The sequence below is a fragment of the Streptomyces iranensis genome, assembly GCF_017874715.1.
Classification (GTDB): Bacteria; Actinomycetota; Actinomycetes; order Streptomycetales; family Streptomycetaceae; genus Streptomyces; species Streptomyces iranensis.
This window is the reverse complement of sequence record NZ_JAGGLR010000013.1, coordinates 1-57,671: the sequence shown is the minus strand read 5'-3', so window position 1 is coordinate 57,671 and position 57,671 is coordinate 1. Positions and strand designations below refer to the sequence as shown.

Here is a 57,671-nt window from a genome sequence, read left to right as displayed (position 1 = left end):
CGGTTCGGGCGAGCGGACCTGGAGGAAGTGCACCCGCTGTCCGTCGATCTCGGTGGTGAACTGCGGAAACGCGTTCAGCCGCGCCTCTCGCGCCCGCCAGTCGAACCCGGTGGCCCAGTACCCGGCCAGCTCGCGGACATGGTCGGGCGAGGCACCGTCGGACCAGCCGGCGCCCGGGAGCCGCTCCGGCCAGCGAGTGCGTTCCAGGCGTCGGCGCAGATCGTCGAGGTCGGCTTCGGGGACGGCGATACGGAAGGGACGGATCTCCATGGGCCGCACGGTAGGCGCGGTCGCGGACGGGGAGTGTCCGCGACGCCTCCGCCACCCCGGACAGCGGTCATCGACGTGCGCCACCGGCGGTGCGGATGTCAGATGGGCCTAGGTGGTGTCCGACTGATCTTGTCGCCTGCGGCGGGCTGCTCCCCTCCCCGCCCCTTCCCGGAACCAGGGGCTTCGCCCCTGGACCCCCGGGGTCTGGGGCGGAGCCCCAGTTTCGGGAAGGGGCGGGGAGGGGATCGATCCGCCGGACGCCCCGTAAGGCCGATCTTGGACCGGATCGTCGGGAGGCGCCATGCGTCGCGGAGCCCCGTATTCCCTGCGTGCCCGTCCTTCCCTGCGCGCCGTCGTCCTGATCGTGACGGCCGCGGCCACCGCGACAGCCTGCGGCGGCGGGGACAGCGGCGACGACGCCGGTGTCGTCCGCTCCTCCTGGGGGGATCCCCCCAATCCGCTGGAGCCCGCCAACACCAATGACGTCCAGGGCGGCAAGGTCCTCGACATGATCTTCCGGGGGCTCAAGCGCTACGACCCGAGGACCGGCGAGGCCAAGAACGCGCTCGCGGAGCGGATCGAGAGTTCCGACCAGCGCAACTACACCATCACCCTCAAGAAGGGCCGGCGGTTCGCCAACGGTGAGAAGGTCACCGCCGCGTCCTTCGTGAACGCCTGGAACTACGGCGCCCGGATCGACCACAAGCAGCGCAACGCCTACTTCTTCGAGTACATCGAGGGCTATGACAAGGTCCACCCCGCCTCCGGCGGCGCCCCCACCGCCAAGGCCCTCTCCGGGCTGCGGGTCAGGAACGACCGGACCTTCACCGTCCGGCTCACCCAGAAGTTCTCCACCTGGCCCAAGACCCTCGGCTACAACGCCTATGTGCCGCTGCCCCGGGCGTTCTTCGAGGACCACGCCGCCTGGCTGAGGAAGCCCATCGGCAACGGCCCGTACCAGGTGCGGTCGTACGCCAAGGGCTCGGTGATGAAGCTGCGCGCCTGGGACGGCTACCCCGGCCCGGACAAGGCCCGTAACAAGGGCGTCGACCTCCGCGTCTACACCGATAGCAACACCGCCTACACCGATCTCCAGGCGGGCAATCTCGATCTGGTCGACGATGTCCCGGCGCAGCAGCTGAAGTTCGTACGCTCCGATCTCGGCAACCGCTACATCAACCAGCCCGCCGGGATCATCCAGACCCTCACCTTCCCGATGTACGACCGCACCTGGAGCGGCCCGGCGAAGGCCAAGGTCCGCCGGGGCATCTCGATGGCGATCAACCGGGCGCAGATCACCGAGCGGATCTTCCAGGGCACCCGCACCCCCGCGACCGACTGGACCTCGCCGGTCCTGCGCAGCCAGGGCGGCTATCAGCCGGGGCTGTGCGGGGACTCCTGCCGCTACGACCCGGTCCGGGCACGCAAGCTGATCAAGGCGGGTGGCGGGCTGCCCGGCGGCCGGATGACGATCACGTACAACGCCGACACCGGCTCCCACAAGGACTGGGTGGACGCGGTCTGCAACAGCGTCAACACCGTGCTGCGGAACGACCGGGCCTGTGTCGGCAAACCGGTCGGCACCTTCGCCGACTACCGCAACAAGATGGCGGGGAAGAAGATGACCGGGCCGTTCCGGGCCGGCTGGCAGATGGACTATCCGCTGATCCAGAACTTCCTCCAGCCGCTGTACTACACCGGCGCCTCCTCCAACGACGGCCACTTCAGCGACACCGGCTTCGACCGGCTGGTGAACCAGGCCAACGCCACCTCCGCCGACGGCCGCGCCATCGCCGGTTTCCGGGACGCGGAGAAGATCCTCGCCGAGCAGATGCCCGCGATCCCGCTCTGGTACCAGAACGGCAGCGCGGGCTATTCGCAGCGGCTCAGCGAGGTGGCGCTCAATCAGTTCAGCGTGCCGGTCTACTCACAGATCAGGGTCGGCTGAGCCATGGGCCGCTATACGCTGCGGCGGCTGCTGCAGATGATCCCGGTCTTCATCGGCTCCACCTTCCTGATCTTCTTCATGGTGTACGCGCTCGGCGACCCGGTGGCCGCGCTCTTCGGCGACAAGGCCCCCGACCCCGCCACCGCCGCCCGGATCCGTGAAGACCTCTATCTGGATGAGCCGCTGTGGCGGCAGTACGCGCACTACATGGGGCAGATCTTCAGCGGCCACTTCGGTACGGCCTTCAACGGGCAGCCGGTGACCGAGCTGATGGCGAGCGCGTTCCCGGTCACCCTCCGGCTCACCCTCGTCGCGGTCGCCTTCGAGATGGCGCTGGGGATCACCCTGGGCGTCCTCAGCGGGCTGCGCCGGGGCCGGGGTCTTGACACCTCGGTGCTGCTGCTCACCCTGGTCGTGGTCTCCGTCCCGACCTTCGTCAGCGGCACGGTGCTGCAGTATCTGTTCGGCGTGACGTGGGGCTGGGCCAGGCCGTCGGTTTCGCCGGAGGCGCCGCTGAACGAACTGCTGCTGCCCGGGGTGGTGCTGGGGCTGGTCTCGCTCGCGTACACCACCCGCCTCACCCGTACCTCCATCGTGGAGAACGCCCGCGCCGACTACGTCCGTACCGCCGTCGCCAAGGGGCTGCCGCGCCACCGGATCGTCACCCGCCATCTGCTGCGCAACTCGCTGATCCCGGTGGTGACCTTCATCGGCACGGACATCGGCGCGCTCATGGGCGGGGCCATCGTCACCGAGCGGATCTTCAACATCCACGGCGTGGGCTACCAGCTCTACCAGGGCATCCTGCGCCAGAACTCGCCGACCGTCGTCGGCTTCGTGACCATCCTGGTGATCGTCTTCCTGCTCGCCAATCTGCTCGTCGACCTCCTCTACGCCGTGCTCGACCCGAGGATCCGGTATGCCTGAGCCCTTTGACACGCGCTACGACACGACCGAGGCGATCGCACCGCCCGGGAGCGGCGGCGGCCGTCCGGTGGACCCCACCGCCTCCGGCCCCCGGACGCCGAAGGGCGGGCCACCTCCGAAGGGCGGACCACGGCGCGGCCCCTGGCGGCGCCTTCCGCTCCCCTGGCGCGGGGAGCCCGGCCGCCGCTCCGGCGGACCGGCCGCGCCCACCGGACGGGGGCTGTGGACCGACGCCTGGCACGATCTGCGCCGCAATCCGATCTTCGTCGCCTCCGCGCTGATCATCCTCTTCCTCGTCGTGATCGCGATCTGGCCGCAGCTGATCGCGAGCGGAAATCCGTACCACGGCGACCTGGCCAGGGCGCAGGACGGCCCGGCCCCCGGCCACCCCTTCGGCTACGACCTCCAGGGCCGCGATGTCTACACCCGCACGGTCTACGGCGCCCGCGCCTCCATCACCGTCGGCATCTGCGCCACCCTCGGCGCGGCGCTGCTGGGCAGCGTGCTGGGCGGACTCGCCGGGTACTTCGGCGGCTGGTGGGACGCGCTGCTCTCGCGGATCGCCGATGTCTTCTTCGGCATCCCGATCCTGCTGGGCGGGCTGGTCTTCCTGTCGGTGGTCACCAGCGGCTCGGTCTGGCCGGTGGTGGGCTTCATCGTGCTGCTGGGCTGGCCACAGATCTCCCGGATCGCGCGCGGCTCGGTGGTGACCGTCAAGGAGCACGACTACGTGCAGGCGGCGCGGGTGCTCGGCGCGGGCAGCGGCCGGACGCTGCTGCGCCATATCGCGCCCAACGCCGTGGCGCCCGTGATCGTCGTCGCGACCATCGCACTGGGCACCTACATCTCACTGGAGGCCACGCTGTCGTTCCTCGGCGTGGGGCTCAAACCGCCCACCGTCTCCTGGGGGATCGACATCTCCTCGGCCGCAACCCAGATCCGCAACGCCCCGCACATGCTGCTGTGGCCGGCCGGGGCGCTGTCCATCACGGTGCTCGCGTTCATCATGCTCGGCGACGCGGTGCGCGACGCCCTAGACCCCAAGCTGCGCTAGCCATGGCGGCCCGCCTGCTGGACGTACGCGACCTGCGCGTGGAATTCCGCACCCGGGACGGGATCGCCGAGGCCGTCGGCGGTGTCTCGTACGCCGTCGAGGCCGGTCAGACGCTGGCCGTGCTGGGCGAGTCGGGCTCCGGCAAGTCGGTGACCGCCCAGGCGATCATGGGCATCCTCGACTCCCCGCCCGGCCGGATCACCGGCGGCCAGGTGCTGTTCCAGGGGCGGGACCTGCTGACGATGGGCGCGGAGGAACGCCGCCGGATCCGGGGCGCCGCGCTGGCGATGATCTTCCAGGACGCGCTCTCCGCCCTCAACCCGGTGATTCCCGTGGGCGCCCAGCTCGCCGAGATGTACGAGGTGCACCGCGGGATGTCCCGCAAGGACGCCCGGGGGCGGGCGGTCGAGCTGATGGACCGGGTCCGCATTCCGGCGGCGGGACAGCGGGCCGGGGACTATCCGCATCAGTTCTCCGGCGGTATGCGCCAGCGCATCATGATCGCCATGGCGATGGCGCTGGAGCCGGACCTGATCATCGCCGACGAGCCGACCACCGCTCTGGACGTCACCGTCCAGGCCCAGGTCATGGAGCTGCTCGCGGAGTTGCGCCGCGAGTACGCGATGGGGCTCGTCCTCATCACCCATGACCTGGGCGTGGTCGCGGACGTGGCCGACACCATCGCCGTGATGTACGCGGGCCGGATCGTGGAGACCGCGCCGGTGCGCGACCTCTACCGCCGCCCAGCCCACCCGTACACCCGCGGACTGCTGGACTCCGTACCGCGCGTGGACCACGGGGGCGGGCAAGCCCGCCGGGGTCACGGGGAGCATGGGCGTCACGGGAGCCACGGAGGTCACCGCGGCGGGAAGCTCTACGCGATCAAGGGAGCGCCGCCCAGCCCACTCGCCCTGCCCCCCGGCTGCCCCTTCCACCCCCGCTGCCCGCGCGCCCAGGAGGTCTGCCGCGTCGAACGGCCGCCGCTGTACGAGGTGTCGGCGGCGGGCGAGGGCCCGGCGTCCGGCACGGCCCCGGCGTCCGGCACGGCCCCGGCGGCGGGCGGGCGGACCAGCGCCTGCCACTTCTGGAAGGACGAACTCGATGCCCTCGACGCCGTCAATGCCTGAGACCGGGACCGCCGAGCCGGTCCTCGAGGTCCGCGATCTCGCCAAGCACTATCCGCTGACGCGGGGGGTGCTGGTAAAGCGGCGGATCGGCGCCGTCCGGGCGGTCGACACGGTCTCCTTCGCCCTGCGGCGCGGGGAGACCCTCGGCATCGTCGGCGAGTCCGGCTGCGGCAAGTCCACCGTCGCCAAGCTGCTGGTCAGCCTGGAACGACCGACCGCCGGGACGATCCACTACCGGGGCGAGGACATCGCCGGGCTCTCGGGCCGCGCCCTGCGCGCCGTCCGCCGCAACATCCAGATGGTCTTCCAGGACCCGTACACCTCGCTCAACCCCCGGATGACGGTGGGCGACATCATCGGGGAGCCCTTCGAGATCCACCCCGAGGTGGCGCCCAAGGGCGACCGGCGGCGGACGGTCCAGGATCTCCTGGACGTGGTGGGGTTGAACCCCGAGCACATCAACCGCTACCCCCACCAGTTCTCCGGCGGCCAGCGCCAGCGCATCGGCATCGCCCGGGGACTGGCGCTACGACCGGAGATCATCGTCGCGGACGAACCGGTCTCGGCGCTGGACGTCTCGGTCCAGGCGCAGGTGGTCAACCTGATGGAGGGCCTGCAGGACGAGTTCAACCTGTCCTACATCTTCATCGCCCACGACCTGTCGGTGGTCCGCCACATCTCCGACCGGGTCGCCGTGATGTACCTGGGCCGCTTCGCCGAAACGGGCACCGGCCGAGAGATCTACGACCACCCCACCCACCCCTACACCCAGGCCCTGCTGTCGGCCGTCCCGGTCCCCGACCCCGGCGCCCGAACCCGCCGAGAACGCATCCTGCTCACCGGCGACGTCCCCTCCCCGGCCAACCCGCCCTCCGGCTGCCGCTTCCGCACCCGCTGCTGGAAGGCCCAGGAACGCTGCGCGGCGGAGGTGCCGGTGCTGGCGGTGCCGCCGGGCTTGGCGGGGGCGGCCGCGCACGCCTCGGCGTGCCACTTCGCGGAGGAGCGCGCGGAGGTCAGCGCATGACGTTCAGGGCAAAATGTCGAATATGCTCCCACCGGAGCCGTTCCCCAGCAGCGTGCCCGGCCCCTGGGGCACCACCTTGTGCACCGGATGGACACGCAGTTGCACTTGCGGCGCGAACACCTGCATGGCGGTGGCAAGCCGGATGTGGTCCACCTTCCAGAAGACGATGACCCGGTTGTTCCTGACGACCTGGTACTCAATATGCGGCGCGGCACTCGCGGCGGTCTGCGGGCTGATCGTCGAGTCCGGGCCGGGAACGTCCGGCACGCCCTGCCGCAGCTTCAGACCTATCCGCCGTATCGGCCTCTCCATGGTCTTCTTCGTGGCCCATACGACGACGGCTTCGATGTCCCGCCACGGCACGACGGCGGTGAACCGGCGGTAGCGCGTCACGGGGCCGCCCAGGGTGACGCCCGACTCATCGGCCCGGAACGCCACCAGCCGCTTCCAGCCGAGGCCCGAGAAGAGCTGAAGGGGCGTGCGGGTGTAGTACGCCTGATAGACCGGTGAGTGAGGGGCAGTCATGCCACGACCCTACGAGACGCGGCGCGGCGCCGTCTCGCGCCTTCGGCGCATTTGAGCATGGGTCAGGGGGTGGGGGGCGAGGCGCCGCCGCCGGGCGCCGGGCTCTGGGGGTGGGAGTTGGTGGCGGCGCCGGCGCTCGGAGGCCGAGGCCGTTGCCGGGCCGCCGGACCGGTTCCGGATTGCCGGGGGTGGGGTACCCCCCTTGGAAAACGTTTGACAAATTAGTTGCGTCAGATCAAGCGATCCTGAACGACGGCGAGGGCCGCCCGGCCGTGGTGGTCATGGTCCGGGCGGCCCTCGTCGTTCGACCGCGGCTCGCGCGGGAGCGTCAGGCGTGGACCACGTCCTTTTCCTCCGCGAAGTGGCACGCCGACTCATGCGCCGCGGGCGAGTCCGTGCCGGCGAAACGCTCGGGGATGGCGAGGAGGGGGATCTCCTTGGCGCACTTGTCCTGGGCCTTCCAGCAGCGGGTGCGGAAGCGGCAGCCGGAGGGCGGGTTGGCCGGGGAGGGGACGTCGCCGGTGAGGATGATGCGCTCGCGGCCCTCGCGCGACTCCGGGTCCGGGACCGGGACGGCCGACAGCAGCGCCTGGGTGTAGGGGTGCGTCGGGTGGTCGTAGATCTCGGTGTCGGAGCCGATCTCGGCCATCTTGCCCAGGTACATCACGCCGACCCGGTCGGAGATATGCCGGACGATGGACAGGTCGTGGGCGATGAAGATGTAGGACAGGTTGAACTCGTCCTGCAGTCCCTCCATCAGGTTGATGACCTGTGCCTGGACGGACACGTCGAGCGCGGAGACCGGCTCGTCGCAGATGATGATCTCGGGGTTGAGGGCGAGGCCGCGCGCGATGCCGATGCGCTGGCGCTGGCCGCCGGAGAACTGGTGGGGGTAGCGGTTGATGTACTCCGGGTTCAACCCCACCACGTCCAGGAGATCCTGGACCTTGCGGCGGCGGTCGCCCTTCGGGGCCACCTCGGGGTGGATCTCGAAGGGCTCCCCGATGATGTCGCCCACCGTCATCCGGGGGTTGAGCGAGGTGTACGGGTCCTGGAACACCATCTGGATGTTGCGGCGGACGGCCCGCAGCGCGCGGCCCGACAGCCGGGTGATGTCCTGGCCCTTGTAGAAGACCTCGCCCGCGGTGGCGGTCTCCAGGGTCATCAGCAGCTTGGCGACGGTGGACTTGCCGCAGCCGGACTCGCCGACGATGCCGAGGGTCTCGCCCTGGTAGAGGTCGAAGGAGATGCCGTCGACCGCCTTGACCGCGCCGATCTGCCGCTTGATGAGGATGCCCTGGGTCAGCGGGAAGTGCTTGACCAGATTGCGCACCTGGAGGATCGGCTCACCGCGGTCGACCTTGGCCTCGATCGCGGCGACCGCGGCGTCCTCGGTGGCCGCCTCGACCGTCTCCACCTCCGTGACGTTGGGGGTGGCGTCCGCGGCCGGTTCCATGGCCTTCTCGTTCTTCTCGGCGTCAGCCATGGAGGGTCTCCTTCCAGAAGTGGCAGGCGCTGCCGCGGCCCGGCAGCTCCGTGCCGTCCTGCTCGGTGACCGGCACCAGGGCGGGGACGTCCGTACGGCAGATGTCCTCCGCCTTGGGGCAGCGCGGGTTGAAGGCACAGCCCGTGGGGATCTTGAGCAGATTGGGCGGCAGCCCCTTGATCGCGTAGAGCTCCTGCCCCTTGCGGTCCAGGCGCGGGATGGAGTCCAGCAGGCCCCGGGTGTACGGATGGGCCGGGCGCTTGTAGAGCTCGTGCACGGGGGCGGTCTCGACGATCCGGCCCGCGTACATCACGGCGATCTTGTCGGCGACGTCCGCCACCACGCCCAGGTCATGGGTGATCAGGATCAGACCCATGTGGTACTCGCGCTGGAGCTCCGCGAGCAGCTCCATGACCTGGGCCTGGACCGTCACGTCGAGCGCCGTGGTCGGCTCGTCGGCGATGATCAGGTCCGGCTCCAGCGCCATCGCCATGGCGATCATGATGCGCTGGCGCATACCGCCGGAGAACTGGTGCGGATAGTCGCTCACCCGCTCCTTGGCCGCCGGAATACGGACCCGGTCCATCAGCTCGATGGCCTTGGTCTTGGCCTCCTTGCGCGAGAGCCCCTCGTGCACCCGGAACATCTCGCCGAGCTGGTAGCCGACGGAGAGCACCGGGTTCAGGGAGGACAGCGCGTCCTGAAAGATCATCGCGATCTTGTTGCCGCGGATCTTCCGGCGCTCCTCGGCGGACATCTTCAGCATGTCCTGGCCACGGAAGAAGATCTCGCCCTGCGGGATCCTGCCGGGCGGCATGTCGAGGATGCCCATGATCGCCTGGGCGGTCACGGACTTTCCGGAGCCGGACTCACCGAGCACGGCGAGCGTCTCGCCCGCGTCCACGCTGTAGTTGACTCCGTTGACGGCCTTGGCGATGCCGTCGCGGGTGTGGAACTCGACGTGCAGATCGCGCACGTCGAGCAGCTTGCTGCCGTGGTCCTCGCCCGAGCGCGGGACGGGGACGTCCGCAGGCATGTCGGTGATGGTCACGTACGCCTCCCTCAGCGCAGCTTCGGGTCGAGGGCTTCGCGCACGGCGTCGCCCATCATGATGAACGCCAGCACGGTGATGCTCAGGGCGCCGGCCGGGAAGAGCAGTACGTGCGGGAAGTTGCGGATGAACTGGGTGCCGTCCGAGATGTCGCCGCCCCAGGAGATGGAGCCGTCACCGAGTCCGAGACCCAGATAGGACAGCGTCGACTCGGCGACGATGTACGTGCCGAGCGAGATGGTCGCGACGACGATCACCGGTGCGATCGCGTTCGGCAGGATATGCCGGAACAGGATCCGCCTGGTGCCGGCGCCCAGGGCCTTGGCCGCCACGACGTAGTCGGCGTGTTTGGTCGTGATGACCGCGCCGCGCATGACACGGGCGATCTGCGTCCAGCCCAGGAAGGCCAGCGCACCCATGACCACCCAGACGGTGCGATCGGTGAACGCGTTGAGCACGACCATCGAGCCGAGCAGGAACGGGATGCCGAAGAACACGTCGGTCAGACGCGAGATGAGGCTGTCCCAGAACCCGCCGAAGTAGCCTGCGAGCATGCCCATCAGACCGCCGAAGAGGGTGACGAGGACCGTCACGCCGAGGCCGACGATGATCGAGTTGCGGGCGCCGTAGAGCACCCGCGCGTACAGGCTGCGGCCCGTGCCGTCATAGCCGAACCAGTCCTCCTGGAAGACATGGCCGAGGTTCGGCTTGCCCAGGAAGTGGTTGGCCTGGTCGCCGGTGTCCGGGTTGGCGCCGGTGAACAGACCGGGGAACGCGGCGACGAGCAGGATCACCAGGATCAGCAGCCCCGAGACCACGAACAGCGGATTGCGGCGCAGGCCCCGCCAGGCGTCGGCGCCGAGGCTGCGCGGCTTCTCGGGCGCCGGACCGGCGTCCGAGGTGACGGGCGTGCCCGCGACGATCGCGGCGGCTTCCTCGCTCGCGGACGGGGTCTTGGTGAGGTCAGGCATAACGAATCCTCGGGTCCAGGACCGCGTAAAGCAGGTCGACGAGCAGGCTGGCGAGGAGATAGACGAGCACCAGAACGGTGACGATGCCGACGATGACCGCACCCTCGCGGCGGGCGAGCGCCTCGAAGAGCAGGTTGCCGACGCCGGTCACATTGAAGATGCCCTCCGTCACGACGGCGCCGGCCATGAGACTGCCGATGTCGGTGCCGAGGTAGGTGACCACGGGGATCAGCGAGTTGCGCAGCAGGTGCACCGTGATGATCCGCCTGCGCGGCAGCCCCTTGGCGGTGGCGGTGCGGATGTAGTCGGCGGACCGGTTTTCCGCGATCGAGGTGCGGGTCAGCCGGGCCACGTACGCGAGGCCGACCATGCCGAGCACCAGTGCCGGGACCATCAACTGACCCAAGTTGGTGGAGTCCTGGACGGTCGGTGTGATCCAACCGAGGTTGTTTCCGAAGTACAGCTGGCACGCCAGACCGATGACGAAGATCGGGACGGAGATAACCACCAGGGTGAACAGTGTGACAGCGGTGTCGATGACCTTGCCGCGCCGGATGCCTGCGACGACGCCCAGGACGATGCCGACGACGAGCTCGAAGGTCCAGGCCATGGCGGCGAGCCGCATCGACACCGGGAACGCCCGCGAGATCTCGTCGAGGACCGGTCGGTTACCGGCGATGGTCCTGCCGAAATCCCCCTGGAACAGACCCCGCATGTAGTGCAGGTACTGCTCCCACAGCGGAAGGTCCAGTCCTCTGTCGTGCCGGATCTGCGCGACCTGCGCGGGGTCCGGCGGCTTGTCTCCCCACAGCGCCCGTACGGGATCGCCGGGGAGCACGTTGACCATAAGGAAGATCAACAGGGTCGTCCCGATGAACACCGGGATCATCTGGAGCAGTCGCCTCGCGACGTAGCGCCCCATAGGTGCCTCCGTCCATTCCGGAGCCGCCCGCAGCGGCGCCCGGCATCGCCGGACGCCGCTGCGGGACGCGTTGCTCCGTAGCGACTTACTTCTTGAAGACCTCGACGTTCCAGAGGACCGGGTCGCCGGCCTGGTCGAACTCGATCTTCTTCACGTTGTTCGAGTAGGCCGAGTTGACCTTGTTGTAGAACGTGGGGATGCCGGGCATCGTGTTCCGCAGTTCCTTCTCGGCGGCCTGGTACAGCTTCGCCGACTCGTCAACGGTCTTGGCCTTGTCGGCCTTCTTCACCAGCCCGTCGAACTTCGGGTCGGAGAAGTCGCCCTTGTTGCCGTCGACGCCGGTGCCGAACAGGTCGGCGAGGAAGTTGCCGTTGAACGGGTAGTCGAGCACCCAGCCGGAGCGGTAGATCGACTTGACCTTCTTCTGGTCACGGATCTCGGTGTCGGCCTGGAAGTCGGTGACCGGGTCGCCCACGCACTTCACACCGGTGGTCTTGGTGATGCTGTTGCAGACCGCGGTGACCCAGCCCTTGTGCGGCTGGTCGGCGTTGTACTGGATCGAGATCTTGTTGCCCGGGACGCCGCCGCCCGCCTTGATGAACTGCTTCGCCTTGGCCGGGTTGAACTTGCAGTACTCACCGCACGCGTCGGGCTGGTAGCCCTTCACGCCCTTGGCGACCCAGCCGGTGGCCGGCTCACGGTTGCCGAAGAAGGTGGTCTTGGCGATGGTGTCGCGGTCGATCGCCATCGACAGGCCCTGGACGACCTTGCGGTCGACGTCCTTCCACTGCTTCGTGTAGTAGGCGGGGTTGATCGTGTTGATCGCGGAGAACTCGGTGTTGATGGCGCGCTTGCCGAAGTCCTGCTTGTAGTTGGCGAGCTCACTGTCCGGCACCAGCGGCATGGTGTCGACGTTGTCCGAGCGCAGGTCGTTGTACGCGGCCTGCGGCGACGTGTACGCCTTGAAGTTGATGCCGCCGTTCTTCGGCTTGCTCTGGCCCTTGTAGCCGTCCCAGGCGCTGACCTGGATCGACTTCTTGTGGTCCCAGCTCTTGAACTTGTACGGCCCGTTGCCGACCGGGTTCTCGCCGAACTTCTTCGGGTCCTTCAGCGCACCCGAGGGCAGCGGGTAGAAGGAGGAGTAGGCGAGCTTGTACGCGAAGTACGGGATCGGGTTCGCCAGCTTGATGGTGAAGGTGTTGTCGTCGACGACCTTCAGGCCGGACATGGCCTTGGCCTTGCCCTTGCCCTTCGCCGGGTGGACCTGGTCGTAACCCTCGATATCGCGGTACCAGGCGCTGTTCTGCTGGCCGTTGGCCGGGTTCGCGTCCCAGTTCCACGTGTCGACGTAGGTCTTGGCGGTGACCTTCTCGCCGTTGTGGAACGTCCACCCCGGCTTCAACTTGACGGTCCACACGCTGTTGTCGTCGTTCGGCGTGACCGACTCGGCGTTCTCGTACGTGATGTTGCCGGACTTGTCGTAGCCGACGAGACCCGTGAAGAGGGAGTCGATGACGACGCTGCCGTACGCCTCCATGGTGTTGGCCGGCATCAGCGAGTTCTGCGGCTCACCGTTGGCGTAGCTGACGATCCCCTTGGGATCGATCTTCCTGTTGGCATTGTCGCTGCCGTTGTCGCCGCCACCACCGCACGCGGTGGCGGCGAGAGAGACGACGCCGGCTATGGCAACCCACTTGGCGCTCTTGGCACCACGCATGGGGCTCCTCCTCATGAGTCCACTTGTTCACTGCGAGGGGGCACGCGCATCGTCCACCGTCACCCCGACGGAGAAAGCTGCGGTGCCCCAGTGTGCTCGTGAGTCGGCGCCCCCCAAAGCGCGTGACCCGTTGACCCGAGCTCAATGGACCCCATGATTGAGCACGTCCGGCCCTTAAACCACACCTTATGGGTCTCGCTTTGGTCACAGGATCTACGCGCGGAGCTTCGAAATCCGGACAAAACTACCCCAGACAGACACACGCGAAACGGACTGTTAACACATCATGCGGAGCTCGGACGCCGATATCCGGACACGCGAATCCGGATAAGCGCTTGACTGACACCCTCCTGCCATGGCAGCGACCCGCACTCCGCAAGGAGGCGATACAAGAACCTTTTCAAGGTTCCTTCCTTGCTCACCGACAAACACGCTTGACGCGAAGACCGTTTGATCCCTGGTGCCGAGAGCGCAAGCGGTCCGCCACCCCTACCGATGGGGTGACGGACCGTGCGGCCCGGGTGGGCGCGTCAGCGCTTGGCGCGGGCGGCGGAGCGGGCGCGCTCCTTCTGGTCCAGTACCACCTTGCGGATCCGCACCGTCTCCGGCGTCACCTCGACGCACTCGTCGTCGCGGCAGAACTCCAGGCACTGCTCGAGCGAGAGCAGCCGCGGCGGGACCAGGGACTCGGTCACATCCGCGGTGGAGGACCGCATGTTGGTGAGCTTCTTCTCCTTGGTGATGTTGACGTCCATGTCGTCGGAGCGGGAGTTCTCGCCGACGATCATGCCCTCGTACACCTCGGTCCCCGGCGAGGTGAACAGCACCCCGCGCTCCTGGAGGTTGGTCATCGCGAAGGCGGTCACCGCGCCCGAGCGGTCGGCCACCAGCGAGCCGTTGTTACGGGTCTTCAGCTCGCCGAACCACGGCTCGTGGCCCTCGTGGATGGAGTGGGCGATACCGGTGCCGCGGGTCGAGGTCAGGAACTCGGTGCGGAACCCGATCAGACCGCGGGAGGGAACGATGAACTCCATGCGGACCCAGCCGGAGCCGTGATTGGACATGTTGTCCATCCGGCCCTTGCGGGTGCCCATGAGCTGGGTGACCGCGCCCATGTGCTCCTCGGGCACATCGATGGTGATGCGCTCGATCGGCTCGTGGACCTTGCCGTCGACCTCCCGGGTGACCACCTGCGGCTTGCCGACGGTGAGCTCGAAGCCCTCCCGGCGCATGGTCTCCACCAGGATGGCCAGCGCCAGCTCGCCGCGGCCCTGCACCTCCCAGGCGTCCGGGCGCTCGGTGGGCAGCACGCGCAGCGAGACGTTACCGATCAGCTCGCGCTCCAGGCGGTCCTTGACCAGCCGCGCGGTGACCTTGCGGTCCTTCACGGCCGACTTGTCGGCGCCCTTGCCGCCGGGGCCGCGGCCGACCAGCGGGGAGGTGTTGGTGCCGATGGTCATCGAGATCGCGGGCTCGTCGACGGTGATCAGCGGCAGCGCGATCGGGTTCTCCGGGTCGGCCAGGGTCTCGCCGATCATGATGTCCGGGATGCCCGCGACCGCGCAGATGTCCCCGGGGCCGGCCACCTCGGCGGGCTTGCGGGTGAGCGCCTCGGTCATCATCAGCTCGGTGATCCGGACGTTGGAGATGGTGCCGTCGCGCTTGATCCACGCGACCGTCTGCCCCTTCTTCAGCTCGCCCTGCTCGACCCGGAGCAGCGCGATACGGCCGAGGAAGTTGTCCGCGTCCAGGTTGGTGACATGGGCCTGCAGCGGCGCGGCCGCGTCGTACTCCGGCGCCGGGACGGTCTCCAGCAGGGCGGAGAAGAACGGCTGGAGGCTGTCGCTGTCGGCCGGGACGGTGCCGTCCTCCGGCTTGGTCAGCGAGGCCACACCGTCACGGGCACAGGCGTAGACGATCGGGAACTCGATCTGCTCCTCGGTCGCGTCCAGGTCCAGGAAGAGGTCGTACGCCTCGTTGACGACCTCGTCGATCCGGGAGTCCGGGCGGTCCGTCTTGTTGATGCAGAGGATCACCGGCAGCTTGGATTGGAGCGCCTTGCGCAGTACGAAGCGGGTCTGCGGCAGTGGCCCCTCGGAGGCGTCCACCAGCAGGACCACCGCGTCGACCATGGACAGACCGCGCTCGACCTCACCGCCGAAGTCGGCGTGGCCGGGGGTGTCGATGATGTTGATGGTGACGGGGTCGCCGCCGTCCGCCGGGTGGTACTTCACGGCGGTGTTCTTCGCGAGAATGGTGATGCCCTTCTCGCGCTCCAGGTCGTTGGAGTCCATGACCCGGTCGTCCACCTGCTGGTGGGCGGCGAACGCGCCCGCCTGCTTGAGCATGGCGTCGACGAGGGTCGTCTTGCCATGGTCGACGTGGGCGACGATGGCGACGTTACGAATGTCGTGGCGCGTGGGCATGAAAGCGCGCTTCTCCCGGTTGTTGGGTGGCGGCGCGCTCCTTGGGCGGCGCGCCTTCCGCCGGGCTGATCACGCCTCGGCCTCACCCCCATGGTACGGGGACGGCGCGGGGACGGATGCCGCAGCCCATCCTGCGGCCCATCTCGCGGCCCGATCTCGCGGCCCGTCCCCGCGCCGGTCGCCTCGTCCGGCGGCTCCTCCGGCGGCCGATGCGGCTGTGGGGTGTCCGGCGGAGCACGCGGCGGAGCCGCATCTCAGCGGCCCGCCGCAGGCGTCTCCTAGCGGCGGAAGCCGATGTCCTGGTAACGGGGGGTGGCGAAGCCGAAGGCGCCCGCGTTGACCAGGCCCTTGCGCATCGCGATCAGCTGGGGGCGCTGATAGAGCGGAATCGATCCGGCCGCCGCCCAGATCCGGGCGTCCGCCCGGCTGACCAGGGAGCGCGAGGCGCCGCCGTCCAGCTCGGAGAGCGCCTGGTCGAAGAGCTGGTCGATCTGGTCGGTCCCCACCCGGGTGTAGTTCTGCTCGACGACCAGGGAGCCGTCGGCGGCGGGCTGCGGCTTGGCGTAGATGGGGCGGGCGTCGGTGGCCGGGTAGGCGGAGGCGGGCCAGGAGTAGAGGGCCAGGTCGTAATCGCCGGTGGCGATGTGGTCCCGGAAGTAGCTCTCGCCGGAGACCTTGGTGATCTCGGTCCGGACGCCGATCTTCTCCAGCATTCGCGCGATGCGCTCGCCGACCGTGCCCAGCCGGGCTCCGGTCTGGTCGTCGGGGAGGACGAAGCGCAGCACCAGCGGCCGCCCCTTCTTCCGTACGACGGCCGTCTCCCGGAGCCGTCCGGACCGCCCGGCGTCACCGGCCGCGGGCGGGGCGCCGGAGGCGCTCTCGGAGGCGGTGGAGGGCGCGGTGCCGGAGTCCGTGGCGCTCTCGGTGGCGGCGGTGGCGGCGGTGGCGGCGGTCGGGGCGCTGTGCCGGCTGCCCCGGTCGTCCGTCTTGCCGTCCACCGCCTTCTGCCGGCCGGTGCCGTCCGCCCGCCAGCCCGCGTCGGCGAGCAGCGACTGCGCGGCGTTGGTGTCCGGGTCGCCGAGGGCGCCGCTGTGGTCCTTGTAGCCCGGCTGGCCCGCCATCAGCAGATGGTTGCCGAGCGGCTCGGACGGCAGCCCCATCGGTTTGAGCACCAGCTTCGCCAGGGCCTTCCGGTCGATCGCGCGGGCCACCGCGCGGCGCACCCGCTCATCGGCGAGCGGGCCCTTGGTGCCGTTGAGGGCGAGCTGGGTGTAGGCCGGGTCCAGGGCCTTGCGCAGGGTGAACCTGCTCAGCGCCCGGGTCCGCGACCGGTTCTTGTCGGTGTCGCCGGTGGCCGCTCCCTGGGCTCCCGCCTCTTCCCGCGCCGCCCCGCTGCGCGTCGCCTCCCCGCTGCGCGTCGCCTCCCCGGTGCGCGTCGCCTCGGCCGCCTTCCGGCCGCCGGTGGACGGCTCCGGCGCACCCGCCTTGCCCGGGGCCGAGGGGCCCCGCTTGGCGCCCGCGGCCTGCTTGCCCGGGGCGGTGGCCTGGATGCGCCGGGCGGTGGTCCGGTCCACCTCGGCCAGGTCCAGCCGCCCGGCGATCAGCGCCTCGGCCCGCTTCTCGGCCGGGACCGCCTGGAAGACGACCCGGCTCAGCCGCGCCCGGTCGCCCCACCAGCGCGGGTTGCGGACGAGGGTGACCTCGGAGTCCGTGACCTGGTGGACCGTGAAGGGCCCGGCGCCGACCGCGAGCCCCTTGTTCGCGGCCGCGGTGAAGACCGCCGGGTTGCCCATCACGCTCTTCGGGTACAGCGGGGTGAACAGCGAGCGCCAGTCGGTGTACGGCTTGGCGAAGGTGACCTTGACCTCGTGCTCCTTGTCGCCCGGTTCGACCTTGGCGATCCGGTCGTATCCGGCGTTGCGCGCCGTCCCGTACTTCTCGTCGGTGCCGCGCAGCGCCTTCCACTGGGCCTGGAAGTCCTCCGCGCCGATCGGGCGCCCGTCGCTCCACACCGCCTTGGGGTTGACCTTGAAGACCACGACCTGCTTGGGGTCGGTCGAGGTGACGTCGGCGGAGGTCAGATAGTCGCCGTTGCGCTGGGGCCGGCCGCGCGCGTCGAGGGTGTAGAGGGAGGGCAGCACGGCGCCCGCGATCCGCTGGGTGCCCGTGTCCGCGGTCTTCTGAAATGCGTTGAGCGTGGTGGGCGTCGCGTCCAGGGCCCAGCGCAGGGTGCCGGTGCCGGCGGTCCCGGAGCGGGGCGCGGAGGCGATGTCCCAGGCGGCGCGCGGCGGCGGGCCGTCGTCCTGCGAACTGCAGCCGGTCAGTACGGGCAGCGGCAGCATCACTCCCGCGGCGAGCAGCATGGCGCGGCGGCTCCTGGTGATGGGCATGGCTCGTACCTCCGCAGGGTGACGGATATATGCGCATTTGGCATAGTGTGACGCTGATCGCATATACTCCTCACTCAAAGCGACGGTTCATGGGACAGCACGCCGAGAGGGCCATGGAGACGGCCATGAGGGGAAAGGATCACCCGCCCGGGTCAATGTGGCGGGCGCGCACTCCGGCGCGCGGCGGCGGAATCCCGCCGGTGACCGCGCCAATCCCGACAGATCCCTTCACAACCAGGACCGTGGCGCGTAACACTCGCTGTCGCATGAGCGTCGCCAACCGCAACCGCGGAAGTGAGGGCAAGTCATGTCCTTGAACGACGACTTGACGGCCGTCCAGCGCTGTCTCGATGACCTGGTCCGTTCCGTCTCCCGGCTGGAGCAGCGGGTGGGCGCCGGCGGACTGGAGATACGCCGGGTCCGCACCGACGCGGACCACCTGCGCGAGAGCCTCGCCCTGCTGCGCGAGACGGCTCCCGTGGAGCGATCACGCCCCGAAATGGTTCCGGTTCCCGACGCCCCGTACGACAGTGCGCTGTGGTCGGACGTCGACGACGAGGGCCTCGGCGCGCGAGATCGCCACGCGCCCTAGGGACGGGCCGGAGCGCCTCCCGTCACGGGGCGCATCCCCACCGTCCCCCCATACCACTCCACCGCGGAGTTCCCCTTGGCCACAGGCACCGACCCGCAAGCCACCACGCCCGCACCCGCAGACTCCGGAACGGCCCCGCACGGCGTGCACAGCGCCTCGCGCGCCGCCATCCCCGGCCGCCATCTGCGCAGCGACCGCTGGTGGCTCTCCCCCGCCATCACCGCCGCCGGACTGTTCGCGTTCATCGTCTACTCGACCTGGCGGGCCTTCGCGGGGGACGACTACTACGCCGAGCCGTACGTCTCCCCCTTCTACTCGCCCTGCGTCGCCCAGAACTGCGTGCCCATGAAGGGCGGCGCCAACTGGGAGATCTTCGGCGCGTGGTGGGGTCTGTCCCCGGCGCTGCTGATCCTGATCTTCCCGCTGGGGTTCCGGCTCACCTGCTACTACTACCGCAAGGCGTATTACCGGGGCTTCTGGGCCTCACCGCCCGCCTGCGCGGTCGCCGAACCGCGCGCCAAGTACACCGGCGAGACCCGCTTCCCGCTGATCCTGCAGAACATCCACCGCTACTTCTTCTACTTCGCGGTGATCGTCGCGGGGATCCTCACCTATGACACCGTGCTCGCCTTCCGGGACGAGCACGGCCGCTGGGGCCATATGGGCCTGGGCACCCTGGTGCTGCTCGCCAACATCGCGCTGATCTGGGCGTACACCCTCTCCTGCCACTCCTGCCGCCATATCGTCGGCGGCCGGCTGAAGCACTTCTCCCGGCATCCGGTGCGCTATCGGCTCTGGGGCTGGGTGAGCGGGCTCAACGCACGCCATATGCAGCTGGCCTGGGCCTCTCTCATCAGCGTCGCCGTCGCGGACTTCTACGTCTATCTGGTGGCGAGCGGCGCCTTCGACGATCCCCGCTTTTTCTAGGAGAGGTGCTCATCCGATGACGCAAGTCGAGCGGCAAGCGTGGGACGTGGTCGTGATCGGCGCGGGCGGCGCCGGGCTGCGTGCCGCGATCGAGGCCCGCGAGCAGGGCATGCGCTGCGCCGTCATCTGCAAGTCGCTGTTCGGCAAGGCCCATACGGTGATGGCCGAGGGCGGCATCGCCGCCAGCATGGGCAACGTCAACGAGCGTGACAACTGGCAGGTGCACTTCCGCGACACCATGCGCGGGGGCAAGTTCCTCAACCACTGGCGGATGGCCGAGCTGCACGCCCAGGAGGCCCCGGACCGGGTCTGGGAGCTGGAGACCTGGGGCGCGCTCTTCGACCGCACCCCGGAGGGCAAGATCTCCCAGCGGAACTTCGGCGGCCATGAGTATCCCCGCCTCGCCCATGTCGGGGACCGCACCGGCCTGGAGCTGATCCGCACCCTCCAGCAGAAGATCGTCTCCCTCCAGCAGGAGGACAAGGCCGCCACCGGCGACTACGAGTCCCGGCTGAAGATCTTCCAGGAGTGCACGGTCACCCGGATCGTCAAGGACGGCGACCGGGTCGCCGGGGTCTTCGGCTACGAGCGCGAATCGGGCCGTTTCTTCACCCTGGAGGCCCCGGCCGTGGTGCTGGCCACCGGCGGTATCGGCAAGTCCTTCAAGGTGACCTCCAACTCCTGGGAGTACACCGGCGACGGCCATTCACTGGCGCTGCTCGCGGGCGCCCCGCTGATCAACATGGAGTTCGTGCAGTTCCACCCGACCGGTATGGTCTGGCCGCCCTCGGTGAAGGGGATCCTGGTCACCGAGTCGGTGCGCGGCGACGGCGGGGTGCTGCGCAACAGCGAGGGCAAGCGGTTCATGTTCGACTACATCCCGGACGTCTTCAAGGAGAAGTACGCCGAGTCCGAGGCCGAGGGCGACCGCTGGTACGAGGACCCGGACCACAACCGCCGCCCGCCCGAGCTGCTCCCCCGCGACGAGGTGGCCCGCGCCATCAACGCCGAGGTGAAGGCGGGCCGGGGCTCCCCGCACGGCGGGGTCTTCCTCGACGTCTCCACCCGGATGCCCCCCGAGGTAATCAAGCGGCGGCTGCCCTCCATGCACCACCAGTTCAAGGAGCTCGCGGACGTCGACATCACCGCCGAGCCCATGGAGGTGGGCCCCACCTGTCACTATGTGATGGGCGGGGTGGACGTCGACCCGGACACCGCGGCCGCCACCGGCGTCCCCGGTCTTTTCGCCGCGGGCGAGGTCGCGGGCGGGATGCACGGCTCCAACCGGCTCGGCGGCAACTCCCTCTCCGACCTGCTGGTCTTCGGGCGCCGCGCCGGGCTCCACGCGGCCCGCTACGCCCAGGAGTCCGCGGCCTCCGGCACCCGCCCGGTGCCGGACGAGGCACAGCTGGACCTGGCGGCGGCCGAGGCGCTGCGCCCGTTCAGCGCCGAGGCCGGTGAGCCGGAGGAGACCGCGGGCCCGGCCGGGCCACCGGAGAACCCGTACACCCTCCACCAGGAGCTCCAGCAGTCGATGAACGACCTGGTGGGGATCATCCGCAAGGCCGGGGAGATGGAGGAGGCGCTGCACCGGCTGGCCAGTCTGCGGGTCCGGGCGCGCCGCGCCGGGGTCGAGGGCCACCGGCAGTTCAACCCCGGCTGGCACCTGGCGATCGATCTGCGCAACATGCTGCTGGTCAGCGAGTGCGTGGCGCGCGCCGCGCTGGAGCGGACCGAGAGCCGCGGCGGGCACACCCGCGACGACTGCCCGGAGATGGACCGCGAATGGCGGCGGCTCAATCTGGTCTGCCGGCTCTCCGACCCCTCGGGCGGTCTGGCGGCCCCCGACACCGGGAACGGCCAGATCCGGCTCGAGCGGCGTGAGACGCCGCCCATCCGGCCCGACCTGCTGAACCTGTTCGAGAAGGACGAGCTGGTGAAGTACCTGACGGACGAGGAGCTGACCCAGTGAGTGCGTACGAGGCCCACTTCCGGGTGTGGCGGGGCGACCAGGACGGCGGCGGTCTGAAGGACTTCCACGTCGAGGTCAACGACGGCGAGGTCGTGCTGGACATCGTCCACCGGCTGCAGGCCACCCAGGCCCCCGACCTGGCCGTCCGCTGGAACTGCAAGGCGGGCAAATGCGGTTCGTGCAGTGCCGAGGTCAACGGCCGGCCACGGCTGCTGTGCATGACCCGGATGTCGGTGTTCGAACGGAGCGAGACGATCACCATCACCCCGCTGCGGGCCTTCCCGGTGGTGCGGGACCTGGTGACGGATGTGTCGTTCAACTACACCAAGGCCCGTGAGGTGCCGTCCTTCGTGCCCCCGGAGGGGCTGGGTCCGGGCGAGTACCGGATGTGGCAGGAGGACGTGGGCCGCTCGCAGGAGTTCCGCAAGTGCATCGAGTGCTTCCTGTGCCAGGACACCTGCCATGTGGTGCGGGACTTCGAGGAGAACAAGGAGTCGTTCGCCGGGCCGCGGTTCCTGATGCGGGTCGCGGAGCTGGACATGCATCCGCTGGACGCGGCGGCCGAGACCGGTCTTGACCGCAAGAGCACCGCCCAGGAGGAGCACGGCCTGGGCTACTGCAACATCACCAAGTGCTGTACGGAGGTCTGCCCCGAGCAGATCAAGATCACGGACAACGCGCTGATCCCGCTCAAGGAGCGGGCGGCGGACCGTAAGTACGATCCGCTGGTCTGGCTCGGCAACAAGATCCGGCGCCGGGGGCAGTGACGCCTGCGGCGGGCTGATCCCCTCCCCGCCCCTTCCCACAACTGGGGCTTCGCCCCAGACCCCCGGCGGTCCGGGGCGAAGCCCCGCCACGCGGCGGAGCCGCATATAGATGCCGCGGGAAGGGGCGAAGCCCCGGTCCGGGATCTGGGGCGAAGCCCCGGTCCGGGATCTGGGGTCTGGGGCGAAGCCCCGGTCTGGGGTCTGGGGCGAAGCCCCGGTTTCGGGGCCTGGGGCGTAGCCCCGGTCTGGGGTCTGGGGCGAAGCCCCGGTCTGGGGTCTGGGGCGAAGCCCCGGTCTGGGGTCTGGGGCGAAGCCCCGGCGGTCTGAGGTCTGGGGCGAAGCCCCGGTCCGGGGTCTGGGGCGAAGCCCCGGCGGTCTGAGGTCTGGGGCGAAGCCCCGGTCCGGGGTCTGGGGCGAAGCCCCGGTCTGGGGTCTGGGGCGAAGCCCCGGTCCGGGGTCTGGGGCGAAGCCCCGGTCTGGGGTCTGGGGCGAAGCCCCGGGGTCTGGGGTCTGGGGCGAAGCCCCGGCGGTCTGAGGTCTGGGGCGAAGCCCCGGTCCGGGGTCTGGGGCGAAGCCCCGGTCCGGGGTCTGGGGCGAAGCCCCGGTCCGGGGTCTGGGGCGAAGCCCCGGGGTCTGGGGTCTGGGGCGAAGCCCCGGTGTCGGGGTCTGGGGCATAGCCCCGGCCTGGGGTCTGGGGCGAAGCCCCGGTGTCGGGGTCTGGGGCATAGCCCCGGCCTGGGGTCTGGGGCGAAGCCCCAGTTTCGGGAAGGGGCGGGTAGGGGAAAGACCCGCCAGGGACGGTGCTCGCCCTCCGCTTGGTGTCGCGGGCCCGCTGCCGTAACAGGCCGTGGCCGTAACAGGCCGTGGCCGTAACGGGCCGTGGCCCGTCACCACAGGCTGAGCAGGGCCTCCACCGAGTCCGGACCCGAGGGCTGGCCGTCCGGAAGAGCCAGCTCGAACCAGACGGTCTTGCCGAGCGGGGTCCTGCGGCTGCCCCAGCCCGCGCTGAGCAGCCCGACCAGCTGGAGCCCGCGCCCGCCCTCGTCGGTGTCCCGGGCGCGCCGCCGCCGGGGCTGGACCAGACCGCCGTCCCAGACCTCGCAGACCAGCGTGCGGTCCAGCAGCAGCCGCAGCCGGATCTCGCCCTCGCCGTACCGCAGGGCATTGGTCACCAGCTCGCTGACCAGCAGCTCGGTGGTGTCCACCAGATCGTCCAGCCCCCAGGACTCCAGCTGCTCCCGGGCGAGTTCGCGGGCCCGGCCCACGGACTGCGGGGCGCTGGGAAGGTGCCAGTCGCCGACCGACTCGGCCGACAGCCCCTGCACCCGGGCCATCAGCAGGGCGATGTCGTCCTCGCCGTGGTGGGTGTCGAGGGTGCTCAGGACGTGGTCGCAGACGTCCTCGAGGGAACCGGCCGCGGCGTTCCCGCCGTCGGCGCCGTCCGGGGCGTTGAGGGCCGCACGCAGGGCCTGGAGCCCCTCGTCGAGGGTGTGGTCGCGGGACTCGACCAGACCGTCGGTGTAGAGGGCCAGCAGCGCGCCGTCGGGGAGCTCGACCTCGATCTCCTCGAACGGCTCGCCGCCCACGCCGAGCGGCAGTCCGGGCGGGACCTCCATCAGCAGGGCGTCCTCGCCCGGCTCCAGGAGGACAGGGGGCGGATGCCCGGCGTTGGCGAACGTGCAGCGCCGGGTGACCGGGTCGTAGACGGCGTAGACGCAGGTGGCGAGGTAGACCTCGGTCAGATCCGAGGAGTCGTCGGCGGCCTTGCCGTCGCGCACGAGGGCGCGCGAGCCGGGCCGCGCGCCGGCGTGCGAGCCGCCGGGTGTGCCGAGGCCGCGGGCGATCTCGTCGAGCGCGGAGAGCACCTCGGCGGGCTCCAGGTCGAGCAGGGCGAGGGTGCGTACGGCGGTGCGCAGCTCGCCCATGGCCACGGCGGCGCGCAGCCCCCGCCCCATGACGTCGCCGACCACCAGCGCGGTGCGGTGTCCTGGCAGCTCGATCACGTCGAACCAGTCGCCGCCCACCTCGGTCGCCGCGTTCCCCGGCAGATAGCGGCAGGCGATATCGAGCCCGGCGGCCTCCGGGTCGCCGGGCGGGAGGAGACTGCGCTGGAGTATCAACGCGCGCTCATGTTCTCTGCGGTACAGCCGGGCGTTGTCGATGCTCACGGCGGCGCGGGCGGCCAGCTCGACGGCGAGCGCGCGGTCCCGTTCGCCGAACGGCTCGCTGCCCTTGGTGCGGGAGAACTGGGCCAGGCCGACGACGGTGTCCCGCGCGACCATCGGCACCACGAGGGTGGACTGGAGCATGGCCCCGAGCTCCAGGGCCTCGCTGCCGTCCCGCCCGGGGACGACGCGGACCTGGGCGGTGCGCAGGGCGTGGGCGCACAGCGAGTTGAAGGGGTAGCGGTGCACCTCGCCGACCTGGATGGGCTTGGGGTCCTCCACGGTGTTGACGCGGCAGATGTCGCCGAAGGCGACCGGGCCGTCGGAGACCGCGCTGGCGAAGGCGACGCGGCGCAACTCGGCGCTGCCGTCGGCGAGCCCCGGGGGGGTCTCGTCGCCGGAGAGCAGCCCCTGGTAGAGGTCGACCGAGGCCAGGTCGCAGAACTGCGGTACGGCCACGTCCAGCAGCTCGCGGGCGGTGGTCTCCAGGTCGAGCGAGGTGCCTATTCGGGCCCCGGCCTCGTTCAGCAGCGCCAGATTGCGCCGTACGCCCGCGGCCTCCTGTTCGGCGCGGCGGCGGCCGGTGACATCCGTGGCGAGCCCGGCGACGCCGATGGGGCGGCCGGAGCCGCTGTGCAGCCGGTAGAGCGAGACCGACCAGCGGCGGCGGTCGGGGCTGCCGGGCGCCTGGCCCACGATGGGCATGTCGGTCAGCGACTGCCCGGAGTCCAGGACCTGGCGCAGGGCTGCGGCCAGCCGGTCGGCCTCGCCGCGCGGGAGCAGATCGTGCGGGGTCGTGCCGCGGTACTCCTCGGTGGGGCGACCGAAAACCTTGGCAAAGCGCTCATTGACGCGGAGGATCCGCAGATCGGTCCCGAAGAGGAAGAAACCGAGCGGAGATTGACCGAAAACGGCCTGTGAAGAAGCAAGATCGGTTTCCAGCCCGCGCAACGCGCTGACGTCCACCGCGATACAGAGCGCGGCCCGCTTCCCGTGCTCGTCCTGAGCGGGCATCACATAGACCTCGGCGATGCCATGTCCGCTCGGCGTCCGGGGGTTACGGTAGGGGACCAGCCCGGTCCACTCCCGGCCGTCGAGGATGTCGGCCACCGCGCGCTGGCCCGTCTCCTGGTACTCCGGCGGTACGAACGCCTCCACCGGATCCTTGCCGATGGCCTGGCTCGCCGTCAGCCCCAGCAATTCCGCGGCCCGTTCGCTCCACTGCGCGATCCGGCCGTCGGGCCCGAGCGCGAAGGAGGCGACCCGGATGTAGTCATAGATCGAGCCGGGAGGACTGCTCTGCCACACCGCCGACATCGAGGACATGGACGACATGTCCGAGATCGAGGACCCCTGTGACGTCGGCGACACCTGCGAACCCACCGTCTCCTCGGGCATATCAGCCCCCGCTGGCTTCTCGCTCATGCGCCCGTCCCCTCCGGCTCAGGTGCTCCGACCGGCTTCAGATAGCCGAGTATCCAGCACTTCGGCCATCCCGAGTACGGTCTTCACGATCACAGCACTATCTCAGCCCGCCATCAGTGTCCGTCCCGGCTTTTGGTGAAGCGCTCATGATCAGCGCTCCCCCTCACTCCTAACCGGACGGAGGCGGCTCGAACCCCATGGATTTTCCCGAGCGGGAGGTTCTCAAGAGGTGCGTGGCGGGATCCCCTCGGTGACCTCGGCCGACCCGGCGCCGGACGCCCCGGCATCGGCCCCGGCGGCGCCGGTGTCGTCCGCCCCGGCTTCAGCCGCGCGCAGTCGGCGGACCGCCTCCGCCACCGCGGGGCGGTCCTCGTCCAGCCAGTCGACCTCGTCCACCCGGTCCGGGGGGAGCCAGCGCAGCTCGTCGTGGTCCTGGAGCGGGCGCGGCTCACCGGAGCGCAGGGCCGCGGTCCATACCCGCAGCACATAGCCGGGCTTGAGGGGCCACTCCCCCGGCAGCGGTTCGAGCGGTTCGACCTCGACCCCGAGCTCCTCGCGCAGTTCGCGGACGAGCGCCGCCTGTGGTGTCTCCCCGGGCTCGGTCTTGCCGCCGGGCAGCTCCCAGCGGCCCGCGAGCTCGGGCGGTGCGCTGCGCCGCGCGGCCAGCAGCCGCCCCCGGTCGAACACCGCTCCGCCCACCACGACACGCACGCTCATGATCGGCACCCTAGCCTGCGCGGACCCACACCAGAGCCCCGGGGCGGGAGCGCCCCGGGGCTCGGGAAGAGGTACGCATTCCTGCGGATTGGAGGGTACGTATTCCTGCGGGCTGAAACCGGGCTCCGGCCAACCGGGCTCGAGCCGACCGGACTCAAGCTGACCGGACTCGGGCCAACCGGACTCGGGCTAACCGGACTGACGGGACGCGGCGGTCCGCTCGACCACGTACAGCTGCTCCTGGCCCTCGCCCTCCAGCCGGTCGGCCACCTCCTGGGCCTCCGTCCTGGTGGCGTAGCGCCCGACGCGGTAGCGGTTGCCGTTGCTGTCCTGGCGGATCACGAGCCAGGGCAGCACAGCGTTCCCGTCACTCATCTCCCCGCCCCCTCCGCTGTGGCGCGCCCGGACGCACGACCCCGCGACACCGTTAAGGAAATCCCGATCCGCATATGCCCGAGCCTACGCCCTACCTTCACGCAGCGGATACGTGTTCTTACAAGGAGGCACTCATCCGGCCATGTCTCAGACGCCGACTTCGGCCTTCACCCGGTCGCCGTCGCCGCCTTCGCCCGCCTCGTCGGCCGGGGCGGCGCCCATCTCGCGCTCGGCCTCCAGCAGCGTCGGATTGCGCCATGCGCTGCGTACGCCCCAGAAGTAGAAGGCCAGCCCGATCAGCGCGACGATCACGATGTCCCAGCCGCCCGGCAGATAGCCGCGGCCGCCGAACTCCGTGCCGCCGGCCCATGACACCGCCGCCATGACGAGCAGATACGTGACCATCCAGGCGCCGGCGGCCAGATGCGGCCGCAGCTCCGCCCACGGCTTGCGCAGCTCGTACCAGGCCCAGATCGGCAGCCCGATCGCCATGATGAAGATGACCTTGCCGGTGAGCGGCCAGCGGGCCCAGTACAGCACCAGCGAGCCGAAGACCATCGCGATCGGCGCGATCACCGGCATCGCGCGCAGCCGCACCGGGCGCGGCAGTTCCGGGGAGAGGCGGCGCAGCGACATCACGGCCACCGGACCGGTGATGTACGAGATCACGGTGGCGACGGAGACGATCTCGGCGAGCGAGCCCCAGCCGCGGAAGACCGCGAGGAAGATGAAGGCGATCCCCAGGTTGAGCAGCAGCGCCGGGCGCGGAATGCCGGTCTTGGGGTCGACCTTGCCGAAGATCCCCGGCAGATGGCCGTTTTCCTGGACGCCCTGGATCATGCGCGAGGTGGTGGCCGCGTAGATCATGCCGGTGCCGGACGGGGAGATGAAGGCGTCCGCGTACAGCAGCATCGCCAGCCAGTTCAGGCCCCAGGCCAGGGAGAGATCGGCGAGCGGGGAGTTGAAGGAGAGCCCGGACCAGCCGCCGTGCCGCAGATCCGCGGCGGGGACGGCCATCAGGAAGGCGATCTGCAGCGCGACGTAGATCACCAGCGCGATGAGGATCGAGCTGATGACGGCCTTGGGCAGCGACTTCCCCGGGTCACGGGCCTCGCCCGCCATGTTCAGCGGCGACTGGAAGCCGTTGTAGGCCCAGACGATGCCGGAGACGGCGACCGCGGTGAACACGGAGTTCCAGCCGTTGGGGGTGAAGCCGCCGTTGCCGGTGACATTGCCGGTGTCGAAGTGCGACAGCAGCAGCGCTCCGGCGGTCAGGGTCGGCACGACCACCTTGAAGACGGTGATCGCGGTGTTGGTCTTCGCGAAGAGGGTGATCGCGAACCAGTTGAGGAAGAAGTAGAAGAGCAGCAGCACGGACGCGAGCGCGACACCGCTGCCGGTCAGCTCCTTCCCGTCGTACAGCGCCTTGGCCCAGCCGAAGTCCCAGGACGACATGTACTGCACGGAGGCGGTGGCCTCACCGGGGATCACGGAGACGATGGCGATCCAGTTGGCCCAGGCGGCCAGATATCCGGCCAGCGAGCCGTGCGAGTACTGGCCGTACCGGACCATGCCCCCGGCCTTGGGGAACATCGAACCCAGCTCGGAGTAGGTCAGGGCGATGGTCAGGGCGACGGCGGCGCCGATCACCCAGGCCAGAATGGCGGCGGGCCCGGCCAGCGCGGCGGCGCGCTCGGCGCCGAACAGCCAGCCGGAGCCGATGATCGACCCGAGGCCCACGGCGGTGAGGGCCACTGGTCCCAGTGACCTTCGATAATGCGAGTGGGAACCCTGCTCCGTGCTCAAGTTCCTGGCACTCCTTTCGCCCCCCAAACGACCGGACACAAACCGATCCATCGTAAGAGCGAAACGGATGATCCCCTTCCAGTAACCCCTTTCACCTGCACTTATGTGAGTTTTGCAACAGGGGCGGGAACCGGGCTCAGGTGACGGTAGGTGCGCCCGTACGCGGGGCGAGGTCGCTCACGTACGCACGGAGGGGTCGCCCACGGCGGGGCCGCGCACCGTGGGAAGCGGCATCAGCACCGGCTCGCCCGTGGGCGCCTTGCGGCACACATCCCCGCACTCGGCGTCCAGTGAGCAGCACAGCGAGCAGACGGCCCCCGCCCGCACCGGGCAGTCGGCGATGTCCGGCAGCTCGTACGCCGTCTCGCACGAGGCGCACAGGTGGGTGGCGGTGATGTCCGGGACGTCGGCGCCCGGCCCGTTCACCGGGTTCTTCCGGGCCAGGTAGTAGCGGCCCCCGGTGAGCCAGGCCAGCAGCGGGCAGAGCACCAGCGCGAGACCGCAGGCGATGAAGGTCGAGAACGCCTCGGCCACCTCCCCGAAGACTCCGAAGAAGGCGACGATCGAGACCGCCGACGCGATCACCATCGCGCCGAATCCGGCGGGGTTCACGGGATGCAGATACGCCCGCTTGAACTCGATGTACTTCGGGCTCAGCCCGAGCGGCTTGTTGACGACCAGGTCGGCGGCGACGGCGGCTATCCAGGCGATGCCGACGTTGGAGTAGAAGCCCAGCAGCTTGTTGAGCGCCGCGAACATGTTCATCTCCATGAGCGCCAGCGCGATGGCGAGGTTGAGGAAGATGTACCAGACCCGGCCGGGGTGGCGGTGGGTGACCCGGGAGAAGAAGTTGGACCAGGACAGCGAGCCGCTGTAGGCGTTGGTGACATTGATCTTGATCTGGGAGACCACCACGAAGAGCGCGGCGGCGGGCAGCGCGACCGAGCCCAGCCAGGGCTTCAGCGCCTCGATCTGCGGGGCGATGGGCTCCAGCGCATGGGTCTTGCCGACCGCGCCGAGCGCCACGAACGCGAGGAAGGCGCCACCGATCTGCTTGGCGGCGCCGATGACCACCCAGCCGGGGCCGGCGGCCAGGACCGCCAGATTCCAGCGCCGCCGGTTCTCGTCGGTCTTCGCGGGCATGAACCGCAGATAGTCGGCCTGCTCACCGATCTGTGCGATCAGCGAGAGCGCGACACCCGTGCCCAGGCCGTATCCGATCCAGTCGAAACCGGAGCCCGCGCCCTCGGTCCCGCCGAAGGAGGCGAACGCGCCCCAGGAGTCCGGCGCCTCGAAGGCCAGCACCACGAACGGCAGGGCGAGCCCGATCAGCCAGATCGGCTGGGTCCACGCCTGCACCTTGGCGAGCGCGCCCATGCCGCGGAAGACGATCGGGATCACGATGAGGGTGGTCAGCAGATAGCCGACCGGCAGCGGGATATGGAGGGCCTGATGCATGGCCTGCGCCATGATCGAGCCCTCCAGCGCGAAGAAGATGAAGGTGAAGCTCGCGTAGATCAGCGAGGTCAACGTCGAGCCGAAGTAGCCGAATCCGGCACCGCGGGTGATCAGATCCATGTCCAGGCCGTAGGTCGCACAGGCGCGGGCGATGGGGATGCCGGTCAGGAAGATGAGCGTCGCCGCGGTGAGGATCGAGGCGATACCGCTGGTGAAGCCGTAGGTGAAGACGATGGACGCGCCGATGGCGAAGTCCGCGAGATAGGCGATGCCGCCGAGCGCCGTGGAGGCGACCATGGTGGGCGACCAGCGGCGGTAGGAGTGGGGGGCATAGCGCAGCGAGTAGTCCTCACGGCTCTCGTCCGCCGCCAGCCGGGCGTAGCCGCGCCGCGGGGCAGTCGCCGCCGGCGCGCCCGCCTCGGCAGCGACGGCATCGACGGCATCGACCGCCCCAACCGCACCAGCCGCCCCGACCGCACCAACCTCATCAACCGAATCGACATCGACCGCATCCGTCATACCGGCTTCCCCTGTCGCTCGGGCCGTTCTCTTACGCCCGAGGACGGTAGGAGCCGGAGGTGACGGGCGGCCGCGATACGCCATTGCCGGGCCGTTACGGCGGCGGGGCGGCGGTTAACTCGCGGTAAGACGCCCCGGTAACTCGCGGTAAGGCGCCCCGGGACGGACCGCCCGGCTATCGGCGAGCGCCGACAGCGGGCGAGCGATCACTTCACCGGCAGCCGGTACGCGATCCGATAGCGCTCGGCCAGCACCACCACATCGGCGGTCTCCACCGGGCGGCCGCCCGCGAAGTACGTACGCGAGATGACCATCACCCAGTGGCCCGGCACCCCGCCGAGCGCCAGCACCTCCTCGGCCCGGCCGGGGCGTGCGCCGACCTCCTCCGCCATGTTGTCCACCACCAGGTCGAGGGCGGCCATCCGGTCGACGACCCCGCGCCCGGCCAGCGGGCCCTCCTCGGGCAGCATCACGGGCGTACGGCCGGTGAGCTCGAGCGGCTCCCAGGAGGTGGAGAGCATCACGACCTCCCCCTGCGACCGGAACACATAGCGGGTGCGCATCACCCGCTCCCCCGCCTCGACCCCCAGCCGCCCGGCGATCTCGCCCCCGGCCTCCTCCTGCTCGCTCTCGGCCTCACAGGTGCCGGTGATCCGGTCGTCGGCCTGCTCCTGCCGGAACGGCGTGGTCTCCCCGGCGGTGTGGAACCCACCCCGGACCACCCGCCGCGGCACCGGCTGCGCCCGCACATACGTCCCCGACCCGGAACGCCCCTCGACCAGCCCCTCGACCATCAGCACCTTGCGCGCCTCGAGCGCGACGGTGTCCGAGACCCCGTACTCCTCCCGGATCCTGGCCTGGGAGGGGAGACGCGCATGCGGCGGCAGCTCACCCGCGGCGATCTTCTTCCGCAGGTCGTCGGCGACGCGGAGGTATGCGGGCTGGTCACCAAAGGCCACGTGCACTCCCTGGGTTGACAGTCAGCAACAGCTTGACAACTCAGGGTTGCCGATTGCAACTGGAGGCCAGAGCTTCACTAGAAGTGGTGAACTGCAGCTCAGAGACGTTTAAGTCGCCCAAAGCCGGTGAGCTGCCCGGCGCCGGACGCCTCACCACCCTTTGCGACCGTGACGCGGTGCCGTGCCATCGGCCGTCCCGCACGTTTCGGCCCGCCGGGCGCATTACGCTCCGAGGATCAGCCGCCGAAGCGTTAGGGACGTGGGATGGACGACGAACCGCTGCCGGAGTGGGCGGAATCCCCGGCACCCGGGCCGGAGCGGGGATGAGCAGGTCACGCGCGGCGGCCACGGCGACTCGCCACTTCTCGCGGATGCTGCCCGGGGTGCTGCTCCTCGCACTGTGCGCGGGGTGCACCGGTGGCGCCGGGGCGCAGGACGCGGGCGGGGCGTCCGGCGCCGGGGCGGGCGGCGCGGGGGTCGGCGACGCGCTCTTCCCGCGGCTCGGCAACGGCGGCTACGACGTGCGGGGGTACCGTCTCGCCCTCGACTACACCCCCGGCTCGCGCCACCTCGAGGGCACCGCCCGGATCACCGCCCGCGCGGACCGCGCGCTGAGCTCCTTCCACCTCGACCTCGCCGGGCTGCGGGTGCGGAAGGCCACGGTGAACGGCCGTCCCGCCAAGGCCGCCCGCAGCGGCACGGAGCTGGTGCTCACCCCGGCCGCGGCCCTGCCCAAGGGCCGCACCTTCACGGCCACCGTCGTCTACGACGGCAAGCCGAAGACCCTCACCGGCGAGGACACCGGGAAGGAGGGCTGGATCCGCACCTACGACGGCGCGGTGGCCCTCGGCGAGCCGACCGGCTCCATGACCTGGTTCCCCGGCAACCATCACCCCTCCGACAAGGCCGCCTACGACATCGCCGTCACCGTTCCCCAGGGCTACACCGCCGTCTCCAACGGCGAGCTGAAGGGCCAGGAGACCCGGGGGCGCCGCACCACCTTCCGGTGGCACAGCGGTGAGCCCATGGCGAGCTATCTGGCCACGGTCGCCATCGGCCGCTTCGGGATCCGTACGACGACCACCGGCAAGGGCCTGCCCGCGTACCTGGCCGTCGACCCCACCGAGGCCGCCGGCGCCGAGAACATCGCCAAGCAGGTCGACGACGTCATCACCTGGGAGAGCCGCATCTTCGGCCCGTACCCCTTCTCCTCCACCGGCGCCGTCGTCGACCACCTCCCCGGCCTCGGCTACGCACTCGAGACCCAGACCAAGCCGTTCTTCGACGCGGCCCCGGACCAGACGCTCGTCGTCCATGAACTCGCCCACCAGTGGTTCGGCGATTCGGTCACGCCCCGGGTCTGGAAGGACATGTGGCTCAACGAGGGCTTCGCGACCTACGCCGAGTGGCTGTGGGAGGAGGACCACGACGGCCGCACCGCCCAGCAGATCTTCGACGACTTCTACGACGGCACCGACGACGAGAGCGAGGGCATCTGGGACTTCCCACCCGCCGACCCCCCGACCGTCGCCAGCGTCTCCGACCCGCCCGTCTACGGCCGCGGCGCGATGGTGCTCCACCAGCTCCGCCGGGCCGTCGGCGACACGGCCTTCTTCGCCGTCCTCCGCACCTGGCTCAAGGACCACCGGCACGGCAACGCCGACACCAAGCAGTTCATCGAGCTGTGCGAACGGAAGTCCGGCAAGGACCTGACCCGCCTCTTCGACGTCTGGCTGTACGGCGAGGGCAAGCCGAAGAAGCACTGACGGCGGGCGAAAGCGGCGCCTTCCGGTCGCCCGAAACCACTACGGTTGAGCGATGAGCGCGCTGCCCGACTGGATGCGTCCGCCCCGCCCCGAGGGCTGGTTCGCGGATGATTTGGACCACTTGCCGGAAGCACCGCGCCACACCGAGTTGATCGACGGAGCGCTCGTCTTCATGACGGTGCCGCAGACGTGGTGGCACAGCCGCCTCGTCACGATGCTCACCGTCTCGCTCATGGAACAGGTGCCAGACGGCTCGCAGGCCGAACGGGACATGACCATACGGCTCGACGCCCGCAATCGCCCGGAGCCCGATCTCCTGGTGACCACGAAGCCGTTCGATCCCGATCGCACCTGGTACGCCCCGGAGGACGTTCAGCTGGTGGTGGAGGTTGTCTCGCCCGAGTCCGCGCACCGCGACCGTACGGTCAAGCTGCGCAAGTACGCGGAGGCCGGGATCCGGCACTACTGGTGCGTGGAGGAACAGGACGGCGCGCCAATCGTACATGCGCACGAACTCGACGAGCCGACTGGTGCCTACGCCCCAGCGGGCATTTTCCGGCAGATCCTGGAGCGCCCCGTCCCGTTCAAGATCAAGATCGATCTGAGCAGGCTTGTACCGAACCGGAACAGCTGACGAGGGCATCCACGGGCGTCAGCCCTGGGCTCAGGCGACGCTCAGCAGGGCGCTGGTCTCGGCGGATGTCATCTCCGTGGCGTAGACGCGGCTGCCCGGCTGATGCTTGCGGCCGCCCTCGCCCAGGTGGCCGGCGTCCACGGGGTCGAAGCCGATGTCGCGGATCAGCCCGGCCACGGCGGCCTTGGCCTCCTCGTCGTTGCCGGACAGCGGGATGGCCACCCGGTCGGCGGCGCCCTGGGGGCGGGCGTGGTCGCGGAGGTTCTCCCAGTAGATCGCGTTGAACGCCTTGACCAGGTTGGCGCCGGTGTGGGCCTGGATCCTCTCGCTCGAGGTGGTGGCGTCGGCGTCGAGCTCCGGGTCGTTGCCGTCCCGTTCGGGGTAGTAGTTGCAGGTGTCGATGACGACCTTGCCGCGCAGCGGCTCGGTCGGCAGCTCCCGGTAGCGGCCGTAAGGGATGGACACGACCACCGCCTCGCCGACCCGGGCCGCCTCCTCGGCGGTCACCGCGCGGATCGGGCCGCCGATGTCGGTCACCAGGCCGGCCAGGGTGTCCGGGCCGCGGGAGTTGGCGATCGCCACCTCATAGCCGATCGAGGCGAAGTGGCGGGCCAGCGTCGAGCCGATGTGGCCCGCTCCGATGATTCCGATGCGCACGGCGTTGCTCCCCTCCTCGTCTGTGGTGGGCCCTCGCCGGGTTACCGGCGCCCCGCGGATCATGCATTCACCGTAGGGCGGGATGGCCCCGGGGACCCCATCGAGTCAAAGGGGCCGCGGCTATCGGGGCTGCCACGCCCGTACAAGGTCCTCCGGCCCCCAATGCGCGGTCAGCGGCAGACCGTCGGCCACCCCGCAGCGGGAGACCGCGACCAGCGGCGTGTCCGGGGCGGTACCGGGGACGGCGAGCATGTCGCGTACCAAGGCGTCGTACTCATGACGGCCGAAGGGCTGGGTCTCCAGCCACTTGACCGATCCGACGAAGTGAACCTTCCGGGCCGTCGGCTCGCGGTCCGCACCGATGAGGTCGATCTCGGGGTTGTTCTGACGGTTCCACCAACCGCCGATGGCCTCGGTCTCTGGCCACTCGACGCTGGGCATCAGACGGAGCAAGGACTCGCGGATCAGTGGCTCGACAGCCCGCCCGCGCCAAGTGGTCCACGACCGCTCGATGCGTTCCAGTGCCAAGTCACCGCGGCCTCGCTCGATGAGCGGGATCGCACGTGCCAGGAACGCCAGCCAGAACCGCAGATACGGGTCGGCGATCCGGTAGCGCTTGTTCTTACTATCCGGCTTGACGGACAAGGGGAGGTCAGCGGCCAGGACTCGCTTGGTCTGCAACATGGCGAGCAGTGGGGAGAGCGTGCCGGACGGCAGCGCGCTGGCGCCACCGGCCTGGGCCGCGATCGCGCTGAACGTGCGCTCACCGCTGCCGACCGCTTCCAGTACGGCCCGCGAGTGCGAAGCCTCGGGGAATTCGCCCAGCAGGGACAGCTCGCCGGCCACCAGCAGGGGCGAGAGTGGATTGGCGACCGAGGCCCGCAAGAACTCCGTACGGTCCATACCCGGCCTCCAGGACTGGACGATCTCGGGGAATCCACCAGTGATCAACTGGGCGTCGACGGCCCCCGCGGCGTCGAGCTCGGTCATGGCCCGCACATCGGCCGGATTCAGGGGATGGACGGTCATCTTCGCCGCCCGGCCGAAGAACGGGCGGCCGTACGACTGCAGGGCCTCCATCACCGATGTATCGCTGCCGACCAGCACCAGAAGCACGGGCTTGGCGGACAGGTGACGGTCCCAGACAGTCTGGAGCGCGCCCTCGAATTCCTGATCCTGCTCGACCAGCCAGGGCACCTCGTCGATCACCGCGATGCTGGGCGAGTCATCGGGTACCGCGAGCGCCAGCGAGCGGAGGGACTGGTTCCAGTCCTGCGCCTGGAGGCCACCGATCAGCTCCGCCCCCGGCAGCGGTGACTGCGCGAGGGCCGCGGCAAAGTCGGCGCGCTCCGTCGCGGGGTTACGCCCACGGGTGGCCTGGAACACCACGTACGGCGCCCCCGAGCGGTCACAGAACTCCTGGACCAGGCGCGACTTCCCCACCCTGCGTCGGCCCGTCATGATCACAGCTCGCCCCCGAGTGGTCCCAAGGCCCTCTGCTACTGCCCGGTACTGCTCAGCGAGCAGCTCAAGATCTCCGGCCCGGCCTTGGAACTCCACGACACACCCCAGTGAGCTGACGAGCTAGCGTAGACAACTAACGTAGATCCATTCTTACGTAGATTGAATCTACGTAGATTGAATCTTACTTTACCCCAGATCACGATTATGGAGACGCAGCGAGGCGGAGCGAGAACTAGACGTCGTCGCGGAGTACCGGTCGCAGCGCCTCGATCACCGCGGGATCGTCGATGGTCGAGGGCAGCTCGGTGTCCCGGCCGTCGGCGATGTCGCGCATGGTGCGGCGCAGGATCTTTCCCGAACGGGTCTTGGGCAGGGCCGCGACCACGTCGACCCGGCGCAGCGCCGCCACGGGGCCGATCGTCTCCCGGACGGCGGCGACGAGTTCCGTGGCGATGTCCTGCGGATCGCGGTCGAGGCCCGCCTTGAGCACGACGAGGCCGCGCGGCACCTGCCCCTTGAGCGGGTCGGCGACGCCGACGACAGCGCACTCGGCGACATCCGGGTGAGCGGCGAGCACCTCCTCCATCGCGCCGGTGGACAGCCGGTGCCCGGCCACGTTGATCACGTCGTCGATGCGGCCCATGACGTAGACGTAGCCGTCATCGTCCTTACGGCCGCCGTCGCCGGTGAGGTAGTAGCCGCTGTAGGCGGACAGGTACGAGCGCACATACCGGGCGTCGTCCTGCCACACGGTGAGCAGCGTGCCGGGCGGCAGCGGCAGCCGGATCGCCACCGCGCCGTCGGCGCCCGGCGGTGCGTCGCGGCCCGTCGCGTCGAGGATGCGCACGTCGTAGCCGGGCATGGGCACGGTGGGCGAACCGGCCTTGAGCGGGTGCGGCTCCAGGCCCATGGGGTTGGCGACGATCGGCCAGCCGGTCTCGGTCTGCCACCAGTTGTCGACCACCGGAACGCCGAGCAGGTCCGTGGCCCAGCGGTAGGTCTCCGGGTCCAGGCGCTCGCCGGCCAGGAACAGGTGGCGCAGCGATCCGATGTCGTGGGCGTGCAGAAGTTCTCCGCGCGGGTCCTCCTTCTTCACCGCGCGGATCGCCGTCGGCGCGGTGAACAGCGCCGTCACGCGGTGTTCGGCGATCACCCGCCACAGCGCGCCGGCGTCCGGAGTGCCGACGGGCTTCCCTTCGTAGAGCACGGTGGTGCAGCCGGTGAGCAGCGGTGCGTAGACGATGTAGGAGTGGCCGACGACCCAGCCGACGTCCGAGGCCGCCCAGAAGACCTCACCGGGGTGGGTGTCGTACACGTTCTCCAGGGACCAGCGCAGCGCGACCGCGTGGCCGCCGTTGTCGCGCACCACGCCCTTGGGCCGGCCGGTGGTGCCGGAGGTGTAGAGGATGTACAGCGGGTCGGTGGCGGCCACTGGGACGCAACCGACCGGCTCGGCGGTCTCCATGGCCTGGTCCCAGTCGAGGTCACGGCCGGTCATATCCGCTGTGCACTGCGGCCGCTGGCGGATGACACAGCGCTCCGGCTGGTGTTCGGCCAGCGCGAGGGCATCGTCCAGAAGCGGCTTGTACGGCACGACACGGGCCGGTTCGATGCCGCACGAGGCGGCGATGACGACCTTGGGACGGGCGTCGTCGATGCGCACGGCGAGCTCATGCGCGGCGAATCCCCCGAAGACGACCGAGTGGACGGCGCCGATGCGGGCGCAGGCCAGCATGGCGACGACCGCCTCGGGAATCATCGGCATATAGATCACGACGCGGTCGCCCTGGGCCACCCCGAGCCCGGTCAGCACCCCGGCGAACCGCGCGACCTCGTCACGCAACTCCCGGTAGGTGAACGCCGCCTCGCGGCCGGCGACCGGGCTGTCGTACACCAGCGCGAGCTGCTCGCCGCGCCCGGCGTCGATGTGGCGGTCCAGAGCGTTGTGGCAGGTGTTCAACCGCCCGTCCGGGAACCACCGGTACAGCGGGGCCTCCGACGCGTCGAGGGCCCGGGTCGGGGCGACGGTCCAGTCGATGGCACGGGCGGCGTCCAGCCAGAAGCCTTCCGGATCCTCCAGGCTGCGCCGGTACTCAGCCGCATAGCCGCCCTGCTTCGGCGCCTGCGTCATGTCGATGCCCCTTTCCTCGTTCCGTCTTCCGCGTTCCGCGTTCCGCCCGCACCGTGCCGGGAGGCGCCTCCCGGCCGCGCCGCCCGTCCCGTACGAGCGATTGGGCGTGTGTGCATGCGGGTGGCACCAGGGTCAGCCCACCGGATGTGCCCGCCGGGCGCCAAGGTCATTTCATCAGCCATTCGGCGATGGCTTCCGCGCTTGCGTCCAAAATGGCGTCGCCCTTCTCGGCGGACGCCCTGCCCGCGTCACCCACCACGCCCGACGACGTGGCCGTATGGAACGACCGTGGTACGTGGATCGCCTCACTCGGATCCCACTGGAGCGCGATCCCCGGGCCGACACCTCGCCCTCGCAGGCGGGCAGCAGAGTGTCCTGGTCCCCCACGAAGACGTTGTCCCGGCCGACCTCGTGGCGTACTTGACGCACGATCTCCAGGAAGGGCTGGGACTCGATGTCGCCGACAGTGCCGCCGCCGCGCCCACTGTGCCCGGTGTCGAGGTCGGTCTCCGCACCGTCGTTCGTGACGGACACCTCACCATGCCGGAAGGGGTTCATCGTGCCCGGGTCGGGTCGACGTTCAGGTACGGGTCGAGCTTGTGCATAGTGACCCGCAGGCCCCGGGGCCTTGAGCAGGGCGACCAGGCTGGAGGCGGTGAGACCCTTGCCGAGCGAGGAGGCGACCGTGCCGGTGACGAAGATGTTCCTGGTCGTCGTGGCACGGGGCGGCGGGGGTTCGAGCGCCCCGGCGGTGATGCGCACCTCGACGGCAGGCAAGTCCGCACGTCAAGCGGGGCGCCGCAACGAGTCGCCCCGTCGCGCATCGCGTGGACGGCAGCAGTCCCTGATATGCGCGGCCAGATGGCGAGTCCGGCGGCGGGCCCAGCTGATGGATTTATGGGTATATCGGTTGGCTTGCCCGCCCTGTGCCCTCTGGTGGACATCGATCAGTGCGCGACTCCGCGTCTTATTCTGCGATCGTCCTACCGGGCTTGTCTCCTGACGACGCGAAGGGAGATCCCCGGGCCAGCCGGTCAAGCATGGGCCCGGGATCTCCCCCGCGCTTGTCAGAGCCGTTGTCCATCTCGCTGACGACCGAGGAGAACGACCAGCTCATGACATCCGACGACCGTACCCGAGACGGCAAACCAAGGAGCACGCGGATGCTCGGCTGGGTCACAGCCCTTACCGGGCTGGTGGCGACCGTGGCCGTCGTCGCCTTGACGCTCATGGGCCACTCTGAAGCCGCGATCGCGCTCGCCGCCGTCGGCACCACCGCGACCGCTGCCGGCGGCCTCCAGATCACGGTGAACATCCGCCACTGAGCTGGTTGCCTGACGGCTGAGGCCGAATTGAACAACGAGCTCAGACGTTGAACCTGAACTCCTCCACAACGCTGTGACCTGCGGAAATGCGGCGGCATCCCAGCACCATCCCAGCACGGGCAGGGCGACAAAGTACGAGAGGCTCGGCGCCGCCAACGGTACACGACAGCCACCATCTGTGATCCGCTGCTTACAGCGGCCAAGCGGTCAGCAAATCACCAGGACCGTAGGCGGCATCGAGCCCCGGACAGTCGACTCCGCTGCGTGAGACCGCCACGACTGGAACGGGTTCGTCGGTGAGAGCGGCCCGGTGTCGATGAAGAGCTGCCAGGTCGTGCCGGTCGAAGGGCCCCTGCTCCAGCCACTTGATGGAGCCGACGAAGATCAACTCCTTGGCAATGGGGGCGCGGTCCGCCCCGACGATGTCGATTTCGACCTCGTTGGTGCGGGTCCAGTAGCCGCCCACTGCGGGGGCTGCGGGGAGCTGGTCGTCGGGCAGTATGCGGGCAAGCGCCTCGCGGATGAGCGGCTCGATCGCCCGGCCGCGCCAGCTGGTCCAGTTCTCCCGGATGCGCGCCAAGGTCAGATCGCCCCGCCCCCGCTCGATCTCTTCCATGGACGGGCCGAGCAAGTGCAGCCAAAACCGCAGGTAGGGGTCCGTCACCCGGTAGCGGCGGTCCTTCGACGGTCGCAGGGACACGGGCAGCTCCGCGGCGACGATCCGCTTGTCCGTGAGCAGCTCCAGCGCCCGCTGCAGTGGCGTGGCACCGATCCCGCCGGCCGCGCGGGCGATGTTGGTGAAGGTCCGCTCGCCACTACCGATAGCCGCCAGCACCGTACGCGCCTGAGCCTGCGGAGGGAATTCGGCAGCCAATGCGCGCTCAGCCGACACCAGCAAGGCCGAGACGGGGTCATTCAGGGCCTCGCCGAGGAAGTCCCACAGCCCCGCGCCGTGCGGCCACTCCGCGCAAATCAGCGGCAGCCCGCCGGTGACCAGCGCGGCGTCGAAGGCTTCCGCCGGATCCAACCCGAGCATCCGCCCCACCTCGGCAGGATTCAGCGGCCCGAGCACCATCTCCCGGCCGCGCTGATGGAACGGTCGACCGTAGCTGTTCAGAGCCTCCATCATCGACAGATCGGAGCCGATGAGGACCAGCAACACCGGCTTGGTCTCCAGCACCCGATCCCAGGCCCGCTGCAACATCCCCTCAAAGGCGCCATCGGTATCCATCAGGTACGGCACTTCATCGATGACCAGCACGCTCGCCCGGTCAGCGGGCAGCGCCGCAGCCAGCACGTCGAACGCGGCATCCCAACTCTCCGGCCGCGCGGCGGCCACCAGGGTCGCCAACGGCAGCGTCGATGCCTGGGCGTCCCGGGCCAGCCGCGCCAGATCATCCCTGGGGGACGCACCAGTCGCCGCGTAGAACAGGAACGGGGCTCCGGAGCGCTCCGCAAACCGCTCGGCCAGTCGCGACTTTCCCACTCGGCGCCGCCCGCGCAGCATCACGCACCGACCGGGCCGCTCCCCGCCAACCCCTGCCGCCACCTTCTGCAGCTCTCGCTCCAACGTCGCCAGCTCCTGCCGACGGCCTACAAAGTTCACCATGCCTACCGACCTCCACCCATGACAGTAACGTCAACGTTAGCAACAATGATGTTAGTGAACTGCCCTTGCCGGTTGTCGCTCACGGTCACGAGTCGTGGACCCGACGTCTCTGCGGCCGTGCGGCACCGGGCCGGTCGGGCCACGCAGGGGCCAAGGCCAGCATCACGGTGCCCGTCAGGGGGCCGTCAGGGGGCCGTCGCGCCGGGCGATGCGCGCACCGAGGTCGTAGCGGCTGAGAGCGTCGGGGCCAGCAAGGTGGAAGAGACCGGCCCCGCCCGATCACGTGAGTTCCCACAAGGGGGCGGCCAGGTCCTCGACATGCACGGGGCAGCGCATGTCGTCGGTGAGGAGAACACCTTCCCGCGTTCCGGCGATCAGCGCGTGCGCCAGGCGTTCGTGTTCGGACTGGCTGTTCCCGATGATCAGCGAGGTGCGGGCGACGGCCGCGTCCGGACCCAGTAGCCGCACGGCCGTCTCGGCAGCGGCCTTCGCGGCGCCGTAGGGGGTGACCGGATCGGGCAAGCTGCGCTCGTCGTAGCGGACGTGTGCGCCGGTTAGATCCGCTGAGACCGTGGTGGTCTCCCGAGCAAAAATCCGATGAGCGCAGCCTCGATGACATCGCACGCCGCCCAGCCGGGACACTGTCAGCGCGGCCACCAGGATGCCACCCCGCCTCCATCACCGCGACGGGTACGTCCAGGGTGTGAAAGTCGGGATTGGTACCCAATGGTAGTGCCTGCAGGGCGAGTTAGGAGCTGCGGCCCCTGGCAGCCAACCTCAAGCGGGATGGGTCCACCGACTTGGGGACCATGCTGGCCGCGCTGCGGGGAGAAGAAGGCGTCAGCTCAGCGCTCCGGGGACCATCTGTGGATCAGCTCGTGCCGCGCCAGGTCCTTGAAGTAGCGGTGTCGCGACCAGGCATCGAAGTCGCCGATGACGATGAGGCGCCGACGGGCGCGGGTGACCGCGACGTTGAGGAGGTTGGGCTTTTGAGCGGCCCAGTTCCGAGACCCCACCTGGCCGGCGCCGGTGCCCAGGACCAGGATCACGATGTCTGCTTCCTTGCCTTGCGTGGTGTGCACCGTGCCGTAGCGCTTGGAGGTGAGAGTCCTGCCCACAACCTTGCCGAGGCCGTGGACGACATCGCGGAACGGGCTGATGACAAAGACGGAATCGTTCAGACGGCGCTTTCGCGCTGCGGCATGGTCGCCTCCCTGCGCGCCGGCCTGGAACGCCTCGCCACTGTGCAGGCTCTCCTGCCGGATCTCCTCGTCAATGCGGGTGCGGATCCGGTCAAGGGTGGCTTCCAGGGCCCTTCCTTCCTCGGGGTTCCACTTCTCCTCGCCCGGCAGAGCGCGGACGTCCCACCACACACTGCGCTGCGCCAGCGGGAAGTCGTCCTGGTCCCGATGCACTCCGTAGACCATCATCCCGTCGTAGGCGATCTTGTTGCTGATGTCGAACATCAGGCGATCGCAGCGGCGGTGTACCCGCAGGGGTGAGCCGAGCCAGATGTCCTCGCCGTCCTGGTCCTTCAGCCAGGTGCCGTACGGGTTGAGGCGGTCGGCGAGGGCCTGGACGGAAGCGGCGGCCGGGGCCCACTGCCGGTCCACCGCGAAGTGTCCGGCCAGGCGCTGCTGGCCGGTCCACGGGAGAGTGACCACAGGTTCGAGCTGCAGCGGGTCACCGACGACGACGGCGCGGCGGGCTCGCCACAGGGCGCCAACCGCCTCCTGCGGGGCGGCTTGGCCAGCCTCGTCGACGAACAGCCAGCCCAGGGCCTCGCTGCCCAGCTGAGCTAACATACGGCCCATCGACGCGAAGGTCGTCGAGACCACAGGGACAACCAGGAACAGCAACTGCCAGGCGGCCAGCACTGTTTCAGCGTCCAGGTCCGCCGGCGCCTGGCCTTTGACCACCTCCATCACGGCCTGCAGATTTCTGCGCATACGCTCGGGCGCGGTAGCCAGCAGCGCGCGGTGCAGATCCAGGGCCGCGAGGAAGAGTTCCGAGCGTGCCTCTGCGAATGCGGCGTCCATCCAGGGCGCTGACTGCTCGCGCGCCTCCATCGCCTGACGGTCGTCGAGGGCCGCCTGCCATTCGGCTCCCGGCACCCGGTCGCCCCACCGCTCCTTGGCCGTGGCCAGCCGGCGTTGCTCGGCTTCCCGCTCGCGGCGCCGTCGGGCCACCTGCTGTCCGGCCTCGACGGTTGTCGTGACCTGCCGCGCGCAAGCCTGCTCGCACGCGGTCAGCCGGGCCTGGGCGCGCACAATGGCGGATAGTGCCTGGTCTAGATCTCCCTGGGCGGTACGCAAAGCGGCGTGCCGTGCGGCACGTACAGATTGCAACTCGGAGAGACGGACGTCAGCGGCGTCCACATCCGCCTGGACGGGGAGGCGCCCGGCCTCCCAGCGCCGCATGGGCTCGCGGGTGACCAGCCTTCTGATCAGGCCGGGTTTGCCCGCGTGGTGGGCGTGGAGTGCCGACTCCGCTGTCCTGACGCCTTCCTCGCCGTGGCGGACCGCGGCTTCGGCCAGGTCGAGCCGCGTTCGCTCGGCGGACATCGCTTCCTGGCACCGGACATGCTCCTCCCGGTGGTCGGCAAGTACGACTTCGACGCGCTGCTGCTCCTGTTGCAAGAGCAGCACCGCGTCACGGGCTCCGGACTCCCGGGCCACCAGCTCATCCAGGAGAGCATCGGGGCCAGCGAGCCGAGTGAGCAGATCCGCGATCTTCTGCCGCTCTGTGGCCAGCGCGCGCACGCGGCTGCGGGCCTGGGTGAAGCGCTGGACCGCCTGCGCCCAGGTCTCTTGCCCCAACGGCGGCGCCGCGTCGGCATCAGTGCTCGCGCTCTGGGCGTTCTGTGAGGAGGCAGAAGGGTGATTGCCCTGCAGCTGCAGAATCTTGTGGAGGCCCAGGAGCGGGCGGTCCTCGCTCGCTTCCGGCCTTGGCCGGCTGTTGCCCTTGGGCTGCTCGCCCCACCAGAAGCGCTGGACGAAATCTGACCGATTACTGCGCCGTCCCAGGCGCGCGGCGATCGCCCCCCAGGCATCTTCCTCCAGTGCCAGGCTGGCTGGGCCAGCAAGGTAGTCGGCGCATCCTTGCCATGCGCCGCCGATTGCGCGTGCTCCGGGAACTTCCAGGGTGACGTTCTCCACCGCTCCGTTGTTCGACGAAGCGATCACGATCTCGAAGCCGGTGAGTTCGGGGATCAAGGGATGGATGGTGCGCGGGTAGGTCTTGCCAGCGGTCTCCTCCGTGCGCCAGGTGCGCTGTTTTCGGGCGAAAGCGTCCTCCGGCCGCTCCAAGGCCGCCAACCGTTCGGCCCGCTGGACCACCAGTGCCGCGATCAGGTCGCGCAGCATGGTCGTCTTGCCGGTTCCGGGCGGTCCATTGACCGCGTAAAGGCCGCGGCCATCATCCTTCCCGAGACTCGCCAGGATGCGGTTGACCGCAAACTGCTGGCTGAGCACCAGCGGCTTGTCGGCATCCGCCAGCCATCGGCCCAAGGGCATGCTCGACGGCTGCACGCTCTCCAGCACGATCTCGGGCAGGCGTCGCACGTCAAAGCGGTTCATCGCATCCAGATCCGCCTCAGCCCGCAGGTAATCCAGCAGGGCGGTGCCGGCCTGGCCAGCCTCAAGGACACCGGCGACCCGTTCCAGATCGTCGGCGTAGAAGCTGTTGAGGAAGACATCACCGCCCGCCTCATCCGCATGCCGGGCCGCAACCTGATAGCTCTTGATACGGATCGCGTTGGGTGTGAGGGCCTCGGCGACGCCGAGCTGCTCGGCCACCCAACGGGTGATGGCCGCCAGGTCAAACACATCCAGGACCTTTGTGCCCACCTCGGGCGGAGGCCCCTCCGGCTCCGCCTCGTGCTGCTCCGCTTCTTCCACTTCACCGCTGCCCAGACTTTGGCCGGATACTGCGCTGTCGCCCGGGGTGCGGTCGGTGAGCCGGGCAGCAGCGGAATCGATCAAGTCACCGCCGACCTGCTCGATCACCTTCGCGGCCACCGCCCCCGCCACGGGACCCAGCCCAGCACCCACCGCACCGGCCGCCGCTCCCAGCCCGCCCTCCGCCGCGCTGACGACGAGGCGGGACATCAGCCCCGCGACCGGGCCAAGCCCCAGCTGCGGCGACGCAGGGCCGGCCACGGGCTGGCGATCGACTTCGATCCTCCCCTCGCCAAGGTCCAGCAGCCGCTGCAGCAGAAACGTGCTGTGCTCGTCGAAGCCGGTGAGCCACTGGTCGCTGTGCGGCCCGGGTTCCAGGGTCTGTCCGACTGCCCAGGCGCACGAAGACAAGGTGACACTGTCCTTGATCAGCAGCCCGTCTTGGTTCACGGTGAAGCACAGCACGGCGCTGTCCCCGCCGATCCGGCCATCGAAGTCCTGTTCGGGCTCCGGAACACGGAACGCCTGCAGCAAGACGTCACGCACCTTGTCGACCGCGAAGATCCCGGCGTAAACCGTGTGCTGCCACACGAGGCTCGGCCGGGACTGAGTCCGGCTGATCACGGAGTCAGGCTCCCAGGGCAGTGGGCGATTCGGCCCCACAGGGAAGAGGTTCTTACGCGGATTCGCCGGGTCGACCTTCGGTGGGCTGAAGTACTCCACAGCGCGCCAAAAGCGCAGGATCTGCGCTTGACGCTGCCGCTCAGCCTTCGACCGTGTGACCGCCCCCATCCGCCCCCCTGTGATCGTCGATCACCGGGCACCGTAACAGAGGCCAGGGAAGGGCAATCGCGGTTGCCCACATGGCCGTTGTGATACATCCACCGTGGCACCGGTCGAGGCGCGCCGCCGCTGCGAAACCTATGGCGCGCGAACTCCGACACCTGCGGCAGGGCCAGAGATCCCGACCGGGCGGCTCGAATGCTCTCGCAGAGTGCGTCCTGTGGTTGAACTCCAACCTGCTCCAGCCCTCCCGGGTGACAGGCTGACCGCGTCCTCCGCCGAGCGTCGCCAAGGGAAGGGTGCTGGTCCGTGCACTCCCTGCTGCCAGACACTGGACAGTGCGCGACCGAGCACCGGCGTCCCCACAACATTCCAGCACGATCCCAGCGCGGTACGGGTGGCCAGGGATGATGTCAGCTGACGTGGGGTCAGCTATCCCAGCACCATCCCAGCACGGGAAAAGACAAAGGGCCCGACTCCGAACAGCCAGGCTCTGCCTGACCTGCATGTTTGCAAGATCAGCGACGTGGCGATATGCCAGCCGCTACACGTTGAAGCGGAACATTCAGTGCAGCGCTCCCACCTGCAAAAACGTCGGTCACGCTGATCGCATCCAGCACCGATCCAGCACCGCCGGAACTCATCCAGCACATCCAGTACGTCACGCTGCGGAGGCAGACGCCTGCGACTCTGTCACAGCCGGGCACATGGCGTTCTGCATGACGTCCCGACAACGGTCCCACGCTTCGGGGACCAGGTGACCGTAGATGTCCACGGTGGTCTTGATCGACTTGTGGTCGAGCCAGCGCGAGACCTCGTGGATCGGTACGCCGTTTGCCAATGCGGTCGAGGCGAAGAAGTGCCGCAGCGAGTGCGGGGTGTACTTCGCGGTCCCGTCGGGCTTGGTGATGCCGGCCACGATCTGCGCCTTCCGAAAGTGGTACGCGTAGGCGGTGGCCGTGGGCATGACGCCCTTCCCGCGATCCCGCGGCGCGAAGAAGACCTCGAGCACCCATGCCCGTCCGGCCTTGTCCTGAACTCAAGAGGGATCGGTCGCCACATGGCCTCATGCCCATGAAATTCCTCGACGATGAACGGCGCCACCAGCACATCGCGGTACTCGCCCTCCCGCCGGTGCTTGAGCGGGACGAGCCTGGTCTTGCGGCGGCGCGATCGACACCGTCATGGCGGTGCGCATCGACGACGGCCTGATCACCGGGCTCTACGCGGTGCGCAACCCCGAGAAGCTGTCGCACCTGCGGGAAGAGAACGACCTGCGGCACTGAAGCCGGTGAGCGAAGCGGACAAGGCCGGATCACCGACCAACGGACCGTGACCCGCGCGCGCACTGGCTGCCCCTCTCGCTGAGCCTGCCCGTCATGTTCGGCCTGCTGATGTTCCAGGGCTGGACCACCCACGAGGTGGACGCCGCGAAGACGCGGCCCACCTGCACCAGCCCCGTGCCGAAGGACATCGTCGGCGGCGGCCCTCCGGTGGTGCAGATCAACAACGGGCAAATGAAGACGGTGAGCATGCTGGGGTTCCCCCGCTGTGCGGGTGTGGCTGATTAGCTGGTCAGGGAGGGTTGACGTGGTTTCAGGTTTACTGGTTCGGCCGTTGCCTGGTCAGCGCTGGTGCTTCTCCTCGAACTCGATCGGGCTGAGGTAGCCGAGCCGTGTCTGGATGCGGCGGATCAGGTCGGTGACCCGCACTCGGTTCGGCGCGGGTGCCGTGAAGTCGCGTTGCGCAAGGTCGGGAGCGAGGTCTGTGTCCGGGTCGTGGCGGGTGAAGCCTTTGCCTCTGCGGGGGCTGTTCCCGGCCAGGCCGGCTTGGCGCATGAGCCGTTCGAGCCGCTTCCTGCCGACCTGGATGCCCTCACGCCTGAGGATGGTGTGGACGGGTGGTGAGTTGTAGATGCGCCGGAGTCCTGGCGGATCCTGCCGGTCGGTTCGGCGTCCTGGCGGCGTCGTTCGGGTTCCCGGAGTACGGGCTCGACTGCAGGTGTGGGTGCTCGTCGAGGAGCGCTCTCACCTGGGCCGGGTCGGGTCGAGCTGGGCCGCGAATAAGGCCGAGGCCGTCCGCAGAACCTCGTTCGCCGGCTTGAGCTGGGCATTCTCTTCCGCAGGGTGGTCAGCTTCCCACGCTCGGCGGTGGTGAGCAGGTCGTCGCGTTCGCCGACGTCGGCCTCGGCCTGGCGGATCCAGTCCCCTTGCTCAGGGTGGATTTCTGGTGGGTATCGATGCGGCTCCGCACCTGGGCGGGGCTCGCGCCGCCGCATTCCAGGGCGCCGTTGATGGAGCGGATTGTCTCGCCGAAGCCGGGACCGCCGGCCGTGGTGTCGTGCGGCGGCGTCATGTTCCCGGGGCCGGTCTGGATGTTCCAGTACCAGGGGCCGACTTTTCAGGCCGCCGCGGAGTTGGTCTCCACCAGCGCGGGGTTGTTCAGCAGATCCAGACCGAGGGTGTCGCCGGCGGCCTTGTAGCGCAGCCGGCCTCACCGGAACCGAAGGTCTTCAGGTCCACCTTGCATGATCGGGTCACTTAGTGACAAGATATCGCTTAATGACAGAACGGGAGGAGGTGGACCGCCATGACGACGAAAAAGGGCGGTGGAGGGGGATGAGCGAGCAGCGGCGTGCGCGGCTGCGGCTGGAGATCTCCCGGGAGGCGGCGCGCCTGTTCTGGGAGCAGGGGGTGGCCGCTACGAGCGGCGATCAGATCGCGGCAGCGGTGGGCCTGTCCACGCGCACCATCTGGCGGCACTTCCGCAGCAAGGAGAGCTGCGCGGAACCGGTCATCATGCAGGGTGTCGTCACCCTGGTGTCGTTGATGCGCAGCTGGCCCCGGCACAAGTCCCTCGACGACCATCTGGCGACGGAACTGACCAGGATCAGTCACGAGCCACCGCCCGTCGACAACCTGCTCGCGATGAAGATGATTCGGCTCGCCGACACCGAGCCGGCGCTCCGCACCGTCTGGCTGATGGCCTACGACCAGGTGGAACGCGAGATGTGCGTGATCATCGGTGACCGTCTTGACCGCCCGGCCGGTGATCTGGAGGGGCGCATGTACGCCGCGGCGGCCGCCGCGGTCGTGCGGGTCCTGGACGCGCACATCGGCGCCGCCGTCCTCACCGGCGCCGAACTCACGCCGTTCACCGACATGACGGCCGTCGCCCGGCGCATCGCCCACGCGATCCGCACAGCCACCGGTGGAGTCGTCGGCGGCCCCATCGCCTGAACGGAACCGCGCTGAACCGCACGGCGCCGAACTGAGCTGAGCTGAGCTGAAACCAGAAGGAGTATCCGCATGTCCGCCATTCCGCACGAGGTGGCGCACCTCGCTGGCGAGGACTTCTTCAGCGCGCCCGTCCGTACCGGGGCCTCGATCTCGCCCGACGGCACCAGGATCGCCTACCTGGCGCAGTGGCGGGAACGACTGAACGTCTGGGTGGAGAGCGTCGATTCGGATGAGGAGGCGCACTGTGTCACCACCGACGACAACCGCAGCGTGCATGCCTACCACTGGACCGACGATCCGCGGTGGCTGCTCTACGAACAGGACGGCGACGGAGATGAGAACTGGCACCTCTACCGGGTCGACTTGGAGAACCCGGATGCCGAGGCGGTCGATCTCACCCCCTTCCCCGGTGCCAAGATCATAGGCTTCGAACCGCAGGTCAGGCGGCCGGGCAAGGCGATCCTGAGTCTGAACCGCAGGAAGCTCACGGAGTTCGACCTCTTCGGGCTCGACATCGCCACCGGTGACCTCACGATGCTGGCCGAGAACCCCGGCCAGGTCGCCGGGTGGCTGTGCACGCCTGACGGGGAGCTGTACACCCATACCTGGACGCTTGACGGTGACATCGAGCTGGCGCGGTGGGAGGCCGGGACGGGGACACTGTGCCCGGTCATCACGTTCGACGGCGCCGACTACCCGCTGGGCGTCCAGCCGTTCCAGCTCACCCCGGACGGTACCGGTGCGTGGATCGGCTCCAACCGGGACAGCGACCTGACCCGGCTGGCGAGGCTCGACCTGGTCACGGGCGAGGAGACCCCGGTCGACAGCCACCCGTTCTTCGACCTCGACACACGTTCCGCCGTTTCCCCGTCGCTGCCGTCGCCGCTCATCCGCGACCGGCGGACCGGAGAGCTGCTCGGGGGGCACTACCTCGGCGAGCGGCAGGTGATCCACCCGCTGGACCCGCACTTCGGCGCGGTGCTGGAGAACCTGGAGAAGCTGTCCGACGGCGACCTGTCCACCCTGTCGTCCGACGTGAGCGGGCAGCGGTGGGTGGTCGCCTTCACCCATCACCGCGACCCCGGTGTCACCTATTACTACGACCACTCCACGGGGGAGAGCCGGCTGCCGTTCAGGCCGTATCCGCATCTGGGTCCCGAGGTCCTCGCCCCCATGACACCGATCACGGTCCTGGCACGCGACGGACTGGCCCTCCTCTCGTACCTGACCCTGCCCACGGGGGCCGAGCCGGCCGGGCTGCCGCTGGTGCACGGCGGACCGTGGTACCGGGATGGCTGGGGTTCAACCCCGTGGTGCGGTTACTGGCCAACCGCGGCTACGCGGTGCTTCAGGTCAACTTCCGCGGCTCGACCGGTTACGGCAAGGCATTCGTCAAGGCGGGCATCGGGGAGCTGGCCGGGAAGATGCACGACAGCCTCATCGACGCGGTCGACCGGGCCGTCCGGAAGGGGTACGCGGACCGGGACCGGGTCGCGATCTTCGGCGGCTCCTACGGTGGCTACGCCAGCCTGGTCGGCGTCACCTTCACCCCCGACGTCTTCGCCGCGGCCGTCGACTTCTGCGGCATCTCCGCCTTCGTCACCTTCCTGCGCACGGTGCCGGAGTTCGTTAAGCCGCACCTGATCAACAACTGGTACCTCCACGCCGGCGATCCAAGCGACCCGGAGCAGGAGGCGAAGCTGTGGGCCCGCTCGCGATCAGCCGGGTGGACCAGATCCGCACACCGCTGATGGGGGTCCAGGGCGGCAACGACCCCCGCGTCGTCAAGGCCGAGTCCGATCAGATCGTCGACGCGCTCCGCGCCCGTGGCGTCGAGGTCGAGTACCTGGTCAAACAGAACGAGGGCCATGGCTTCGTGAACCCGGACAACACCATCGACATGTTCCGCACCGCTGACCGCTTCCTCGCCCGCCACCTGGGCGGACAGCAGACCGCCGGATCGGTCTGCCCCGGCCGCACCCCCTGAGAAAGACAGACGCACCAGAGCCTGCACCCCCGCGCCACGACTCCGGGCCGGCGACCTCCAGGACGAGAAGGGACAACACGAGGATGACCATGAGCCGAGGCCACGTCGTTCGAACACTGGGCGCGTGCGAGCGAACCATCGACTTCTACATGCGCCGCAACCCGCTCCAGTTCTCCCTGGTCGCCGAGGTGAATCGGCGCGTATCGGCGACCACGCTGGCGTCGGCGCTGGCGGCGCTGCAGGATCGGCATCCGTTGCTCGGGGTCGCGGTTGATCACGGCGCGCCCGAGGCCGTGTTCCGGGTTTCTGAAGGCGCGATCCCCGTTGAGGTAGCCGCCCACGGCACTCCGTGGCAATCCGTCGTCGCCGTCGAGCAGACGCGGCCGATACCCCCGGCGCCGGGGCCCCTGGCGCGGGCCACGCTCATCCCACGGGAGTCGGGGTGCGCCGTCGTGCTCACGTTCGCCCACCAGATCGCCGATGGCGTCGGCGGCCTGCGGGCCCTGCTGGACCTGGTGGCGGCCCTGGGCGGTGAGGAGCTGCCGCCGGGCACCGTCCCACAGGCGCAGGAGGAACTCCTCGCCCACGTCAGCGGGGCGGCGGACACCGGCGACGCGACGACCAGCGCGCCCGCGGCGGAGGACGCGCGCATGAACGCCGTCGGCGAGCTCACGCCTTTCTCCGGGCGCACCCCGCACGTCGACGCTCTCGCCCTGGATCAGGGACTGACCACGCGCCTTGTCCGCCGTTGCCGTCTTGAGCGCACTTCGGTGCATGCCGCGCTCTGCGCCGCCGCCACGGTGGTACTCCACCGACGAGGGCGCGAGTTCGTGCGGGTCCTGAGCCCGGTGGACCTGCGCCGTGCGGTCGATCTGCCCGACGAAGTGGTGGTCCGGTTCACGGGCGCCCGGACGGGGAGCGACGCGCACGACGCGCACGACTTCTGGACGCTTGCTCGTCACTCCCGCGCCTCGCTCTCCCGTCAGCGCACACCGAACGCGCTCAAGGCCGGTTCCGCGGCTCTCGCGGAACACTGCCCATCGAGCGGCGACGACGCCGAGGCGATGATGGCCGCCGCCACCGAGGCCGACATCCAGATCACCAACCTCGGGGTCGCGCACCCGAGTCGGCGGAGCGGGAACGCGCTCTCCGCGTTGTGGGGCCCGGCGCAGATCACCCAGTTGCGAGGCGAACACGTTCTGGGTGTCGTCGCCGTCGGCGGGCGGCTCCGGATGACGGAGCTGACTCACACCCCCGTCGCCGGACTCGTCCCGGAGATGGGCGCCGTACTGGCCGAAGCCTGCGCCGAGCCACCTCGCGCATGAGTGTGTCCACCCGCTCGCCTTCCGCGCGCTGAGCACGCCCGCTGACACTCCTTTCACGGCGGCTCAAGCGCGACACCCTCCCCGTCGGCGTGGCCGCGTCGACGGAGCCGCTTTCGAAACACGGGAACGATCAATGGCCTGGAGCACCCGCGAGATCGCCGAGATCGCAGGCACGACCCTGCGGGCGGTACGCCACTACCACGAGGTCGGTCTGCTCGAGGAGCCAGAACGACGCGCCAACGGCTACAAGCAGTACGGCGTCACTCACCTCATCCGGGTGCTGCGCATCAAACGCCTGACCGACCTCGGGTTCTCCCTGTCCCAGATCGCCGCAATGGGCGACTTGGACGACCAACCCGAGGAAGCCCTGCGCGCTCTCGACACCGAACTCGCCGCCACCATCGAACGACTCCGACAGGCTCGCATCGAACTCGGCCTCATCCTGCGCCAAGCCGCGACGACCGACCTGCCATCCGAGTTCGCCCCGGCCGCCGCAGAAGCGCAACTGTCCGACGTCGACCGCTCATTCATCGTCGTCATGACCCGAATCCTCGGCCCACAGGGTTTGCGGGCCTACTCCGAGCTGCTGCGAAGCCGTCCCACCTATCCCTTGGCATCGGAGTTCGCCGCCCTGCCCGCCGACGCCGACGAACAGACCCGCCAGGATCTGGCCGAGCGCACTGCCCCTTACGTCCGCGCGCTCCACGCGGAGCACCCCGGGCTGCGGAACGCCCACGCCGACGCCCCGGGCGGCGCGCACTTCGCCGCGCAGACGATCGGCAAGGCTATCGAGGACCTCTACAACCCCGCCCAGCTCGACGTCCTCCGCCGCCTGCAACCGCTGCTCCACGCAGCACCGGACCCACCCCACCCGGCCCGCGCGGAGGGCGTCGATGGGCACGGCGTAGATTCCCTGCACGTAGCGATGTGCGTATATGCATCGCCTGGTACACGCGTCTGAGTCGGATGGCCCCAGGCCATAGCGGGGAAGCGCAGGAAGCGCGGCAACCACCGTGCCAAGCCGACCGGCGTGGTACGCGTCCCACATCTGATCCACGTGCTGAGCCGTTGGCCTGGGATGCGGAAGCTGAGCATCAGCCTCCGGTCCGGACCGTAGCCGCGAGAGGGGCCGCGGGCTCATCAGGGCATCACGTACCGCCGGCACGTGTGCCCTCGCACGTTAGCTGATCAATGCCGGTGCGGGTCAGAGCCCTGAGATGGGGTCAATCAATCGATGGAGCCCGTGATCGGCTGCCGCCGCGTCCGGGCGTAGCGGCCGAAGCCGACGCACCGCCGGGCGCCTGACCCTCACCGTCGTCCCCGGCGCACTCGCGCGGGCCTTCGGACATCGGAACTGAGCGAGCCGGCCAACCCGGGACAGGTCGACGGCGATCGCCGAACCGCCGTACGGACCGCGCCGCCGTAGGTAACGAAGGGCGACTCGCTGACCAGGGACTTCGTCGAGTGTGACCCAGATCACGGCACACGGGATAGCCTCTCGCGTCACTTACCGCCAGAATGGCATTTAGTGACACCCCGTCCCCCCAGATAAACCCGGAAGAGCTGATCACCATGCAGACCACCAGGCCCCAGGAGTCGGCGACCGACGTGCAGACGGCCGGCCAACGGAAGAAGAAGTCGGCGCTCGAGCAGGCGGGCGGCACCAAGGGGGTCATCTTCTCGGCGCTGCCCGCCGTGGTGTTCGTCATCGCCAACAACGCCGGTGGACTCAAGATGGGCATCCTCGCCGCCCTCCTCGTCGCCTTGGGCATCGCGGTGGAACGGCTGACGCGCAAGGAGTCGCTCCAGCCCGCGCTCGGCGGCGTGTTCGGCGTGGCCATCGCCGCCGGCATCTCCTGGTACACGGGATCCGCCAAGGACTTCTTCCTCATCGGCATCTGGGCGAGCCTGGCCGGCGCCGTCGCCTTCGTCCTCTCCGTGGTGCTGCGCTGGCCCCTGGCCGGCCTGATCTGGAACTCGGCGACCGGCAAGGGCACCGTCTGGCGGGCGGACAAGCGCTCGCGGCTCTACTACGACATCGCCACCCTGGTGCTGGCCGCCATCTTCGGCGCCCGGTTCGCCGTCCAGCAGTACCTCTACCAGGCCGACGAGGTCGGCTCGCTGGGTTTCGCCAAGATCGCTATGGGCTACCCGCTCCTCGCCGTCGGCTTCCTGGCCGTCGCCTGGGCCGCCCGGGCTTCCGACAAGCGACTGAAGGCCGTCGGACTGCTGCCCGCCAAGCGCACCTGACGACGGCTTCCACTCCTCGTCCGTGCCGGACGGGCCCCCACGGCCCGTCCGGCACACGCGTCCGCACCGCGGAGCGACCACGGCCGATTCCATGCAGGTGAGCAATCGCGTCGGGCCTGGGATGAGCGAGCAACGACTCTGCCGGACCCACTGTTCGCCGGGTGTGGCACAGGCCGGGGTGGCAGGTCGGTCCACCGGCGCCGGATCGGATGCCACCCCGATCCCTCGGCGCATCGCCGTCAGGTAGCGCTCGGTGCCCCATGAGTACGCCATCTGCTGCCCTTGATTGGAAGACTCAGTGACTACCGACGGTTTGCCCGCGACGACGCCGGAAGCGACGACGATGCCGCCCCGGCAGGTACTTCAGGCGGTCTCCGGACTGGTGGCCGGCTTGTTCGTCGCCATCCTCGCCGGAACCGTGGTGGCCAACGCGCTGCCCCGGATCACCGCCGAGCTGGGGGCGAGCCAATCCTCGTACACCTGGGTGATCATCGCGGAGCTGCTGGCCATGACGGCCACCGTTCCGTTGTGGGGCAAGCTGTCCGATCTCTACAGCAAGAAGCTGCTCCTCCAGATATCGCTGGGCCTGTTCGTGGTCGGCTCGCTCGTGGCCGGGTTCTCCCAAGGTGCCGGCATGCTGATCTTCAGCCGGGTGGTGCAGGGCCTGGGGGCAGGCGGACTCACGGCACTGACGCAGGTCGTGATGGCGGCCGTCATCCCCCCGCGGAAGCTGGGCAGGTACTCCGGCGTCTTCGGCGCCGTCTTCTCCGGCGCCACCGTGGCCGGCCCGCTGATCGGCGGCCTCCTGGTGGACACCTCCTGGCTCGGCTGGCGGTGGTGCTTCTTCATCGGCGTGCCGTTCGCGCTCCTTGCCATCGCGCTGCTGCAGCGCACACTGCACCTTCCGCACGTCCGCCGCGATGCGAAGATCGACTGGCTCGGTGCCTTCCTGATCGTCGCCGGTGTCAGCCCACTGCTCATCTGGGTCTCGATGGCGGGCAGCACGTTCGACTGGTTCTCCTGGCAGACGGCCGCCCTGGTCGGTGGCGGAACGCTGCTGCTGGCGGCTGCCGTCCGGGTCGAGTCCCGGGCCGCCGAGCCGATCATCCCGCTGAGCATCTTCCGCATCCGCACCGTGGCGCTGACCAGCCTGGCCTCCCTGCTGGCCGGTGTCGGCCTCTTCGGCGGCACCGTCTTCCTCTCACAGTTCTTCCAGGTGGCCATGGGCAAGTCGCCCACGACCGCCGGTCTGATGAGCCTGCCGCTGATCCTGGGATCGCTCACCGCCTCCACATTCGCCGGACACCGGATCAGCGCGACCGGCAGGTGGAAGCGGTACCTCGTGGCAGGCACCGTCCTCATGACCGCCGGCCTCGCCCTGCTGTCCACCATCGGATCCCACACGCCCTTCGTTCTGCTGAGCGTCTACATGGCCGTCCTGGGGACCGGCGTCGGCATGCTGATGCAGAACCTGGTCCTCGCCGCGCAGAACGACGTGCCCGCCAACACTCTGGGCAGCGCCACCTCCGTCCTGTCCTTCTCGCGCAGCATGGGCGGGACCGTGGGCACCAGCGTCCTCGGGGCGGTCCTCGCCCACCGCGTCGCCACCGAACTGTCCGCCGGCCGCGCGGCGGGAGGTGACACGCCGGGAGGCGGAGCCGGGCACGGTGTCCCCGAACCGACGACCCTACCCGCCCCCTTGCGTGCGCTCGTGGAGAACGCCTACGGCACCGCCACCGCCGAACTCTTCCTCTGGGCCACCCCGTTCGCCCTACTGGCGCTGATCGTCGTCCTGTTCATCGAGGAGAAGCCGCTCAAGACGACCACCAGCACGGAGCGACTCGCCGAGGAGAGCGCCATCGCCACCGGCGGCCGCGCCCTCCCGACCCCCGCCCACACACCCCGTACCGACCTCGCCGAGAGGTCGACCAGGGGCAGCGGAGGAGCCCCCCGGCCAGGGGTCGGTTCCGTCCGGTCCGGGCGGCGGCCGTGACGAACGAGGCCGGAACAGCAAGGTGGCCGGGACGGTGGATCGTCCCGGGCACCCTTCGTGATCAGCTGGCTGGGCGGGCGATCAGCGGATCTTCGCCGGGTCTAGACGGATAAGTCCGATGTATTCAGTGATCGAATGCGGCCAGCGACCGCGTGCTCGGGGCGCCGGTCTTGTGGTTGCGCCCGATTGCGGCGGCCATGGCGAGGATGCGCTGGGCGACACGGACGGCGACGCCCTCGAAGGTCCGTCCGCCGTGCTGCTCCAGGTCCAACTGCCCCTTGAGGGTGTCGTTCACGGACTCGATCAGCTGCCGCACCGACTTGAGCAGGCCCTCGCCCTTGCGCTTCTTCTCCCGCTTGAACGAGGGCCGCAGCAGTTCGGCCCCACGCATGACCAGGTCATTCTCGAACTCCTTGGAGGCGAAGCCCTTGTCCGCGATGATCAGCAGTCCGGGCCGGTCGGCGACCAGGTCTTCATCGACGTCGAGCATGGCCTGGAGCACTTCGCGTTCGTCGAGTTTCGGGTTCGCCAGCGCCCACAGGATCGGCATCCCGGTCGGCGTGCACACCAGGTACAGGCGCAGCCCCCAGAAGAAGCGGGTGTGGGAGGCGCAGTACCCGTATCCGGCCCAGCCGGCCATCTCGGCGAGGTTCTTGCGGGCGAACCGCAGCCACCGGGCCTCGGAGCGGAAGCCGAGCAGCGCCTGCGCGACCGCGAGCGTGACCAGTTCGGCATCGCTCAACTGCGGTGGGCAGCCCATCCATCGCTCCGCCTCCAACTCGTCGTCGATCTTCACGTACAGTGCGGTCAGCAGGGCGTCCCGGTCTTCGTTCTTCACACAATGATCCACATCGCTTCGGTCGACAACCTCACCAGGCGCATAACGGACGAGACCACCCCCACCAGGCGGGGAACGCCCTAGGTGTGCTGTTCGGGGAGGTTGGTGACGCGGCTGGCTGGGGTGTGGCCGCTGATTCCGGTGTGGGGTCGGTGATAGTTGTACCAGTCCAGCCAGTCGGGGAACGCGGCCTGGCGTTCGGCTTCTGAGGTGTAGGGCTGCTGGTAGGCCCATTCGTCGAGCAGGGTGCG

45 protein-coding genes and 3 pseudogenes (1 of these 48 running past the window's edge) are annotated in these 57,671 nt (G+C 69.5%); 21 read left to right on the top strand and 27 right to left on the bottom strand.

The window, feature by feature from the left end:
* A protein-coding gene (locus J2Z30_RS23950) for an epoxide hydrolase family protein (protein ID WP_044570343.1) crosses the window boundary here: on the bottom strand, positions 1–270 show its 5' portion. The gene continues 855 nt to the left of window position 1, outside the view; 270 of the gene's 1,125 nt are visible here — the first part of the coding sequence; the start codon lies at positions 268–270; its stop codon lies off the left edge, out of view.
* A gap of 301 nt (positions 271–571) precedes the next feature.
* Here J2Z30_RS23950 and J2Z30_RS23945 point away from each other — a divergent pair, with 301 nt between their 5' ends.
* Genes J2Z30_RS23945 through J2Z30_RS23925 form a run of 5 tightly spaced genes read left to right on the top strand, consistent with a single transcriptional unit; the run spans position 572 to position 6,350 of the window.
* Complete coding sequence (locus J2Z30_RS23945) at positions 572–2,218, top strand: peptide ABC transporter substrate-binding protein (RefSeq protein WP_044570347.1); 1,647 nt, start codon at positions 572–574, stop codon at positions 2,216–2,218.
* 3 nt (positions 2,219–2,221) lie between these two features.
* Positions 2,222–3,145 (top strand): ABC transporter permease, encoded by a 924-nt coding sequence (locus J2Z30_RS23940; protein WP_044570349.1) that lies wholly within the window; start codon positions 2,222–2,224, stop codon positions 3,143–3,145.
* On the top strand, positions 3,138–4,199 hold the full coding sequence (locus J2Z30_RS23935; protein WP_044570352.1) for an ABC transporter permease: 1,062 nt from the start codon (positions 3,138–3,140) through the stop codon (positions 4,197–4,199). Before J2Z30_RS23940 ends, J2Z30_RS23935 begins: the two co-directional genes overlap by 8 nt.
* 2 nt (positions 4,200–4,201) lie before the next feature.
* Positions 4,202–5,326: an ABC transporter ATP-binding protein gene (locus tag J2Z30_RS23930; RefSeq protein ID WP_044570355.1), complete on the top strand. Its 1,125-nt coding sequence runs from the start codon at positions 4,202–4,204 to the stop codon at positions 5,324–5,326.
* Positions 5,319–6,350: an ABC transporter ATP-binding protein gene (locus J2Z30_RS23925; RefSeq protein ID WP_044570358.1), complete on the top strand. Its 1,032-nt coding sequence runs from the start codon at positions 5,319–5,321 to the stop codon at positions 6,348–6,350. The genes J2Z30_RS23930 and J2Z30_RS23925 overlap by 8 nt, the downstream gene beginning before the upstream one ends.
* Positions 6,351–6,353: 3 nt before the next feature.
* Here J2Z30_RS23925 and J2Z30_RS23920 read toward each other — a convergent pair whose 3' ends face one another.
* From J2Z30_RS23920 to J2Z30_RS23885, 8 genes are all read right to left on the bottom strand, one after another.
* Positions 6,354–6,875 carry a hypothetical protein gene (locus J2Z30_RS23920; RefSeq protein WP_044570361.1) on the bottom strand — a complete coding sequence of 174 codons (522 nt, stop codon included), beginning with the start codon at positions 6,873–6,875 and terminating at the stop codon, positions 6,354–6,356.
* A 328-nt stretch (positions 6,876–7,203) separates the two neighbouring features.
* A complete protein-coding gene (locus J2Z30_RS23915) occupies positions 7,204–8,361 on the bottom strand; it encodes an ABC transporter ATP-binding protein (protein WP_044570364.1) in 1,158 nt (385 codons plus the stop codon).
* Positions 8,354–9,397: an ABC transporter ATP-binding protein gene (locus J2Z30_RS23910; RefSeq protein WP_044581437.1), complete on the bottom strand. Its 1,044-nt coding sequence runs from the start codon at positions 9,395–9,397 to the stop codon at positions 8,354–8,356. The genes J2Z30_RS23915 and J2Z30_RS23910 overlap by 8 nt, the downstream gene beginning before the upstream one ends.
* A gap of 26 nt (positions 9,398–9,423) precedes the next feature.
* Positions 9,424–10,383, bottom strand: a complete 960-nt coding sequence (locus tag J2Z30_RS23905; protein WP_044570367.1) for an ABC transporter permease — start codon at positions 10,381–10,383, stop codon at positions 9,424–9,426.
* Positions 10,376–11,305 carry an ABC transporter permease gene (locus J2Z30_RS23900; protein WP_044570369.1) on the bottom strand — a complete coding sequence of 310 codons (930 nt, stop codon included), beginning with the start codon at positions 11,303–11,305 and terminating at the stop codon, positions 10,376–10,378. The genes J2Z30_RS23905 and J2Z30_RS23900 overlap by 8 nt, the downstream gene beginning before the upstream one ends.
* Positions 11,306–11,390: 85 nt before the next feature.
* Complete coding sequence (locus tag J2Z30_RS23895; RefSeq protein ID WP_044570372.1) at positions 11,391–13,022, bottom strand: peptide ABC transporter substrate-binding protein; 1,632 nt, start codon at positions 13,020–13,022, stop codon at positions 11,391–11,393.
* Between the two features lie 530 nt (positions 13,023–13,552).
* Positions 13,553–15,448, bottom strand: a complete 1,896-nt coding sequence (gene typA, locus J2Z30_RS23890) for a translational GTPase TypA (RefSeq protein ID WP_044570375.1) — start codon at positions 15,446–15,448, stop codon at positions 13,553–13,555.
* Between the two features lie 278 nt (positions 15,449–15,726).
* Positions 15,727–17,838, bottom strand: coding sequence for an ABC transporter family substrate-binding protein (locus J2Z30_RS23885; protein ID WP_044570379.1), 2,112 nt, complete (start codon positions 17,836–17,838; stop codon positions 15,727–15,729).
* A 307-nt stretch (positions 17,839–18,145) separates the two neighbouring features.
* Between J2Z30_RS23885 and J2Z30_RS23880 the strand changes: the two genes are divergently transcribed.
* The 4 genes from J2Z30_RS23880 (at position 18,146) to J2Z30_RS23865 (ending at position 22,096) form a co-directional block, all read left to right on the top strand.
* The gene (locus J2Z30_RS23880; protein WP_020868672.1) at positions 18,146–18,430 is read left to right on the top strand and encodes an Rv0250c family protein; all 285 of its coding nucleotides are present in this window, start codon (positions 18,146–18,148) and stop codon (positions 18,428–18,430) included.
* A gap of 75 nt (positions 18,431–18,505) precedes the next feature.
* A complete protein-coding gene (gene sdhC / locus J2Z30_RS23875; protein WP_044570382.1) occupies positions 18,506–19,357 on the top strand; it encodes a succinate dehydrogenase subunit SdhC in 852 nt (283 codons plus the stop codon).
* Between the two features lie 16 nt (positions 19,358–19,373).
* Complete coding sequence (locus tag J2Z30_RS23870) at positions 19,374–21,329, top strand: fumarate reductase/succinate dehydrogenase flavoprotein subunit (RefSeq protein WP_044570385.1); 1,956 nt, start codon at positions 19,374–19,376, stop codon at positions 21,327–21,329.
* Positions 21,326–22,096 carry a succinate dehydrogenase/fumarate reductase iron-sulfur subunit gene (locus tag J2Z30_RS23865; RefSeq protein ID WP_044570387.1) on the top strand — a complete coding sequence of 257 codons (771 nt, stop codon included), beginning with the start codon at positions 21,326–21,328 and terminating at the stop codon, positions 22,094–22,096. Before J2Z30_RS23870 ends, J2Z30_RS23865 begins: the two co-directional genes overlap by 4 nt.
* An 887-nt stretch (positions 22,097–22,983) precedes the next feature.
* Here J2Z30_RS23865 and J2Z30_RS23860 read toward each other — a convergent pair.
* From J2Z30_RS23860 to J2Z30_RS23835, 6 genes are all read right to left on the bottom strand, one after another.
* Positions 22,984–25,686 carry a SpoIIE family protein phosphatase gene (locus J2Z30_RS23860; RefSeq protein WP_078956662.1) on the bottom strand — a complete coding sequence of 901 codons (2,703 nt, stop codon included), beginning with the start codon at positions 25,684–25,686 and terminating at the stop codon, positions 22,984–22,986.
* Positions 25,687–25,908: 222 nt separating this feature from the next.
* Positions 25,909–26,403 (bottom strand): (deoxy)nucleoside triphosphate pyrophosphohydrolase, encoded by a 495-nt coding sequence (locus J2Z30_RS23855; protein ID WP_245388371.1) that lies wholly within the window; start codon positions 26,401–26,403, stop codon positions 25,909–25,911.
* A gap of 189 nt (positions 26,404–26,592) precedes the next feature.
* The gene (locus tag J2Z30_RS23850) at positions 26,593–26,778 is read right to left on the bottom strand and encodes an SPOR domain-containing protein (RefSeq protein WP_020868678.1); all 186 of its coding nucleotides are present in this window, start codon (positions 26,776–26,778) and stop codon (positions 26,593–26,595) included.
* Positions 26,779–26,925: 147 nt separating this feature from the next.
* Entirely contained in the window at positions 26,926–28,635 is a 1,710-nt protein-coding gene (locus J2Z30_RS23845) for an APC family permease (RefSeq protein ID WP_245388370.1), read from the bottom strand.
* A gap of 126 nt (positions 28,636–28,761) precedes the next feature.
* Positions 28,762–30,561, bottom strand: a complete 1,800-nt coding sequence (locus J2Z30_RS23840; protein ID WP_107073292.1) for a purine-cytosine permease family protein — start codon at positions 30,559–30,561, stop codon at positions 28,762–28,764.
* 206 nt (positions 30,562–30,767) lie between these two features.
* A complete protein-coding gene (locus J2Z30_RS23835; protein WP_044570395.1) occupies positions 30,768–31,520 on the bottom strand; it encodes a GntR family transcriptional regulator in 753 nt (250 codons plus the stop codon).
* 323 nt (positions 31,521–31,843) lie between these two features.
* Between J2Z30_RS23835 and J2Z30_RS23830 the strand changes: the two genes are divergently transcribed.
* Together J2Z30_RS23830 and J2Z30_RS23825 are read left to right on the top strand one after the other, a co-directional pair.
* Entirely contained in the window at positions 31,844–33,286 is a 1,443-nt protein-coding gene (locus J2Z30_RS23830) for a M1 family metallopeptidase (protein ID WP_044570397.1), read from the top strand.
* Positions 33,287–33,338: 52 nt separating this feature from the next.
* Positions 33,339–33,920 carry a Uma2 family endonuclease gene (locus J2Z30_RS23825; protein ID WP_044570400.1) on the top strand — a complete coding sequence of 194 codons (582 nt, stop codon included), beginning with the start codon at positions 33,339–33,341 and terminating at the stop codon, positions 33,918–33,920.
* A 30-nt stretch (positions 33,921–33,950) separates the two neighbouring features.
* Here J2Z30_RS23825 and J2Z30_RS23820 read toward each other — a convergent pair whose 3' ends face one another.
* The 4 genes from J2Z30_RS23820 to J2Z30_RS23805 form a co-directional block, all read right to left on the bottom strand.
* Positions 33,951–34,577 (bottom strand): NADPH-dependent F420 reductase, encoded by a 627-nt coding sequence (locus J2Z30_RS23820; protein ID WP_044570402.1) that lies wholly within the window; start codon positions 34,575–34,577, stop codon positions 33,951–33,953.
* A 120-nt stretch (positions 34,578–34,697) separates the two neighbouring features.
* The gene (locus tag J2Z30_RS23815) at positions 34,698–36,137 is read right to left on the bottom strand and encodes an ATP-binding protein (RefSeq protein ID WP_044570406.1); all 1,440 of its coding nucleotides are present in this window, start codon (positions 36,135–36,137) and stop codon (positions 34,698–34,700) included.
* 136 nt (positions 36,138–36,273) lie between these two features.
* A complete protein-coding gene (locus J2Z30_RS23810) occupies positions 36,274–38,172 on the bottom strand; it encodes a propionyl-CoA synthetase (RefSeq protein ID WP_044570409.1) in 1,899 nt (632 codons plus the stop codon).
* Between the two features lie 174 nt (positions 38,173–38,346).
* Positions 38,347–38,934: a hypothetical protein gene (locus J2Z30_RS23805; RefSeq protein ID WP_372453298.1), complete on the bottom strand. Its 588-nt coding sequence runs from the start codon at positions 38,932–38,934 to the stop codon at positions 38,347–38,349.
* A 353-nt stretch (positions 38,935–39,287) separates the two neighbouring features.
* Here J2Z30_RS23805 and J2Z30_RS23800 point away from each other — a divergent pair, with 353 nt between their 5' ends.
* Entirely contained in the window at positions 39,288–39,497 is a 210-nt protein-coding gene (locus J2Z30_RS23800; RefSeq protein WP_209468810.1) for a hypothetical protein, read from the top strand.
* Between the two features lie 190 nt (positions 39,498–39,687).
* Here J2Z30_RS23800 and J2Z30_RS23795 read toward each other — a convergent pair whose 3' ends face one another.
* The 4 genes and pseudogenes from J2Z30_RS23795 to J2Z30_RS23780 all read right to left on the bottom strand — a co-directional run bounded on the left by J2Z30_RS23795 (position 39,688) and on the right by J2Z30_RS23780 (position 46,755).
* A complete protein-coding gene (locus J2Z30_RS23795) occupies positions 39,688–41,106 on the bottom strand; it encodes an ATP-binding protein (RefSeq protein WP_044570413.1) in 1,419 nt (472 codons plus the stop codon).
* Between the two features lie 192 nt (positions 41,107–41,298).
* Positions 41,299–41,730, bottom strand: a pseudogene (locus tag J2Z30_RS23790) (sugar nucleotide-binding protein); the annotation flags it as partial.
* A gap of 221 nt (positions 41,731–41,951) precedes the next feature.
* Entirely contained in the window at positions 41,952–45,629 is a 3,678-nt protein-coding gene (locus J2Z30_RS51405) for a DEAD/DEAH box helicase (protein ID WP_044570415.1), read from the bottom strand.
* A gap of 820 nt (positions 45,630–46,449) precedes the next feature.
* Complete coding sequence (locus J2Z30_RS23780; protein WP_044581441.1) at positions 46,450–46,755, bottom strand: tyrosine-type recombinase/integrase; 306 nt, start codon at positions 46,753–46,755, stop codon at positions 46,450–46,452.
* A 199-nt stretch (positions 46,756–46,954) separates the two neighbouring features.
* Here J2Z30_RS23780 and J2Z30_RS23775 point away from each other — a divergent pair.
* Positions 46,955–47,074 (top strand): annotated as a pseudogene (locus tag J2Z30_RS23775) (RNA polymerase subunit sigma-24); the annotation flags it as partial.
* A gap of 93 nt (positions 47,075–47,167) precedes the next feature.
* Positions 47,168–47,359: a hypothetical protein gene (locus J2Z30_RS23770; RefSeq protein ID WP_044570417.1), complete on the top strand. Its 192-nt coding sequence runs from the start codon at positions 47,168–47,170 to the stop codon at positions 47,357–47,359.
* 54 nt (positions 47,360–47,413) lie between these two features.
* On the opposite strand, the gene J2Z30_RS23765 is transcribed toward J2Z30_RS23770, so the two are convergent.
* Together J2Z30_RS23765 and J2Z30_RS49825 are read right to left on the bottom strand one after the other, a co-directional pair.
* Positions 47,414–47,704, bottom strand: a complete 291-nt coding sequence (locus J2Z30_RS23765) for an IS3 family transposase (RefSeq protein WP_107073293.1) — start codon at positions 47,702–47,704, stop codon at positions 47,414–47,416.
* A gap of 214 nt (positions 47,705–47,918) precedes the next feature.
* Positions 47,919–48,269: pseudogene (locus tag J2Z30_RS49825) on the bottom strand (chitinase); the annotation flags it as partial.
* Between the two features lie 137 nt (positions 48,270–48,406).
* Between J2Z30_RS49825 and J2Z30_RS23760 the strand changes: the two are divergent.
* The 7 genes from J2Z30_RS23760 to J2Z30_RS23735 all read left to right on the top strand — a co-directional run bounded on the left by J2Z30_RS23760 (position 48,407) and on the right by J2Z30_RS23735 (position 56,582).
* Entirely contained in the window at positions 48,407–49,027 is a 621-nt protein-coding gene (locus J2Z30_RS23760) for a TetR/AcrR family transcriptional regulator (protein WP_078956663.1), read from the top strand.
* A 638-nt stretch (positions 49,028–49,665) separates the two neighbouring features.
* Positions 49,666–50,778: a prolyl oligopeptidase family serine peptidase gene (locus tag J2Z30_RS51400; protein WP_308280047.1), complete on the top strand. Its 1,113-nt coding sequence runs from the start codon at positions 49,666–49,668 to the stop codon at positions 50,776–50,778.
* Positions 50,730–51,014, top strand: coding sequence for an alpha/beta hydrolase family protein (locus J2Z30_RS51020; protein WP_308280033.1), 285 nt, complete (start codon positions 50,730–50,732; stop codon positions 51,012–51,014). Before J2Z30_RS51400 ends, J2Z30_RS51020 begins: the two co-directional genes overlap by 49 nt.
* Before the next feature lie 89 nt (positions 51,015–51,103).
* The gene (locus tag J2Z30_RS23750) at positions 51,104–52,339 is read left to right on the top strand and encodes a phthiocerol/phthiodiolone dimycocerosyl transferase family protein (RefSeq protein WP_245388369.1); all 1,236 of its coding nucleotides are present in this window, start codon (positions 51,104–51,106) and stop codon (positions 52,337–52,339) included.
* Positions 52,340–52,472: 133 nt separating this feature from the next.
* The gene (locus J2Z30_RS23745) at positions 52,473–53,300 is read left to right on the top strand and encodes a helix-turn-helix domain-containing protein (protein ID WP_078956664.1); all 828 of its coding nucleotides are present in this window, start codon (positions 52,473–52,475) and stop codon (positions 53,298–53,300) included.
* Between the two features lie 611 nt (positions 53,301–53,911).
* Complete coding sequence (locus J2Z30_RS23740) at positions 53,912–54,589, top strand: DUF3159 domain-containing protein (RefSeq protein WP_044570427.1); 678 nt, start codon at positions 53,912–53,914, stop codon at positions 54,587–54,589.
* Between the two features lie 343 nt (positions 54,590–54,932).
* Positions 54,933–56,582 carry an MDR family MFS transporter gene (locus J2Z30_RS23735; protein ID WP_078956665.1) on the top strand — a complete coding sequence of 550 codons (1,650 nt, stop codon included), beginning with the start codon at positions 54,933–54,935 and terminating at the stop codon, positions 56,580–56,582.
* A 124-nt stretch (positions 56,583–56,706) separates the two neighbouring features.
* Here J2Z30_RS23735 and J2Z30_RS23730 read toward each other — a convergent pair whose 3' ends face one another.
* Together J2Z30_RS23730 and J2Z30_RS23725 are read right to left on the bottom strand one after the other, a co-directional pair.
* A complete protein-coding gene (locus J2Z30_RS23730; RefSeq protein ID WP_044570430.1) occupies positions 56,707–57,420 on the bottom strand; it encodes a transposase in 714 nt (237 codons plus the stop codon).
* 80 nt (positions 57,421–57,500) lie between these two features.
* A partial coding sequence (locus J2Z30_RS23725; protein WP_209468823.1) for an integrase core domain-containing protein occupies positions 57,501–57,671 on the bottom strand: 171 nt, incomplete at its 5' end.

Excerpts from the sequence above, each read along its gene's own strand:
- J2Z30_RS23945 (WP_044570347.1), top strand. The coding sequence starts at position 572 with ATGCGTCGCGGAGCCCCGTATTCCCTGCGTGCCCGTCCTTCCCTGCGC.
- J2Z30_RS23940 (WP_044570349.1), top strand. The coding sequence starts at position 2,222 with ATGGGCCGCTATACGCTGCGGCGGCTGCTGCAGATGATCCCGGTCTTC.
- J2Z30_RS23935 (WP_044570352.1), top strand. The coding sequence starts at position 3,138 with ATGCCTGAGCCCTTTGACACGCGCTACGACACGACCGAGGCGATCGCA.
- J2Z30_RS23930 (WP_044570355.1), top strand. The coding sequence starts at position 4,202 with ATGGCGGCCCGCCTGCTGGACGTACGCGACCTGCGCGTGGAATTCCGC.
- J2Z30_RS23925 (WP_044570358.1), top strand. The coding sequence starts at position 5,319 with ATGCCTGAGACCGGGACCGCCGAGCCGGTCCTCGAGGTCCGCGATCTC.
- J2Z30_RS23920 (WP_044570361.1), bottom strand. The coding sequence starts at position 6,875 with ATGACTGCCCCTCACTCACCGGTCTATCAGGCGTACTACACCCGCACG.
- J2Z30_RS23915 (WP_044570364.1), bottom strand. The coding sequence starts at position 8,361 with ATGGCTGACGCCGAGAAGAACGAGAAGGCCATGGAACCGGCCGCGGAC.
- J2Z30_RS23910 (WP_044581437.1), bottom strand. The coding sequence starts at position 9,397 with ATGCCTGCGGACGTCCCCGTCCCGCGCTCGGGCGAGGACCACGGCAGC.
- J2Z30_RS23905 (WP_044570367.1), bottom strand. The coding sequence starts at position 10,383 with ATGCCTGACCTCACCAAGACCCCGTCCGCGAGCGAGGAAGCCGCCGCG.
- J2Z30_RS23900 (WP_044570369.1), bottom strand. The coding sequence starts at position 11,305 with ATGGGGCGCTACGTCGCGAGGCGACTGCTCCAGATGATCCCGGTGTTC.
- J2Z30_RS23895 (WP_044570372.1), bottom strand. The coding sequence starts at position 13,022 with ATGCGTGGTGCCAAGAGCGCCAAGTGGGTTGCCATAGCCGGCGTCGTC.
- typA (WP_044570375.1), bottom strand. The coding sequence starts at position 15,448 with ATGCCCACGCGCCACGACATTCGTAACGTCGCCATCGTCGCCCACGTC.
- J2Z30_RS23885 (WP_044570379.1), bottom strand. The coding sequence starts at position 17,838 with ATGCCCATCACCAGGAGCCGCCGCGCCATGCTGCTCGCCGCGGGAGTG.
- J2Z30_RS23880 (WP_020868672.1), top strand. The coding sequence starts at position 18,146 with ATGTCCTTGAACGACGACTTGACGGCCGTCCAGCGCTGTCTCGATGAC.
- J2Z30_RS23870 (WP_044570385.1), top strand. The coding sequence starts at position 19,374 with ATGACGCAAGTCGAGCGGCAAGCGTGGGACGTGGTCGTGATCGGCGCG.
- J2Z30_RS23860 (WP_078956662.1), bottom strand. The coding sequence starts at position 25,686 with ATGAGCGAGAAGCCAGCGGGGGCTGATATGCCCGAGGAGACGGTGGGT.
- J2Z30_RS23855 (WP_245388371.1), bottom strand. The coding sequence starts at position 26,403 with ATGAGCGTGCGTGTCGTGGTGGGCGGAGCGGTGTTCGACCGGGGGCGG.
- J2Z30_RS23850 (WP_020868678.1), bottom strand. The coding sequence starts at position 26,778 with ATGAGTGACGGGAACGCTGTGCTGCCCTGGCTCGTGATCCGCCAGGAC.
- J2Z30_RS23845 (WP_245388370.1), bottom strand. The coding sequence starts at position 28,635 with ATGGATCGGTTTGTGTCCGGTCGTTTGGGGGGCGAAAGGAGTGCCAGG.
- J2Z30_RS23840 (WP_107073292.1), bottom strand. The coding sequence starts at position 30,561 with ATGACGGATGCGGTCGATGTCGATTCGGTTGATGAGGTTGGTGCGGTC.
- J2Z30_RS23830 (WP_044570397.1), top strand. The coding sequence starts at position 31,844 with ATGAGCAGGTCACGCGCGGCGGCCACGGCGACTCGCCACTTCTCGCGG.
- J2Z30_RS23825 (WP_044570400.1), top strand. The coding sequence starts at position 33,339 with ATGAGCGCGCTGCCCGACTGGATGCGTCCGCCCCGCCCCGAGGGCTGG.
- J2Z30_RS23810 (WP_044570409.1), bottom strand. The coding sequence starts at position 38,172 with ATGACGCAGGCGCCGAAGCAGGGCGGCTATGCGGCTGAGTACCGGCGC.
- J2Z30_RS23800 (WP_209468810.1), top strand. The coding sequence starts at position 39,288 with ATGACATCCGACGACCGTACCCGAGACGGCAAACCAAGGAGCACGCGG.
- J2Z30_RS23795 (WP_044570413.1), bottom strand. The coding sequence starts at position 41,106 with ATGGTGAACTTTGTAGGCCGTCGGCAGGAGCTGGCGACGTTGGAGCGA.
- J2Z30_RS23780 (WP_044581441.1), bottom strand. The coding sequence starts at position 46,755 with ATGCCCACGGCCACCGCCTACGCGTACCACTTTCGGAAGGCGCAGATC.
- J2Z30_RS23770 (WP_044570417.1), top strand. The coding sequence starts at position 47,168 with ATGTTCGGCCTGCTGATGTTCCAGGGCTGGACCACCCACGAGGTGGAC.
- J2Z30_RS23760 (WP_078956663.1), top strand. The coding sequence starts at position 48,407 with ATGAGCGAGCAGCGGCGTGCGCGGCTGCGGCTGGAGATCTCCCGGGAG.
- J2Z30_RS23750 (WP_245388369.1), top strand. The coding sequence starts at position 51,104 with ATGAGCCGAGGCCACGTCGTTCGAACACTGGGCGCGTGCGAGCGAACC.
- J2Z30_RS23745 (WP_078956664.1), top strand. The coding sequence starts at position 52,473 with ATGGCCTGGAGCACCCGCGAGATCGCCGAGATCGCAGGCACGACCCTG.
- J2Z30_RS23740 (WP_044570427.1), top strand. The coding sequence starts at position 53,912 with ATGCAGACCACCAGGCCCCAGGAGTCGGCGACCGACGTGCAGACGGCC.
- J2Z30_RS23735 (WP_078956665.1), top strand. The coding sequence starts at position 54,933 with ATGCCGCCCCGGCAGGTACTTCAGGCGGTCTCCGGACTGGTGGCCGGC.